The sequence below is a fragment of the Aeromonas sp. S9(2024) genome (genome assembly GCF_041403185.1).
Lineage (GTDB): Bacteria > Pseudomonadota > Gammaproteobacteria > Enterobacterales > Aeromonadaceae > Aeromonas > Aeromonas enteropelogenes.
The window spans coordinates 115,344-172,092 of the sequence record NZ_JBGLRE010000001.1 but is presented as its reverse complement, the minus strand read 5'-3'; the positions used below and the strand labels follow the sequence as shown (position 1 = coordinate 172,092).

The following is a 56,749-nucleotide window of genomic DNA, read 5'->3' as shown; positions in this document are numbered from 1 at the left end:
CCTTCCCCCGCACGCCGTTTCTCTCCCTGATCGATGCCGATCTCGACAACAGCAATTTCATCGGTGTGGCGCAGGCCCCCATCACTTACGAATCCCTCACTCGCCATCTGCATTTCTGTCAGGCGTTTGTCTCCCTGCATCCTCGCCAGCAGACCCACGACAAGGGTCAGGCTCTGCTGCGCCTGCTGGTGGGCAAGGGCAAGGGGATCCAGGAGGTGCGCCGCCTCATCGGTCAGGTGGCCGAGACCGATGCCAACGTGCTGATCCTGGGGGAATCCGGGACCGGTAAAGAGGTGGTGGCGAGGGCCATCCACGAACTATCAACCCGCAGTGCCGGTCCCTTCGTGCCCATCAACTGTGGCGCCATTCCCGCCGAACTGCTTGAAAGTGAGCTGTTTGGCCACGAGAAAGGGGCCTTCACCGGTGCCATCGCCGCTCGCCGTGGTCGCTTCGAGCTGGCTCAGGGGGGCACCCTGTTTCTTGACGAGATCGGCGACATGCCGATGCCGATGCAGGTCAAGCTGCTGCGAGTATTGCAGGAGCGGATGTTCGACAGGGTCGGCGGCGGCAAGCCCATCCAGGCCGATGTGCGTGTCATCGCCGCGACTCACCGGGATCTGGAGGCGATGATCCGCACCCAGGATTTTCGCGAGGATCTCTATTACCGCCTCAACGTCTTCCCCATCGAGACGCCGCCGCTGCGGGATCGCTGTGATGACATTCCCCTGCTGTTGCAGGAGCTGCTCAACCGCCATGCGGAGCAACACCAGGGCTTCATTCGCCTGACCCAGCGCGCCATGGAGTCCCTGATGCAGTACCCCTGGCCCGGCAATGTGCGCGAGCTCTCCAACCTGCTGGAGCGGCTGCTCATCCTCTATCCGCACCAGATCGTCGATGTGGCGGATTTGCCGAGCCGTTACCGCCTGCTGCCCTGCGAGCCACGGGACGAGCGGCTGACCGAGATGGACGAGCGCGATGCGCTGGCCGCCGTATTCCAGGATCCGCCGGAGCTGGATCACGCCTTCAGCTCGGCCCGCTCCATGCAATTGCCGGAGGAGGGAGTCAATCTCAAGGAGATGCTGGCCGACCTCGAGGTGGAGCTGATCCGCCAGGCCCTGGAGTCCCAGGAGGGGGTGGTGGCTCGCGCCGCCGACCTGCTCGGCATGCGTCGTACTACCCTAGTTGAGAAGATGAAAAAGTACGGGATGAGCAAGGAGGGCTAAGGGTCAATGCCTTGACGCCTGTCTTTAATTCTTTGTTTTAATTGATTTAATTTTGTGGCATGAAAATTGAATGAACTGACCAAATTGCCAGTTTGAGGTCAGCTTTATGACAATCTTGCAGCAGGACATGCCACTCCAGTCCCACGAAGTGAGCCAGCTCTACGCCATCTTCACGGCACTCCCCACCGGGGTGTTGCTGCTCGATGGCGCCGGGGTGATCACCCGGGCCAATCCGGCCGCGCTCTCCCTGCTGGGGGAGCCACTGGAAGGGGAACTCTGGCGTCAGGTCATCGCTCGCTGCTTCGAGCCCCGGGAAGATGACGGCCACGAGATCTCCCTGCGTGATGGTCGCCGGGTCCAGCTCTCGACCCAGCCCCTGCCGGATCAACCCGGCCAGCTGGTGTTCATCAACGATCTCACCGAGACCCGCAAGCTGCAGGATCGCGTCAACCACATGAAGCGGTTGTCGGCCCTTGGCAACATGGCAGCCTCACTGGCCCACCAGATCCGCACGCCACTCTCTGCCGCCATGCTCTATGGCGCCAACCTGGCCAACCGTACCCTCAAGCCCGAATCCCGCAGCCAGTTTCAGCAAAAGCTGATGGACAGGCTCAAGGATCTGGAAAAGCAGATCAACGACATCCTGCTGTTTGCCCGCAACGGCGACAATCAGGTGGTCACCCCCATCTCGGTGCAGGGGTTGATGGCCGAGGTGCAGGCGGGGGCCGAGGCCTTCTGCCTGCAGCAAGGATGCGAGCTGCACATACAGGCGCCGGAGCCCGATCTCTGCCTGCTGGCCAACAGTAACGCGCTGTCGGGAGCCATCAACAACCTGATCGCCAACGCCCAGCAGGCGGGGGCCGATTCGCTCCTGGTGAGTGCGGTGCGCAGCGGCACCCGGGTGGAGATGCGCGTCATCGACAATGGCAAGGGGATCCCGAGCCATCAGCTCGGCCAGGTGTTCGAACCTTTCTTTACCACCCGCTCCCAGGGCACAGGCCTTGGGCTGGCGGTGGTGCAATCCGTCGTACGTGCCCACCAGGGGGAGGTCAGCGTGGCCTCCGTGCCTGGTGAAGGCACCTGTTTTACTCTGTCGTTCCCCCTGCATCAGCAGTCGGTGCAGCTTGGAGGTGTAGCATGACACAGGCCAGGATCCTGGTAGTTGAAGATGACAATGGCCTGCGCGAGGCGCTGGTGGATACCCTGCTGCTCGGCGGCTACGAGTGCCGTGAGGTGGACAGCGGCGAGCGGGCCCTGCTTGCCCTCTCGCGCCAGAACTTTGACATGGTGATCTCCGATATCCAGATGGGGGGCATGGATGGCCTGACCCTGCTGGCCACCATTCGCCAGCAATATCCGCAGTTGCCGGTGCTCCTGATGACCGCCTACGCCAACATCGACGGCGCGGTGCGCGCCATGCGCGAGGGGGCCATCGACTACCTGGCCAAGCCCTTTTCGCCCGAGGTGCTGCTCAATCAGGTCAGCCGTTACGTGCCGGCCCAGAAGGTGGAAAAACGCGCCGTGGTGTACGGGGATCCCAAGACCGCCGAGCTGTTCCAGCTGGCGACCCGAGTGGCCAGAAGCGAGGCGACCGTGATGGTGACCGGTCCGAGCGGCACCGGCAAGGAGGTGCTGGCCCGCTACATTCACGACAACTCCAGCCGCGCTGAGCAACCCTTCATCGCCATCAACTGTGCCGCCATTCCGGAAAACATGCTGGAGGCGACCCTGTTCGGTTACGAGAAGGGGGCCTTCACCGGCGCGGTGCAGGGGTGCCCGGGCAAGTTCGAGCAGGCTCAGGGAGGCACTTTGCTCCTTGACGAGATCACCGAGATGGATCTTGGGCTGCAGGCCAAGCTGCTGCGGGTACTGCAGGAGAAAGAGGTGGAGCGGCTCGGCAGTCGCAAGATGATCCCCCTCGATGTGCGGGTCATCGCCACCAGCAACCGGGATCTGAAAAAAGCGGTGCAGGACGGCCTGTTCCGTGAAGACCTTTACTACCGCCTCAACGTCTTCCCGCTGCGCTGGTTGTCCCTGTGCGAGCGCCCCGGCGACATACTACCGCTGGCGGAACACCTGCTGGCCTTGCATGCCAGCCAGCAGGGCTTGCCAACGCCACAGCTGGAGGCCGACGCACGCGAGTGTCTGTTGGCCCACCCCTGGCCCGGCAATGTGCGCGAGCTCGACAACGTGGTGCAGCGTGCCCTCATCCTGAGCCCGGACGGCGTCATCGGTGAAGCGCATCTCATCCTGGAAGAGGTGGACGAGCAGGAGATGGGCGCCATGCCCGATCGCAGTTATGGTGGGGATCGCCTCGGCAGCGAGCTCAAACAGCAGGAGCACCAGATCATTCTCGACACTCTGCAGGACTGCAACGGCAGTCGCAAGGAGGTGGCCGACCGGCTCGGCATTAGCCCGCGTACCCTGCGCTACAAGCTGGCGCAGATGCGGGAGGCGGGGATCGACCTGCCTGCCTGAATGTAAGGGCTGTCATGGTCTTGCCGGCCCAGCTCGATTATCATGGGGCCCTTGGCGCTTTGAGCCTGGGCCCTGTTTTTATTGGTAAAACAGGGGCTCGAGCCTTAATAAGGGACCCTTATGATCTCTCATCGAAAACTCGAAACCGTACTCAATCATCTGCTCGAACCGCACGCCATCAAGGATTACTGTCCCAATGGCCTGCAGGTGGAGGGGCGTGAGCGCATTCGCAAGGTGGTAACCGGCGTCACCGCCAGCCAGGCCTTGATCGATGCGGCGGTGGCCGCCAACGCCGATGCCATCCTAGTCCATCACGGCTACTTCTGGAGCGGCGAGCCGGCCCAGATCACCGGCATGAAGCAGCGCCGCATCAAGACCCTGTTGACCCACAACATCAATTTGTTTGCCTACCATCTGCCGCTGGACGTGCATCCCGAGGTGGGCAACAACGCCCAGTTGGCCCAGTTGCTGGGCATCAAGGTGCGCCGAGGGCTGGAGCCCTGGAACAGCAAGAGCGTCGCCATGGTGGGCAAGCTGGAAGAGCCCATGAGCGGAGCCGATTTTGCCAGGCTCATCGCCGAGCGCCTTGGCCGGGAGCCACTCCATTGCGGTGACAGCGGCCCCGAGCTTATTCGCTCCGTGGCCTGGTGCACCGGCGGTGGCCAGAGCTACATCAATCTGGCGGCGGAGCAGGACATTGATGCCTTCATCTCCGGCGAGGCGTCCGAGCAGACCATCCATACCGCCCGCGAGATGGGGATGCACTTCTACGCCGCCGGTCATCACGCCACCGAGCGTTACGGCATCAAGGCGCTGGGGGAGTGGCTGGCGACGGTGCACGGGCTGGATGTCACTTTTATCGATATCGACAATCCGGTGTAGGTTCGATTAGCCGCGTCGCGGCGTAATCGGACCTGACAGCAGCAATTGTGGTAGTCGATAGAAATGACAAGGGAGGCCAAAGCCTCCCTTGTTGCGTTTTACTGCTGCAGTTAGCGGTTACTCGCAGGCATGTCCCGCCGGGCCGAGCCGTGTGCCATCCAGGAAGGCGGCGCCCTCCTGCATCCGCAACCTGCCTTGACAGAACCACTGTACCACCAGCGGGTAGATGCTGTGCTCCTGGGCCTGTACCCTTGCTGCCACTTCATCAGCCTCATCCCCCTCAAAAATGGGGACGCGGGCCTGCAGGATCACCGGGCCGCCGTCGAGTTCTTCGGTGACGAAGTGGACGCTGGCGCCGTGCTCGTCGTCACCGGCGTCGATGGCGCGCTGGTGGGTATGCAGCCCCTGGTACTTGGGCAGCAGGGAGGGGTGGATGTTGACCATCCGCCCGGCAAAGTGGCGCACCAGGTCGGCACTCAGGATCCGCATAAACCCGGCCAGCACCACCAGATCGGGCTGATAGTCCGCCATCAGTGCCAGCAGGGCGGCGTCATACTCCGCCCGGTCGGCAAACTGTTGCTGGGCGAGGATGCTGGTGACCACACCAGCTTCCCTGGCGCGCACCAGGCCATAGGCATCGGCCTTGTTGCTGATGACGCCGACCACTTCCCCGGCAATCTTGCCAGCGGCGCAACTGTCGAGAATCGCCTGCAGGTTGCTGCCGCTGCCGGAGATAAGGACCAGGATCCGCATCATTGGATGATGACCTGCTCCTCGCCATCGGCCGCCTTGGCGATATGGCCGATGTGCCAGGCGTTCTCGCCTTCGGCCTTGAGCAGGGTCAGCGCTTTTTCAAGCTGATCTGCCGGCAGGGCGATGATCATGCCGACGCCGCAGTTGAAGGTGCGATACATCTCGTGACGGGTAACGTTGCCGGCCTCTTGCAGCCAGCTGAACACCGCCGGCCACTGCCAGCTCTGCTCGTCGATCACCGCCTTGGTGCTGGCCGGCAGGACGCGCGGGATGTTTTCCCAGAAGCCGCCACCGGTGATATGGGACAGGGCGTGGATCTCGCACTCCTTGATGAGCTTGAGCACCGGTTTCACGTAGATACGGGTCGGCTCCAGCAGGGCATTGGCCAGGGTGGTGTCACCCAGCGGCTGATGCACGTCGGCCTGGGAGACTTCCAGGATCTTGCGAATGAGGGAGAAGCCGTTGGAGTGGGGGCCGCTGGCGGCCAGGGCGATCAGGGCATCCCCTTCGCCGACCTTGCTGCCGTCGATGATTTCACTCTTCTCGACCACGCCGACGCAGAAACCGGCGATGTCATAGTCATCCCCCTCATACATGCCCGGCATCTCGGCAGTTTCGCCGCCCACCAGGGCGCAGCCGGACTGCTCGCAACCTTCACCGATGCCGGTGACCACGGCGGCGGCGGTGTCCACATCCAGCTTGCCGGTGGCATAGTAGTCGAGGAAGAAGAGGGGCTCGGCACCCTGCACGATGAGATCGTTGACGCACATGGCCACCAGATCGATGCCCACGGTGTCGTGTTTTTTCAGATCGATGGCCAGGCGCAGCTTGGTGCCCACCCCATCAGTGCCGGAGACCAGCACCGGCTCCTTGTAGCCCGCAGGGATTTGACACAAGGCCCCAAAGCCGCCAAGACCACCAAGGACTTCAGGACGACGAGTGCGTTTGGACACGCCCTTGATACGTTCAACCAGTGCATTGCCGGCATCGATATCCACGCCAGCATCCTTGTAGCTCAGTGAGGTTTTGTCTGTCACGAGTATTCCCCGTCATGTGAAGAAGTGGAGGGTAAAATTCGGGGCGTATTCTAGCAGTGCGGGGGAAAAACCAGAAAGGAAATCGTTTGCGCATTTTTGCGCGGAAAAACTCTACAAGCGGCGGCTTTTGTTGTATGATTCCGCGATTTTTTTGCGGCAGTTAGAGGAGATAATAATGAAAGTCGTTGAAGTCAAACATCCCCTGGTCAAACACAAGATCGGTCTGATGCGTGAAGGCGATATCAGCACCAAGCGTTTCCGTGAACTGGCCAAAGAAGTGGGCAGTTTGCTGACCTACGAAGCGACCTCTGACTTCGAAACGGAGAAGGTTACCATCGATGGCTGGAATGGGCCAGTAGAAGTTGACCAGATCAAGGGCAAGAAGGTCACAGTCGTGCCCATCCTGCGTGCCGGTCTTGGCATGATGGACGGAGTGCTGGAGCACATGCCGAGCGCTCGCGTCAGCGTGGTCGGCATCTATCGCGATGAAGAGACCCTGCAGCCGGTTCCCTACTTCGAGAAGATCGTCAGCAACATCGACGAGCGTCTGGCCCTGGTTATCGACCCCATGCTGGCCACCGGCGGCTCCATGATTGCCACCATCGACCTGCTGAAAAAGAAAGGCTGCCACTCCATCAAGGTGCTGGTGCTGGTTGCCGCCCCGGAAGGGATCAAGGCGCTGGAAGCCGCTCACCCGGACGTGGAGCTGTTCTGTGCCTCCATCGACAAGGGGCTGAACGAGAAGGGCTATATCGTCCCGGGTTTGGGCGATGCCGGTGACAAGATCTTCGGCACCAAGTAAGCCGATGCAATCAGCCGCCCCTGTTCGGGTGAGCGGCATTCCGAGCCGGCGTTCTGCCGGCTCTGTTGTTTCTGGCAGCCTTGCTGCATGGCGCGCCTTGCCGCTACCATAGCCACAGGCTCCCAGTTCGAGATGATATTCATGTTCAAACGCGCAATCACCGCTCTTTGTTGCGGTCTCTCCTTCATGGCCTCTGCCGCCCAGGTGACCGATCTCTATCAGGGCAAGGCGCCCACCAGCGGCGATATGACGGCGGCCCAGTCCCAGGCGTTGGGAGAAGTTCTGGTCAAGGTGACCGGCAAGCGGGACATCCTCAGCCAGCCTGCGGTAGCCAAGGCGTTGGCGGCTCCCGGCGACTATGTAAAAAGCTACGGCTATCAGGATCTGGATTCGGTCAAGTATCTGAAGGCCGAATTCAAGAGTGACAAGGTCAACCGACTGGTGGCCGACAGCCAGTATGCCCTGCTGGGCCCGGTTCGCCCTCAGGTGGCGATCTGGCTGGTAGTGGATCAGGGGGAGCGCCGCCTGCTTGCGGATCAATCCGCCGATGGCTGGGCCAAGGCCCTGCGTGAACAGGCCCAGACACTGGGGCTGCCAGTCAGTATTCCGCTGATGGATCTGGACGACAACATGGCGGTCAGTGCGACCGATGTGTGGGGACGCTTTGCCGATCCCATCCTCAAGGCGAGTCAGCGCTATGGCGCCGAGATGGTGGTGCTGGGCAAGCTGACGCCGGAAGGGGAGAAGTGGAACATCGACTGGGGTCTCTACGGACCCAAGGCCGGTGGTGAGGTGGCCGAGCTGACCCGGGGCAATGGTGCTGGCTCCCAGGCCGAGGTGGCACAGGGCTTTGCCGACACCCTGGCCGGCTGGTTGGTGAAAAACTATGGTGCCCGCGTCTCGGGGCCGGCCTCCAGCCAGAGTCTGGTGGTGAGCGGGCTCTCCGATGTGGACAGCATGATCGCCGTGCAGAAGATGCTGCAGGGGATGGCCAACGTGAGCAAGGTGGAGATTGGCAAACTGGAAGGGGACCAGGTCACCTTCAATTTCACCCTGCAGGGTGATCAGGCCGAGCTGGCCCGCATGCTTCAGCTCGAGAGCCGCCTGCATCGGGTTGACGATAATGGCAGCGCATTGCGTTACCAATGGTCGCAGCCCTGATTTTATAAGGCTTTTGTATACCGCCCGGCTTGTCCGGGCGGTTCTCTATCCGGCCCGGCGATGATACACTTGGTAGCAAATGTCACAGTCAAAGCCTAACGAGTGAAGCAACCGGCCCAACTGTCTTTAGCCGTACAACTACCGGACGATGAAACCTTCGTCAGTTTTTATCCCGGTAACAATGCTCATCTGATCACCGCCCTCAAAAATGCGGCCATTGGTCAGGGGGCACCTTTCCTCTATTTCTGGGGAGCCAAGGGGTCGGGGCGTTCCCACCTGCTCCATGCGACCTGTGCCGAGGTCAACGCCCGCGACGCAGCCGCTGCTTATCTCTCCCTCGATCAGTTCGAACAGCTGGATCCCAGCATGCTGGATGCTCTCGAGAGCCTGCCGCTGGTCTGTCTCGACAGCCTGGAAGCCATCGCCGGCAATGCCCTGTGGGAGCGCGCCCTGTTCGATTTTTACAATCGTTGGAAGGAGAAGGGTGAGGGGACCCTCATCGTGACCGGCTGCAGTGCGCCGCGCAAACTGGGGCTGCAACTGCCGGATCTCGCCTCCCGCCTCGACTGGGGGGTGAGTTTCCATCTCGATGAGCTGGATGACGAAGGCAAGCTCAGTGCCCTGCAGTTGCGTGCCGAGCTGCGGGGCTTCAAACTGCCCATCGACGTGGGCCGCTTCCTGCTAAACCGCCTCTCCCGCGACATGCGCACCCTGCTCACCACCCTCAATCAGCTCGACAACGCCTCTTTTCGCGCCAAGCGCAAGCTGACTATCCCCTTCGTCAAAGAGATCCTCGAGCTCTGATCCCCCTGTCACATCTGGCGACTCTCTTTGGTGTGCGCCTGTCAGCGGACAAAAAGAAACCCCGGCATCAGGCCGGGGTTTTTGATTGCTGCCGTCAGATGATCAGTGGAACTGGTCTTCTTCGGTGGAACCCGTTAAAGCGGTCACCGAGGATTGGCCACCCTGGATGACGGTGGTCACCTTGTCAAAGTAACCGGTACCCACTTCCTGCTGGTGCGCTACGAAGGTGTAGCCACGCTCGGCGGCGGCAAACTCGGGCTGCTGCACCATCTCGACATAGTGCTTCATCCCTTCGCCACGGGCGTACTGGTAGGCCAGCTCGTACATGTGGAACCACATGTTGTGGATCCCTGCCAGGGTGATGAACTGGTACTTGTAACCCATGTCGGAGAGCTCCTGCTGGAAGCGGGCGATGGTGGCATCGTCCAGGTTCTTCTTCCAGTTGAAGCTCGGTGAGCAGTTGTAGGCCAGGATGCGATCCGGGAACTGGGCCTTTATCGCTTCGGCAAACTTGCGCGCCTCGTCCAGATCAGGCTTGGCGGTTTCGCACCACACCATGTCGGCGTAGGGGGCGTAGGCCAGACCGCGGGCAATCGCCTGATCGATGCCGGCACGCACTTTGTAGAAGCCTTCGGCGGTACGCTCACCGGTCAGGAAGTCGGCATCGTAAGGATCTGCATCTGTGGTCAGCAGGTCGGCCGCGTTGGCGTCGGTACGAGCGATCACCAGGGTGGTGGTGCCGCAGACGTCGGCTGCCAAACGGGCTGCCACCAGTTTCTGCACTGCTTCCTGGGTCGGGACCAGCACCTTGCCGCCCATGTGGCCGCATTTTTTCACGGAAGCCAGCTGATCTTCGAAGTGGACGCCGGCGGCGCCAGCCTCGATCATTCCCTTCATCAGTTCGAAGGCATTCAGCACGCCACCAAAACCGGCTTCGGCATCTGCCACTATGGGCAGGAAGTAGTCGATAAAGCCCTCATCCTGCGGCCCTACCTTGTTGGCCCACTGGATCTGGTCGGCACGGGCGAAGGAGTTGTTGATGCGCTCCACCACCGACGGCACCGAGTTGGCCGGATAGAGGGACTGATCCGGATACATGGTGGAGGAGAGGTTGTTGTCCGCTGCGACCTGCCAGCCGGAGAGGTAGATAGCCTCGATGCCGGCTTTGGCCTGCTGCACCGCCTGGCCGCCGGTCAGGGCGCCGAGGCAGTTCACGTAACCTTTTTTGGCCTCGCCGTGGATCAGTTCCCACAGTTTGTCGGCGCCGCGTTGGGCCAGGGTGTGCTGCGGCTGCAAGCTGCCGCGCAGGTTCACCACGTCCTCGGCGCTGTAGCCGCGCTTGATCCCTTTCCAGCGGGGGTTTTGGGCCCAGTCTTTCTCGATAGCCTGGATCTGTTGCTCACGGGTCAGTGCCATATCAGTTCCCTCTTTCATTGATTTCACGTTTCCATTGACTTGTTATTGGCGAGCCCCTCCGGGGCCCGTGATTCAGAGCCGCTCGTAACCGGGCAGCGTCAGAAAATCGATCAGGGTATCAGCGCAGGTGATCTGCTCCATCAGCTCGCTCGCCTCGGCAAAGCGACCAGCCTGCCAGCGGGCCTCACCCACTTCGCGTTTGATCACCTCCTGCTCTTCGGCCAGCATCTGGCGGAACAGATCCTTGGTCACCACCTGGCCGTTGGAGAGGTTCTTGCCGTGGCGGATCCATTGCCAGATGGAGGTACGGGAGATCTCGGCGGTGGCGGCATCTTCCATCAAGCCGTAGATGGGCACGCAGCCGTTACCGTTGATCCAGGCCTCCAGATACTGCAGGGCAACCCGGATGTTGGTGCGCATGCCTGCCTCGGTACGCTCGCCCTCGCAGGGGGCCAGCAGGTCGGCGGCAGTAATGGGGGCATCCTCTTCACGCAGCACGCCGATCTGGTTCTGTGCACCGGCCGGAATGGCGGTGTTGAACACCTCCATGGCGGTGTCGGCCAGGCCCGGGTGGGCCACCCAGGTACCGTCGTGACCGTTGTCGGCTTCACGCTGTTTGTCGGCATGTACCTTGGCGAAGACCTGCTCGTTGACGGCGGCATCCTTGGCCGGAATGAAGGCGGCCATGCCCCCCATCGCCAGCGCGCCGCGCTTGTGACAGGTCTTGATCAGCAGACGCGAGTAGGCGGAGAGGAACGGTTTGTCCATGGTCACCACCTGGCGGTCCGGCAGGACGCGATCAGGGTGGTTCTTCAGGGTCTTGATATAGCTGAAGATGTAGTCCCAGCGGCCGCAGTTGAGGGCCACGATGTGATCCTTCATCTGATAGAGCAGCTCGTCCATCTCGAACACCGCCGGCAGGGTTTCGATCAGCACGGTGGCCTTGATGGTGCCGCGGGGCAGGCCGAACTTGTCTTCGGTCCAGGCGAACACCTCGCTCCACCAGCGCCCTTCCAGGTGGCTCTGCAACTTGGGCACGTAGAAGTAGGGACCGGACCCTTTAGCCAGCAGCGCCTGATAGTTGTGCAGGAAATAGAGGGCGAAGTCGAACAGGCCACCAGGGATGGGAGCTCCATCGAAGGTGACATGTTTTTCCGGCAGGTGCAGACCGCGCACCCGGCAGATGAGCACGGCCGGATCGGCATTGAGGGTATAGGCCTTGCCCTCGGGGCTGGTATAGGCAATGGTGCCGTTCACCGCATCGCGCAGGTTGATTTGACCCTCGATCACCTTGTTCCAGGCCGGCGCCAGGGAGTCTTCGAAGTCAGCCATGAAGACCTTGACGTTGGCGTTGAGGGCGTTGATCACCATCTTGCGCTCGACCGGGCCGGTGATCTCCACGCGGCGATCCTGCAGGTCGGCAGGGATACCACGAATGGTCCAGTTACCCTCGCGGATGTGGGCAGTCTCCGGCAGGAAGTCCGGCAGCTCACCGCCATCGATGCGAGCCTGACGGGCCACACGTTGTTTCAGCAATTCGTCCCGCTGGGGGGCAAAACGTTCCACCAGTTCGGATACCAGGGCCACTGCGTCCGGCGTCAGGATTTGCGCGTAATCGGGAAGCATGGCGCCCTGGATGCGAAGGCGTGCGCTGCAGTGGGTCTGGGCTGGTGCCGACATAAGATTCACTCCTTTGAGAATTACATTTTGAACTTATTAACTACGACTAAAGTCGATCCCTGTTCCTGTAATCTTCCCGTAACAACGGGATAACACGTTTCATACGGTGCGAAATATTGCCGATTTCGTCAACAACTTTTTTTAAACACTCGTTTTTGGGTGGTGTTTAACTTTATGTTTTTTAATGATTTATGTGGTTGGTATAAAAGCTCTACGCAGATGGTTATGCTTCTGCTTTTCATCGCAGGGTGATGGGTAATTCGGTCTGGTGAAAACAGGTATCTCATGTAATTTATTACGTAATAAAATTACAAATGCAAAAACAAATCCCGACCTTACTCCAAGCTTTTGAAAAACAGTTGTATTAATTTAGTTTGAAAGCCTCTATGCAGCCTCAGGCCTTTCTGGCTATTGCTAATGAACGTCTGTTTTAAACTAAATGACCATTAATGGGTATGAATGGCGCAGGTTGCCATCCTGGTGAAAAGTGAAGGGCAATAACGTAGGTTTGTATCAGGTGATGAGAAAAATGTCAGGAGAGCAGGGGGGCGACATATTGGTGGATAATCCTGCGATTGTCTACCGATGCAGTGATTTGTCGTTTTTTGTGTGCACGCTCTCAAATCGGGGAAAAAAAGGCCATAAAGGCCTGTCGTGAAGTGCATGGCGATGTCCCCGGAAGGGATTAGTACTCCTCTTCCGGCTCTGCCAGATCGATCACATCCAGTTGAATGACCTGCACATCTTCATGTGCAGTGGGGCAGGTGGTGTCTTGGGGGACGGTAAAAAGCGCGATGGTGGGGCTGGTCTCTGTGGTCTGTTTCATGCTTGGTCCTTGGTTGAACGCAAGCCGGTGTGTGATCCCTTCACCGATTTTCCACCTCCTTGTCTCGCTACCGGCGGAAAGTCGCGCATATTAATGAGTTCACATGAAAGATTCAAGCGGTTCTGTATGTTTTTTGTTCCTGCGAAGTGGGGATGGCTGGCGATAGAAAATGCGGGCAAAAAAATAGCCCAGTCGTTTGACTGGGCTATTTCGGGGAATGATGGTCGGCGTGAGAGGATTTGAACCTCCGACCCCTGACACCCCATGACAGTGCGCTACCTGGCTGCGCTACACGCCGACAAGGTCAGTCTGAGCTGACGGGGAGGAAGTCTAATGTTCTGGCGCTATGGGTGCAACTCCTTTTTTATCATAGAGATGCCGACTGCTTCTTTCTTGTGCAACCAAGATGCAACTTGGGCCTTGTGGCCGGATTTGGCATAATCGCCGCCCCGTCATGGCCGTCTACTGTGAAAGGTATCGCGAGCCGGGGCAGAGATATAGCTATCAATCAAGAGAGGCATGGGTGGAATCATCAGCAATCGCCGCAGTGCAAACACAGGCAGAGCTGGCACAGGCAGAGCAGGACGAACACTGGATGCGTCATGCCATGGCATTGGCGGCCAGAGCCGAAGGGATCGGCGAGATCCCGGTCGGGGCCGTGCTGGTGCTGGGTAATGAGGTGGTCGGGGAGGGCTGGAACCGCTCCATCAGCGAACACGATGCCTGCGCTCATGCCGAAGTGATGGCCATCCGCGCCGCCGGACAGCGCCTTGAGAACTACCGCCTGCTGGATACCACCCTCTATGTGACCCTGGAGCCTTGCTGCATGTGCGCCGGCGCCCTCATTCATAGCCGGGTCAAGCGGGTGGTGTACGGAGCGCGGGATCTGAAGACGGGAGCGGCTGGCTCTGTGTTCGAGATCCTGCAGGACCCGCGTCATAACCACAGGGTGGAATTGACAGGGGAGGTGCTGGCAGAGGCCTGCTCGGCTCAGTTGTCGGCCTTTTTCAAGCGCCGCCGCGCCGAGAAGAAAGCCGCCAAGCAGGCATTGCAACAATCCATCGGCTCATCCAGCTGACCCGCAGGGGGAGGTTGCCTCCAGCCTCCCACGCGACGCTTGTCAATTATGCCTTTTCAAACAGCCTGTTAGCCTTGCCAACGTGGGCAAAATCTTACCCATCTTCGATGCTGTAAAATCCCTTCATACTGCCGCTGTAAAAGCGGTTTCCATGTAACAAAACTGTCATGCAACCGCCATATAATGCCGCCAAGCCTAGCTCACATTGAGGTCTTGCATGTCATCGGAATCGATAAACTTAGGTATGGCGGGCAGCAGAAAGCGCCGTATCAAGGATAAGTTGGCCAAATACGGGGTCACCACGGGGGGAGCCTTGGTACTGGTGGCCCTGCTGCTTATTTTCTTCTATCTGCTCTACGTGGTGAAGCCCATCTTCAATGGCGCTTCCATGGAGCAGACCGCCTCATTTTCGCTGCCCGTAGAGGGCAAGACCGCCTGGCTTGGCGTCGAAGAGCAGAACGAGATAGGTTACCGCTTCAGCGACAAGGGGCAGGTCGACTTCTTCGCCCTCCAGGCTGAGGGAGAGGTCAAGGTTGGCCAGATACTGGGCCAGGATCGGGTCTCTGGAGAGGTCACGACCGTGGCCGCCCCGGCGCCGGGCCAGAAGTTCATTGCCTATGGCTTTGCCGATGGTAAGGCCCAGGTGGTGCAGCCCTACTTCAAGGTCTCCTATCCCAAGGACGTGCGCGTCATCGAGCCCAGCCTGCAATATCCGTTTGGCAAGGAACCCATGGTGATCGATCCCGAGGGCAAGGCGCTCTCGCGCATGGTGTTCGAGGCCACCAAGGACAAGATGGCTGCTGCTGCCGTGACCGAAGATGGCCGCGGCGTGCTGATGGTGATGAGCGGGGAGGAGAACTTCCTCTCCGGCGAGGTGGAGTGGACCACCCAGAACTACAGCATTCCGTCCCTGCCGCGCCATGTGGATCAGATGTTGCTGACTCCCAACCTGCGCATTCTGTTCGTGCGCGAGGGCAACCGTCTCTCCGTCTATGACATCCACCACCTGAGCGAGATCTCCCTGCGCGATGTCATGGAGGTCAATGCCCCCAATGCCAACGTGACCCGAATTGATCTGCTCTCCGGCGCATCTTCCCTGCTGGTGGGCAACGACAACGGCGTCATCTCCCAATGGTTTGAAGTGGCCAAAGATGGCAAACGTGAATTCACCCAGATCCGTGATTTCAAGAGTGACGGCGCCGTCGACCTGCTGACGCCGGAACATTTTCGCAAGGGCTTCATCAGTGCCGACAAGAAAGGCGACATCAACTTCTTCCACGCTACCGGCGAGAGCAAGCTGCTGAGCGAAAAGGTGGAAGGGGGCGAGCTCTCTGCCCTGGCCATTTCGCCGCGTCACAATCTGTTGCTGATGCAGCAGGGCGAGACTCTCAAGCTGTTTGCCGTCGAGAACGATCACCCCGAGGTAACCTGGTCCGCCCTGTGGCAACAGGTGTGGTATGAAGGCTACCCCGAGCCCCAGTATGTGTGGCAGTCCACCTCCGCCAGCAACGACTTCGAAGCCAAGCTGAGCCTGGTGCCGCTGGTGTTCGGTACCCTCAAGGCCTCCTTCTATGCCATGGTGTTTGCGGTGCCGCTCGGCGTCGCCGGCGCCATCTACACCGCCTACTTCATGTCGGCGGGGCTGCGCAAATACGTCAAGCCGACGGTCGAGATCATGGCGGCCCTGCCGACCGTTATCCTGGGCTTTCTGGCGGGTCTCTGGCTCGCGCCCATCATAGAAGGGGCCCTGCCCGGCGTGGTGCTGCTGCTGATCCTGCTGCCGATGGGGATGCTGCTGACCGCCTTGATCTGGAATTACCTGCCGGAGCGCGGCAAGGCCTGGTTGCCGGAGGGGTGGCACGCCATCCTGCTGATCCCTGTGCTGCTTGTCATCGGCTGGGGGGCCTTCGCGGTGAGCCCGCTCATCGAGAACGCCTTCATGCACGGCGATTCCCGGATCTGGCTGACCCATGACATGGGTATCAAGTTTGACCAGCGCAACTCCCTGGTGGTCGGTATCGCCATGGGCTTTGCGGTCATCCCCACCATCTTCTCCATCGCCGAAGACGCCGTCTTCTCGGTGCCCAAGCACCTGACCCAGGGCTCACTGGCCCTCGGTGCCACGCCGTGGCAGACCCTGAGCCGGGTGGTGATCCTGACCGCGAGCCCGGGCATCTTCTCGGCGGTGATGATGGGCCTTGGACGCGCCGTGGGCGAGACCATGATAGTGCTGATGGCCACCGGCAATACTCCCATCATGGACTTCTCCATGTTCCAGGGGCTGCGCACCCTGGCCGCCAACATCGCGGTGGAGATGCCGGAGTCGGAAGTGGGCAGCTCCCACTATCGGGTGCTGTTCCTCGCGGCCTTCGTCCTGTTCGTGTTCACCTTCTTGTTCAACACCCTGGCCGAGTTCATCCGTCAGCGGTTGCGTGAAAAATACAGCTCTCTGTAAGGACCAAGGAATGACAATGGGTAAGTGGTTTAAATCAGGGGCCCCCTGGATCTGGATGACCGGCGGCGCCGTCAGCCTGAGTCTGGTCGCGGTACTGGGTCTGTTGCTGCTCATCGGCTGGCGCGGTCTGGTCTACTTCTGGCCTCACCCCATCTATGAGTGGCAGTTGGAAGACGCCAATGGCAACAAGAGCGTGCTGATCGGCGAGATCAACGATCGCGAGCTGGTGCCGGTGGAGCGGCTGCGGGCCGCCGGCCTGCCGCTGGAAGGAGAAGAGCGCGAGCTGCTGACCCGCTATCTGGTCAAGACCGGCAACCGCGAGTTCGTCGACCTCGATTTTCGCTGGGTGCTGGAGACCGACATCAAGTCCCAGACCCAACCTGCCGAACTCGCCATGGTGGAGCGCGCCACCAACGGCAACTTCTACGGCTACATCGTCGGGGTGAAGGAGGATGGCCGCGAGCTGACTGCGGATCTGCACCCGGCCCTGCAGCGTGTGCTGGCCCGTGCCAACGGGCTTTCTGAACAGGCCAATGACCTGCAAAAAGGGGACATCGGCAGCATCAACTATCAGCTGGAGCGGCTGCGCCTCAAAGAGCGCAAGGCCGAGCTGGACGACAAGCTGACCGATCAGCTTAAAGCCCAGCTGGCGAGTGAGCGCCAGGCCCTGAACGATCGCTATCAGGTGCTGGAGAAGGAGCTCTTCTCCCTGCGTGCCCAGGCGGACAGAGACAGCATCACGGTCAAGGACATGCGTGGCGAGCTGGTGACCATGCCCATGTCCAAGGTGCTGGACGTGGTGTGGCCCAACGACATGAGTCTGCTCGCCAAGACCGGTTACTGGTTCCATCAAATCGGCAAGTTCATCTCCGACGATCCCCGTGAGGCGAACACCGAGGGCGGCGTCTTCCCGGCCATCTTCGGCACCGTCTTCATGGTGTTCCTGATGGCGATCATCGTGACTCCGCTCGGCGTGGTGGCGGCGGTCTACCTGCACGAGTATGCGGGCAAGAACAGCCTGACCAAGATCATCCGCATCGCGGTGATCAACCTGGCGGGCGTGCCCTCCATCGTTTACGGCGTGTTTGGTTTGGGCTTCTTCGTCTATACCCTGGGCGGCTCCATCGATGCGCTCTTCTATCCGGAAGCGCTGCCGAGCCCGACCTTCGGCTCTCCCGGCGTCATCTGGTCGGCACTGACCCTGGCCATCCTGACCCTGCCGGTGGTGATCGTCTCCACTGAAGAGGGGCTGGCCCGGATCCCCAGCACCATTCGCCAAGGCTCTCTGGCGCTGGGGGCCACCCAGGCCGAGACTCTGTGGCGCATCGTGCTGCCGATGGCAAGTCCGGCCATCATGACCGGTCTCATCCTGGCGATTGCCCGTGCAGCCGGTGAAGTGGCCCCCCTGATGCTGGTGGGGGTGGTGAAACTGGCGCCGACCCTGCCGATGGATGGCAACTTCCCGTACCTGCATGTGGAGCGCAAGTTCATGCACCTGGGCTTCCACATCTACGACGTCGGCTTCCAGAGTCCCAACGTCGAGGCGGCGCGACCGCTGGTGTATGCCACCTCGTTCCTGCTGGTGACGGTGATCGTCGGCCTCAACCTGACGGCCATCGGTATTCGCAACCACTTGCGGGAGAAGTTCCGTTCTTTGGAGCATTGATGATGAACCTGACGGACATCACAGGCATTCGCAACCACCTGCATGAGAAATTCCGGTCGCTGGAACATTAATCCGGCCACCCAGAACAGACCTGGCGGTCGATGGCACTCTGACAAAAGAGGCCGTGGTCGCCACCCGAGGATCCCGGTCGCTGGCACAACGGATGCCAGCCACCCCAGAGCGTTTTTGAGGTAACAGATGATCAACGTAACGACACCGTCGAGCCAGCACACCACGCTGGATCTGCTCAACCTGAGTCCGGCCCAGACAGCGCTGGAAGTGAAGGATCTCAACCTGTACTACGGCAGCAAGCAGGCGCTGTTCAACGTCAACATGAAGATACCGAAAGGGCAGGTGACCGCCTTCATCGGCCCGTCCGGCTGCGGCAAGTCTACCCTGCTGCGCTGCATCAACCGGATGAACGATCTGGTCGAAAGCTGCCGCATTGATGGCGAGATCCAGCTGCACGGTCACAACATCTACGACAAGAACGTCGATGTCTCCGCCCTGCGCCGTCAGGTAGGCATGGTGTTCCAGCGTCCGAACCCCTTCCCCAAGTCCATCTACGAGAACGTGGTCTACGGCCTGCGCCTGCAGGGCATCAACGATCGCCGTACCCTGGATGACGCGGCCGAGCGTTCCCTGCGCGGCGCGGCCCTGTGGGAGGAGGTGAAGGATCGTCTGCATGACAACGCGTTCGGCCTCTCCGGTGGTCAGCAGCAGCGTCTGGTGATTGCCCGGGCCATCGCGATTGAGCCGGAAGTACTGCTGCTCGATGAACCCACCTCGGCACTCGACCCCATATCCACCCTCACCATCGAGGAGCTGATCAACGAGCTCAAGAGCCAGTTCACCGTGGTGATCGTCACCCACAACATGCAGCAGGCGGCGCGGGTGTCGGATCAGACCGCCTTTATGTACATGGGCGAGCTCATCGAGTACTCGGACACCAACACCATCTTCACCACCCCGGCCAAGAAGAAGACCGAAGACTACATCACCGGCCGTTACGGCTAAGGCCTGACCGGAGCCATGAGGATGAGCAAGATGAGCATCAACAAACAGATTACCGGTCAGTGCAACGGCTAGGGCATAATCGGATCAACAAGGATTATTTGTATGGACAATATGAACCTCAACAAACATATCTCCGGTCAGTTCAATGCCGAGCTGGAGGGAGTGCGCAACCAGGTGCTGGTGATGGGCGGCATGGTGGAGCAGCAGCTCACCGACGCCATCGCCGCCATCCACGATCAGGATCTGGAAGCGGCCCGCAAGATCGTCGCCAACGACCACAAGGTGAACGCGATGGAAGTGGCCATCGACGAGGAGTGCACCCGCATCATCGCCAAGCGTCAGCCCACCGCCTCCGACTTGCGGTTGGTGATGGCCATCATCAAGACCATCACGGATCTGGAGCGTATTGGCGATGTGGCGGACAAGATCGCCCGCATGCTGACCGACAACGCCAACAAGCCCCAGCCGCCGCTGGTGTCGCTCGAAAATATGGGTCGTCGTACCATCAAGATGCTGCACGATGTGCTCGACGCCTTCGCCCGCATGGATCTGGATGCGGCGCTGGCGGTTTACAAGGAAGACGACAAGGTGGATCGGGAGTACGAGTCCATCATTCGTGAACTGATGACCTACATGATGGAAGATCCCCGCACCATTCCCCAGGTGCTGAACGTGCTGTGGGCGGCGCGGGCTATCGAGCGGGTCGGCGATCGCTGCCAGCACATCTGCGAATACATCGTCTATTACGTCAAGGGCAAGGACGTGCGTCACACCAAGACGGACGATCTGGGCACTCTTTTGGGGAAAAGCTGACCCGATATGAATAAAAAGGCGCGAAAGCGCCTTTTTTTATTGCATCGAAGGACAGAGTAAGATAAAGCGCATCGCTGGTCGTTTTCTGATAGAATAGCCCCCTTGTGAGTCCCGGATGGACTCACGGTCCGGTCTCCCGGGCCCAGTTTGCCGTCTTGTGCTAAGGCGGCTGTTGCAATAGGTTAATCATGAGTTTTGCCGATAGTTTGTTCTTTCTGATGCTGCTGGTCGCCGGCAGCGTGTTCTTCTCCCTTTCCGAGATCTCTCTCGCCGCGTCCCGCAAGATCAAGTTGCAGGTGATGGCGGACGAAGGCAATCGCCAGGCCGAAAAGGTGCTGGCACTGCAGGCCCAGCCGGGCAACTTTTTCACCGTGGTGCAGATTGGTCTCAATACCGTCGCCATTCTGGGCGGTATTTTGGGGGAATCCTCACTCAACCCCGCCATCAAGGAGATCGTCTCCGGCTTCTATCAGGGCCCCTGGCTTGGCGAGATTAGCTCGGGCATCTCCTTCGTGTTTGTCACCGGCATGTTCATCCTGCTGGCTGACCTGATGCCCAAGCGTTTGGCCATGACCATGCCCGAGCGGATCGCCGTGGTGGTGGTGCGCCCCATGATGTTCTTCGTCGCCGTGCTGTTGCCACTGGTGTGGGTGTTCAACGGGCTGGCCAATACCCTGTTCCGCATGCTGCGCATCTCGACGGTGCGCCGTGACGAGATCACCTCTGACGACATCTATGCGGTGATGGATGCGGGCGCCGAGGCCGGCGTCATCCAGCGCGAGGAGCATCAGCTCATCGAGAACGTGTTCGAGCTGCAATCCCTGTGCGTGACCTCTGCCATGACCGCGCGAGAGAGCCTTATCTACTTCACCCTGCAAGAGGGGGAGGAGAGCATCAAGGCCAAGATCGCCGAGCATCCCCACAACAAGTTCCTGGTGTGTGACCACAACCTCGACAGCGTCAAGGGCTTCGTCGATTCCAAGGAGCTGCTGATCCGCGTCATCGGTGGCCAGAACATCGATCTCAACAGCGGCTCCCTGGTGCAGAGTGTCATCATTCTGCCCGACACCCTGAACCTCTACGAGGCGATGGAGTACTTCAAGAACCATCGTGGCGACTTCGCCGTAGTGATGAACGAGTATGCCCTGGTGGTGGGGATCGTCACCATGAACGATCTGATGAGCACCGTCATGGGTGAGTGGGCGACCCATGTGGTGGAGGAGCAGATTGTCCAGCGTGACGAGAAGTCCTGGCTGGTGGACGGGGTGACCCCCATCTCCGACGTGATGCGCGCTTTCGATATCGAAGAGTTTCCGGAAAACCAGAACTACGAGACCATCGCCGGTTTCATCATGTACATGCTGCGCAAGATCCCCAAGCGGACCGACTCGGTCAAATATGCCGGTTACAAGTTCGAGGTGGTGGACATCGACAGCTACAAGATTGACCAGCTGCTGGTCACTCGGCTGGATCCAGTGGCGGCAGCCGAGAAGCCCGCACAGGAATCGTAAAAGGATCGACACAAGGAGTCATGAAGATGCAGTCTCATTCCCGTGCGCTGGCCTGTGTGGCGCTCGCCCTGACACTGGGTGCCTGTAGCCAGAGCGCGCCGCAAAAGGCAGCTGTGGCCACCAGGCCCGCCGCCTCCAAGGCTGCCGTGGTGGTGCCACAGCGGGATCCCGATGCCGTGGTGCAAAGCGCCATGGCCGAGCCGAGCCCCATCTTTGATGAGGAGTATCACGGCCCGGATCAGGGCTCTCTGGAGTCGGTGACCGCCCTGTTTGCCCGCGGCTATATCGAGTCGGCCATGCGCGAGACCATGCTGGCGGCGGTGCACAACGACTATCCGCTGCTCGGCATGCGGGATGTGCGTCTGACCGATCCGGTCGCCAAGTTCCTCACCTCGGCCCAGGCCCGCACCACGGCCCACGACTACCTCTACGCCGGGGTGCAGCGTCGCCTGGGTCGCCCTCTCAGTCCTGCCCAGTGGGAGCAGATCTGGCAAGGGTTGCCCCAGCAGGGGCGGGTCTCCGACTGGGTCAAGCAGACCAAGCGGATACTGGCAGGGCGTTGAGCAGTCCGAACGTCATGTTGCAACAAGGCCACCTTAGGGTGGCCTTGTTTTTTGTCGTCAACGGTCGGAAGAGGCCGGCCCCGCCGGCTTGCCAAACAACACCTTGAGCCTGGCACGCCAGGGCAGGCCACGGGCGTCCCGCAGCATGTCGCGCCACTCGTGAAAGGTGAGAGTGAGCGGGTTGAAACTATGGATGGGCTTGGTGATACCAAAGCGGCACGGCTCGGCGGGGTCTTCCTCCACGAAGGTACCAAACAGCCTGTCCCAGATGATGAGCACACCGGCGAAGTTGCGGTCTATGTATTTGGCGTTGCTGGCATGGTGCACCCTGTGGTGGGAGGGCGTATTGAAGACCCACTCAAGGCGGCCAAGCTTGCCCACCACCTGGGTGTGGACGAAGAACTGAAAACCCAGGCTCAAGAGTACGGTGGCGACCACGGCCTCGGGCGGAAAGCCGATGAGGATCATGGGGATCCAGAACAGCCACATGCCGGAGACCGGATACATCAGGCTCTGGCGAAAGGCGGTGGAGAGGTTAAGCCGCTCCGAGCTGTGGTGCACCACGTGGGAAGCCCACAGCCAGCGCACATGGTGGCTGGCGAAGTGGAACAGCCAATAGCAGAAATCCTGCAGCAAAAACAGCAGCAAGAGGCTCCAGGCGTTGAGCTCGATGTCCAGCAGTCGCCAGCCCCACAGGGCGTCATACAGGTAGGCGATGGCGATGGCCGCCAGCGCATCGCCCCCCTGGTGCATCAGCGCCAGGGTGGCGTTGGCGAGGAGATCCCGCCACTGGTAGGTCGCGGTGGGAAATGCGGCGCCATGGCGTCGCAGATAGAGCATCTCCCAGCCGATAAAGGCCACAAAGACAGGGGAGAAGTAGAGCAAGAGCAGTTGCACATCCATGTCGGGCACCCATCCAGAGCAATTGCTCTCCAGCATAAAGGATGGATGTCATCTTTCATTAACAATTTGTCCCGTTATCCGCACGGCCAGATCGGCAAGCGGCGCCAACTCGCCAGCAATGAGGGATGGCGTCCCTGACGGTCCGGCGCAGTGACTATGCTTGGTGGAGCTTTCTACCTCTGGAGTAGCAGACGATGCGGCTGTGGTGCTGTTTGTTGATGGGGGTCTGCCTGTTGGCGCAGGCCAAGACCCGGGTCGAGATCCTGGCCGATGCCAGTTATCCGCCCTACTCCTGGCAGGAGGGAGAGGAAGTCAGGGGCATCTATGCCGACATAGTGCGCCAGGTTACCGCTTCCATGGAGGAGTACGAGGTGGTGATCAAGCCAGTCCCCTGGCGACGGGGTCTCAGCATGATAGAGCAGGGGGCGGCCTTCGCCATTTTCCCGCCCTACTACATGCCGGACAGCCGGCCCTGGATCTGGCCCTATTCGCAACCCATGCTCGATGAGGAACTGGTGGTGATGTGTGGCGAGGGCGTGGCGGTCAATACCCCGCAGGCCCGTTTTCCCGGGGATTACCAGGGCCTTCGTTTTGGCATCAACGCAGGGTTTGCCATCGGTAGCCCCCCCTTCTGGCAATTGGTGAAAGAGCGCAAGATAGAGGTGGAAGAGGTGAAGGGTAATCGGGAAAACCTGCTCAAGATAGTCCGGGGGCGGGTGGATTGTACTGTCAATGATCGCCTCTCTTTGCTCTTTGAGCTGCTCGACATGATCCAGAACAACCAGCTGGCGGTGGCCGATATGTCGCGGCTCAAGCAGGGGCCCGTGATCAGTCGGGAGCAGGGGTTTCTCGGCTACAGTCGCAAGGGGGCGTTTCCCTTCAGGGAGGATTTTGCCGGGCAATTTGACAAGGGGCTCTACCAGTTGAAGAAACAGGACGGGATCAGGGCCATCGTCGAGAAATATCTGGGAAAGTCTCCACGCTGAACTGGTAACCGGCGCAAATAGGTTCAGCGGGAAAATGGCCAGGTTCCGGACGGCAAAGAGGGGCAGCCTGGCCCCTCTTTCTGTTTTTTCTTCTCCGGTTGTCCGGTTTGTTAGAGCACCTGGCTCAGGAACTGGCGCAGCCGCGGAGAGGAAGGGTTGTCGAAGAAATCCCCCGGTTTTTCGTCCACCAGCAGTTCGCCGCTCTCCATGAAGAGCACACGGTCGGCCACCTCGCGGGCAAAACCCATCTCGTGGGTCACCACCACCATGGTCATCCCTTCCCGGGCCAGCCCCTTCATCACGTCCAGCACCTCGCCGACCATTTCGGGGTCCAGCGCACTGGTGGGCTCGTCAAACAGCATGATGCGCGGCTGCATGGCGAGCGCCCGGGCGATGGCCACCCGCTGCTGCTGGCCGCCCGAGAGCTGGGAGGGGTAACTCCGGGCCTTGTTCGAGAGCCCTACTTTCAGCAGCAGGTTTTTGGCTCTGTCCTCGGCATCCTTGCGGGACAGCCCGCGTACCTTTTGCGGCGCGAGGCAGATGTTGTCCAGCACGCTCAGATGGGGAAAGAGGTTGAAGGACTGAAACACCATGCCCACCTCTTCCCGCAGCTTGTTGACGTCGCCAGGCTCGGTCAGGCTGATTCCGTCGACCACGATCTGGCCATCGTTGATGGTCTCCAGCTGGTTGAGGGTGCGCAGGAAGGTGGATTTGCCAGAGCCGCTGGGGCCCACGATCACCACCACTTCCCCTTCGGCCACCTGGGTGCTGACGTTCTTCAGAGCATGCACCTCGCTGCCATAGAATTTCTCCACGCCGCTCGCCTGGATGATGGGATCAGTTGCTGCGCACATGTTGTACCTCCAGACGACACACTGTGAAGGGGGTGCCAGTGACGGCAGAACTTCTCGACACCGGTTGCGCCTGGATAATGGGATCAGTTGCTGCGCGCATATTTCACCTCCAGACGACGCACCAGGAAAGAGAGGGTGCCGGTGAGCACCAGATAGAGCAGGGCCACGGTGAACCACACCTCGAACGGGCTGAAGGTGGAACTCACCACCTCGCGCCCCGCCTTGGTGAGATCCGTGATGGAGATGACCGAGACCAGCGACGAATCCTTGATGAGGTTGATGAACTGGCCGGCCAGGGGTGGCAGTACACGCTTGAAAGCCTGGGGCAGGATCACGTAACGCATGGTCTGGGCCGAAGTCATCCCGAGGCTGCGGCCAGCCTCCATCTGCCCTTTATGGATCGAGCTGATGCCGGCGCGCACGATTTCCGCCACATAGGCACCGGTAAAGACGGCAAGGGCTGCCACCCCGGCAGTGAAGCGATCGAGGTTCAGCACTGTGCCGATGAAAAAATAGACGATGAAGATCTGCACCAGCAGCGGGGTGCCGCGGATAAGTTCCACATAGGTAACCGCCAGGTTGCGCAGGGCCGGATTGGGAGAGAGCCGCGCCAAGCCGGCCAGGGTGCCGAGCAGGATGGCGAACACCCCGGCCACCAGGGAGAGCTTGACCGTGACCCAGACGCCCCAGGCGATGGGGCCGGCGGTCCAGCTCAGTTGAATGTCGAGGGCGTCGCCGCGAAAGACGGTATCCCCTTCGGCGACCTGGGCGCCACGGGTGGCGATGGGTTGGCGCTGGTTGGGGTCGAGATCATCTTGCAGGAACAGTTTGCCCTTGTCGGCCTCGGTGGTACCGGCAATCACGGTGCCGTCGAACTCGGCATAGTTTTTCTGCTCCGCCTGATAGGCGATGTATTGGGGAATACGCTCCCAGCGCCAGGTGTAGTCAATGGACTGGACCGCTTTATAGATGCCGAATATGGCTGCCAGCACGATCAGCAGAAACACGCCGTGCCAGAGCAGCTGGTTGGGCTGCTTTTCCATCTGTCTTGTCGGTTTGGGGATGTGCACAGTCACAACCTCTTCTCGTTATTGTTGGGGGAGGAGCGGGGTGCGGGGGCGGCATGCCGCCCCCCGGGAGGTTATTTCAGCTGGTTCAGCCAGGTAGTGGATTCGAACCACTTCTTGTAGAGGCGGTCGTAGCTGCCGTCGCCCTTGATCTGGCGCAGGTAGTTGTTGAACCAGTTGAGGGTGTCCTGATCCCCCTTGCGGATGGCCCAGGCCAGCGGTTCGAAGGTGAACGGCTTGTCCAGGTGCACCACGGCTCCCTGATTCTGGGAGGCGAAGATGGCGTTGTAGGGCAGGTCGTAGACAAACGCGTCGACCTTGCCGTTGATCACTTCCAGCTTGGCGTCATCCTGGGTTTCAAACTGCAGCAGGGTGGCTTTGGGGATCAGGCGCTTGACCGCCTGCTCGCCAGTGGTGCCCAGCTTGACCGCGATCTTGTACTTGGGATCGTTCAGATCCTGGAACGACTTGATCTCGCCCGCTTTATCCTTGCGCAGGACGATGGTCTGGCCAACGACTATGTAGGGATCGGCGAAGTTGACGCGCAGGTTGCGCTGGGGGGTGACGGTCATGCCGCCCATGATGACGTCGAACTTGTTGGTCAGCAGTGCCGGGATGATGCCATCCCAGGCGGTGTTGACGAACTCGACCTTGACGCCCATCTCCTTGGCAACCATCTTGGCCAGATCCACGTCAAAGCCGATGTACTGGCCCTGCTTGTTGGTCATCTCGAACGGCTGATAGCCGGCGTCGAAGCCGACTCGCAGCACACCGCGCTCCAGCACGGCATCCAGGGCAGAAGTGGGGGCTGGGGTCGGGGCCGCACTGGCCAGCCCGCAAAACAGCAGGGTAGAAAGAAGCAGTTTTTTGATCATAGTGACGTCTCTGTCGATGTTGTGTTCGGCCTTGAACCTGATCCCGTGCGACTCCGTGGCACAAGAGACTGCTGCATCCGGCAACAGGCAAGACAGGATGAATGTCTTGAGCGGAGCAAAAGCCCCATATGAGATGCTATGAATAACGAAGTGAGTGAAAAATGTACCAAAACCGAATTGTGTCAGAAGACTCAAGAGGTTAGAGGCATTTTTTGCTCATGGCTTCACTCATAAAATCACACGAAAACAACATATCTATCTAAGAGAGTGGGTTCAAGCGCAAAATGTGTTCGAGGGCCATTGAGGCCAAAAGAGGAGACAATTGAACCGCCCCGCCATCATGAAGAGCCTCAATTGAATTCATGTATGGGAGGGCGGGCACGGTGTGAGGTTCAGGGGAGGTCGACTTGCGCCACTCTGGGGGCCTGGGCCTTGAGGAAGGGAAGGAGCAGCAAGGCCGAGACCCCGGCGGCCACCGAGATCACCACGAAGAAGCCGTTCCAGTGCCAGATCTCCATCACCTTGGCCAAGGGATAGCCGGAGAGCGCCGCCCCCATGTAGGCGAACAGGCCGACGAAACCGGTGGCCGCTCCCGCCGAATTCTTGTGGGAACACTCCGCCGCCGCCATGCCGATCAGCATCTGGGGGCCGAACACGAAAAAGCCGATGGTGAAGAAGCAGGCCGCCTGCATCACATAGCTGAAGAAGGGCATCAGCCACAGCGCCCCCACCGAGAGCAGTATCCCCACCGCGAAGATGAGGTTCATAGGGCCGCGATTGCCGTTGAACAGCTTGTCCGAGCCCCAACCCGCCACCAGGGCGCCGATAAAGCCCCCCACCTCGAACATGGAGATGGCCGAGTTGGCGCTCATCAGATCGAAGCCGCGCTGCTCAGTCATATAGAGGTTGCCCCAGTCATTGATGGCGGTGCGCACCACATAAACCAGCACGTAGCAGCAGGCGAGCAGCCAGATGTAAGGGTTGCCCAGCACATACTTGCGCAGGATCTGGCGATGGGAGAGACCCGCATCCTGGGTCTGCTGGGCCAGCTCCATGGCATCGCTGCGCCACACGCCCACCGTGGGCAGCCCCATGGCGCTCGGGGTATCCCGCAGCCGCCAGCAGAGGAACAGCCCCGCGACGATGGCGATGAGGCCGGGCACTATCATGCCGTAGCGCCAGCCATGCTGCAGGGCCAGGGTGCTGACGATGAGCGGGATCAGGGCCCCGCCCACGTTGTGGGCCGTGTTCCAGGCAGACCACCAGACCCCGCGTTCGCTGCGCGAATACCAGCTGGTGAGCAGCTTGGAGCAGGGGGGCCAGCCCCAGCCCTGGAAGAAGGCGTTGGCGACCCAGAGGGCGGCGAACAACAAGAGGGACGACGAGAGGCCGAACAGGATATTGATGACCCCGGTCGCCATCAGCCCCAGTCCCATGAAGTAGCGCGGGTTGGCCCGGTCGCTGATGATGCCCGAGAAGAACTTGGAGCAGCCGTAGGTGATGTAGAACAGGGTCCACATCATGCCGATGTCGGCCTTGTCCAGCATGCCGCTGGCCAGCATGTCCGGCATGGCGAAGTTGAAGCTCTTGCGGGTGAAGTAGAAGACCGCATAGCCCAGATACATGGTCAGCAGCAGGTGCAGCCGCCAGTGGCGATAGGTGGCGTCAATCTCGGCCTGATCGCGCAGAGGGGGCCGGGGCGGCGCGCTTCTCATAAAGCTAAGCATGGGGCGGCGCTCCGGTGACGGCGGGGGTTAATCATGGGCCTCCTCCCGCCTGCGGCTGGGCAGATTGACGGTGAGCTGGGTGCCATGGGTGCAGGAGAGTTGCAGGCTGCCCCCCAGCGCCTGCACCCGCTCGCGAATGCCGAGCAGGCCGTAACCCTGCGCGGGGCTAGGCTGGGGCAGGCCGCGGCCGTCGTCCTCCAGCACCAGTTTCAGCTGCTCGCCGCCTTGGCTGGCGCGAATGGTGACCGAGTGGGCGTTGGCGTGTTTCACCACGTTGTTGAGCCCCTCCTGACAGACCCGAAACAGGGTGACCCGCTGGGCGTCGGAGAGATCTGCGTCGGGCAGCTGCCACTCCAGCCGGGTGACGATGCCGTGGCGATCCAGCTCCAGTTCTCTCAGCAGGGCACGCACCGCCTGCTCCAGACTCATGTCGTCGAGCTGGCGAGGGCGCAGCCGGCCGAGCAGGGCGCGTACCGCATCATAGATGCCGAGGGACAAGGTCTCGATGAGGGCGCTGCTCTGGCCCACGCCGGCGTTGTCCGGTGCCAGCCGGCGCACTATGCCCGCCTGGGTGCGGATGGCGGTGATGGTCTGGCCGATGTCGTCGTGCAGTTCGCGGGCCACCTCTTTGCGGATGCTCTCCTCGGTCTCCAGCAGCCGCTCGGTGAGCTGGCGGTTGTGGGCAAGCTGGCGGGTCAGCGCCTGGTTGAGCTCCCGCTGGCGCTGGATGCCTGCGCCGAGCAGCAGGCCGGTAAGGCTCTGGGCCAGCAGGGAGAGCAGCAAGTCCAGCGGATGATCATGCCAGGCCTGGCTCGCCAGCAGGGCGATGGTGTTCATCAGGGTGGCGAGCAGAGCCCCCTGCCAGCCGTAGCGCCAGGCCATGGCGATGATGGGAATGGCCAGACAAAACGGGGTGAAGCGCACCAGAGAGTTGGGTAGCCCCAGCTGCAACCAGAGGCTCAGCACGAACAGCAGCAGATACCAGATCAGATGGCGAAAACGCCAGTCCACCGGCTGATCCACCAGGGCAGGGCCCAGCGGCACCCAGGTGGCACGGGTCAGGTAGTGCCAGATCAGCATGCAGGTGGAGGTGAGGGTCAGGCCGCCAGTCAGGGTGAGCAGCAGGGCGGAGAGGCCATCCTCCCCGGCCAGATGCCAGAGCAGGGATTGCAGCAGGGCCGCGGCGGTGACCGTCGCCAGCAGTAGTAGCAGTTGCTGCCAGTCGTTGCGCACCTGCTGACGGCGGGCGATGAACAGCGGCAGCAAGGTGAGCAGGCTGCCCGCCACCAGCCAGGGCCAGTGGGGCAGCCCCACCTCGAGGTTGAGCCAGTAGAGCAGCCCCCCTTCGCACAGCAGGATCGGCGGCCAGTAGGCAGTGGGGCTTTGCAGCAACAAACCGAGGCGCAGACCAAAGGGGAACAGCAGTACCGCCAGGGCCGGGCCACCCGCCAGATGCAGGCTGATGCTCCACAGGCAAAACCAGCCGGCGGCAAAGATGAAGCAGGCCGCCAGGGTGATGGCGACGTAGCTGGCCAGCCGCGGGATCACCAGCTGTCCAGCATGCGGTGGGCCAGCTCCACGTTATTGCTGACCTTGAGTTTGTCCATCAGGTTGGCGCGATGCACGTGCACCGTCTTGGGGGAGAGGCCGAGGCGCTCGGCGATGCTCTTCACCTCCAGCCCCTGGGCCAGCAGCTGGGCTATCTCCCGCTCCCGGTTGGTGAGAGGATCCCGGCTGCTGCTGGCGAGCTTCTGGGCGATGTCCGGGGTGAGGTAGCAGCCACCCAGGGCGGCGGTGCGCACCGCGGCGATCAGCTCGTCCGGGCTGCAGCGTTTGGAGAGAAACCCCTTGGCCCCGCTCTGCAGCGCCTGCTCGATGAGGGCCGGACTGTCGTGTACCGACAGCATCACCACGGCGAGGCCGGAGGGCAGTTGCTTGAGCAGCTCCAGCCCGGATTGATCCGGCATGGAGATGTCGCAGACGCAGACCCGGGCGCCGCTGCCGGGCAGACCGGCCAGAGCGTCGCTGGCGGAGCCGAATTCGGCGACCACCTGCAGATCGGGCTCCAGATTGAGCAGTTGGGCAAAACCGGATCGGACGATCTGATGATCGTCGATGAGGGCAATCTTAATCATGATGTCAGCCTGAAATTCGGGGCGTCATGACCATGACGCGGCCAACAAGATACCTGCCCGGCGGGTCAGGCTCAAGCCGCAGTGGGAGTGAAAGGAGGAAAGCGCCTCTCTGTCGGCGCAAAGCTTGATCGGGATCAGTTGGTGCGGGTGGGTCGCGTTGCCCGAACCCGCACCCGGGGATCAGCGGTGCAGCTCGCCTGCGCGCTCCGGTTGATAGACCACTTCGAGGATCTCCACCTGAATGGTGCGACCGGCAGGGCCGGGCCAGGCGATGCTGTCACCGACTTTCAGCCCCAGCAGGGCGCTGCCGACCGGCGCCAGCACGGAGATGTTGCTCTCGTCCCCTTTGGCATCGCGGGGATAGACCAGATTGAGGCAAAACTCGTTGCCGCTGCTCTGCATCTTGAAGCGCACCGTGCTGTTCATGGTGACCACGTCCGGCGGCATGTCGGCCGGCTCGCGGATCTCGGCGCGATCCAGCTCCTCTTGCAGGGCCAGGTGCTGGGGGTGGTTGCCGAGCAGCTGTTCGATACGATCCAGATCCAGGCTGGAGATGACGAGATGAGGTTGTTTCATAGGATATTCCTTATCAATGGGTTAAATGACCAGGATGGCAGGCAAGCTGGTCGAAATTCGGATGTCAGTGCTGAAAAAAACAGACGGGAAACACCATGCCCCCTGGCGACTCGCGGCCGAAGGAGCGAGGCGGGGGCTTAACAGGGTGTGAGCAAACAGGGAGAAATAACGAATATTTTCATGTGGATACCATAACCATTCTGATCACCCTTGGCAACCGGATTGGATTACCTGACGGGGGCCTGATAGTGGTACTGCTTGATGATCCGCGCCAGGCTGCCGTCTGCGCGCATCCGGGCCAGGGTAGCCTGCCAGCGCCGCTTCTGTTCGGCAGGAAACGCCTTGTTGGCGGCGACGAACAGGGAAGTGCTCATCAGGGTCTCCCCTCGTACCAGCCGGGCCTCGTCATATCCGCCAAGCTGCTGATTGTAGAGGATGGTGTTCCAGGCAGCGACCCAGGCATCGATGCGGCCACGATGGAGCTTGTGGGCGTTGAGCACCTCGGTGGCGACCGTCTGGCTCGCGAGATTGAGTCGCTGCCTGAGCAGCGTATCGCCAAAGGAGTAGCGCAGGGTGCCCACCCGAAGGGCCGGCAGTTCCCGAACCTTGAGGGGGACGGGGTGATGACGGCGATCCGTAACGATGACGAAATCTTCCTCCAGCAGGGGGGCTATCCAGTCATAAAGGTGTTCGCGCCGGGCGCTGCGCACCGGGGGCACGAACAAGACATCCTGACGATGATTGGTCTCGGTGAGGGCGCGGGCCAGTGGCATCAGCTCCACGGTAAGCGGCTCCCCCAGGCGACGGGCCGCCTCTTCCATGATTTCGATGACCATGCCGCTGGGGTTGCCCTGCTTGGCACGGATCACATAAGGAGGAAGTTCTGCCGCCACCAGCACGATGGCCTGGGCAGCTGACGGGATCAGCATCAGCAGCAGGGCGGTAAAGAACAGGCAGGATGTACGCATTCATCGAGTGAACCAGGGGGGAATTAATCGAGTGTAACACTCCTGCCTTTGAAAACGTTCCCTCGGCAAGGAGGGATGGGATCTCAGTCGAAGAAATCCCGTAGATCGCGCACCTCGTGGTCCGCCAGTTGCCGCCAGGGATACTGGCTCGGCAGTTTGCGCAGGGTCACCTCCATCCGGTAGCTGCGGTAGCCATCGAGACTGGCGGACTCCACCACCAGGGGGATCTGCCACTGACTCGACCAGAGGATGCGGGTGCGCTGTTTGCCCTCGCGCTTTTCATACCAGCGCGCCTGCCCGGGGGCTGCATCCTCCAGCGGGGTCATGGTCTGCAGCAGGGCCGGATCCACCAGATGGCGAATGCGCGCCCAGTCGGGCTTGAAGGCCACCTGGCCATACTCCTCCTCCGGTACCTCCACCAGCTGGTTGTGCCAGTTGTCGGCGTAGCGCAGTTGCAGCTCATCCTGCTGGTTGCGGGTCACCCAGCGCGCTGCCATCTGGTGGGTAAAGTGCTTGTGGCCCGGGGTGGCATCGTGGGCGGCGTGGTAGGCACGGGCCAGGGGGAGGGGAATGAGCCGCTGGCTCCACACCTGGTCGCCGACCCGCAACCACTTCTCCTGCCACTGGCTCTCCTTGCTGATGCCGTCGCTGCTGGTCACTCTGTCCTGATAGCGGATGCGGGCGGCCAGATCGGGGACTTCATCGGCAAGGAGGGAAAAAGAGAGGCTGCTGGTGAGCAGCCACAAGGGTAATAAATATCGCATCATGCCGTCTCGCTCGAGCGAGCAGGGCTCGGCACTTGGCCGGGCCCTGCTGTTTACAGACCGAGCGCCTCCTTGAGCTTGCCGAACACCTTGGTGTTGTCGAGGGTGCCCTTGAAGCGGCTGCTGCCGGCGCCGTCGGCAAACAGCATCACATCGCCGCCGCCGTGGGTTTCGGAGCCGAGCTTGACCCCGGTCTCTTGCAGGTAGTCGTCCGCCATCACCTGATCGCTGGTGAGGGTGGGGCGCACGTCGGCGCGGTTGGGGCCGTTGCCGAACACCAGGGTGGTGAACGGCTTGCCATCCACGTCGTTCTGGGTCGAGCCGTCGCCATTTTTCACCAGATCCAGCACCTTGTTGCCCTTGGCGGAGTAGCCGTTGATGGTCATGGTGTGGTCATGGTCGGCGGTGACCACGATCAGGGTATCTTTCAGATCCACCTTGCCGAGCGCCGTCTTGACCGCCTCGTCGAGCGCCACCGCGTCGGTGAGCGAGCGCTTGGCATTGGTGCCATGCAGGGCGTGATCGATGCGACCCCCTTCCACCATCAGGAAGTAACCCTGACTGTTCTGGCTGAGCAGATTGATCGCCTTGGCGGTCATCTCCGAGAGGGAGGGCTGGGTGCTTGCCGCCCCCTTGGCGACCCGGTCCAGCTCGTAGTCGAGGTGGGACTTGGCGCTGAACAGCCCAAGCACCTTGCCCGAGTTGACGCCAGAGAGCTCATCTTTGGTGGTGACGTAGTGGTAGCCCTGGGCAGTCAGTTCGGCGGTGAGATCCCGTCCGTCGGCGCGACCGCCCTTGTTGCTGGTGCTGTTGTAGGGCGTCCAGTGGTTGGCGCCGCCCCCCATCAGCACGTCGACCCCATCCCCCAGCGCGGTGTTGAAGCCGGCTCCGCCCGGTACCGCCTGCTCGGCGATGGCGTAGGCGGCATCCCGATGGCAGATGTGGGAGTAGGTGGCGGCCGGGGTGGCATGGGTCAGCTCGGTGGTGGTGACGGCCCCCACAGATTTACCGGCCGCCTTGGCCAGTTCGAGAATGGTGGGCACCGGCTTGCCGTTGTCGCTGGTGCAGTTGTTGATGCCCTTGTTGCCGTTGACATCCTTGCCGGGCGCGACGGCCTTGGTGTCGCTGCTCATGGCGATCACCTCGTTGTTCATCTTGACCCCGGTGGTGTAGGCCGCCATGGAGGGGGCCGAGTCGGTGGTCTGGGCATCGTTGGAGAAGGTCTTGATACGGGCGCTGCGGGCCAGCTTCATCATCTCCAGATTGCCCTCTTCCCCCACCTTGTAGAGGCGGGTGGCGGTGAGCACGGTGGGGCCCATGCCGTCGCCGATAAACAGGATGACGTTCTTGGCGTCGCTGGCCTGTGCCTGGGCCGCGCCGCCGAGGGCGGCCAGCAGGGCCGTGCTGACGAGGGTTTTATGCAGTTTTTGTTTCATGGCGCTTTTCATGGGAATGCTCCTTACAGCCCGGCCGCAGCCTTGACCTTGCCGAACACGGCGGTGTTGTCGAGTGAGCCGTGGAAGCTCTCTGCTCCCTGGCCGATGGCGCCGAGGAAGACGTCGGTGCCGCCGTGGGTCTCGTTGCCGATTTCACCCACCTTGACCACCACCTCCTGGTGATAGTCGTTGGCGGAGACGGTGGCGTCGTCCAGCGGTGCCACGCTGCTGCGCGGACCATCCACCCGGTTGTAGCCGTTGCCAAAGCCGATGATGGTGTAGGGCATGCCATCGGCATCCTTGCTCGGCTCGCCGGTCTCGTAGTTCTTCACCAGCCCGAGTACGCCTGGGTTGTCGACGGTGGTCTTGCCGGTCCGCTTGGCGTAGCCGTTCAGCACCAAGGTGTGGTCATGGTCGGCGGTGACCACGATCAGGGTGTTTTGCAGCTCGGGATCGGTTTTCTTCACCTCGTCGATGGTCGCCTTGATGGCGTTGTCGAAGGCGAGGGTGTCCTGCAGGGCACGCTTGGCGTTGGTGTCGTGCAGGGCATGGTCGATGCGCCCCCCTTCCACCATCAGGAAGTAGCCCTGTTTCTTGTCCTTGAGCTGCTTGATGGCCGCCAGGGTCATCTGGGTCAGGGAGGGCTCGCTGGCGGGTCGGTCCAGGTCATATTTCATGTGGCTTGAGCCAAACAGCCCCAGCAGCGGCTTGCTCACATCGACCTGGTTCAGTTCGTCCAGGGTTGCGGCAAACTGATAGCCCTTGGCCTTCATCTCATCGATGAGGTTGCGGCCATCCTCGCGCTTGCCCTTGTCGGCCTTGGGCAAGAAGAAGCTGCTGCCGCCGCCGAGTACCACGTCCACTCCCTCTTTGAGGGCGCTGTTGTAACCGGCGCCGCCGGGTACCAGCTGGGCGGCGATGTCCGCCTCCAGATCCCGGTTGCAGAGGTGGGCATAGGTGGCGGCCGGGGTGGCGTGGGTCACCCGGGTGGTGGTGACCACGCCGGTGCCGCGACCGGCGGCCTTGGCCAGCTCCAGCAAGGTGGTGACCGGCTTGCCGGCGCTCTTGCTGCAGTCGTTCTCCTGGGTGGCATCGCCGTCCATGCTGATGACACCGTTGTTGCTCTTGACCCCGGTCATGTAGGCGGACATGGAGGGGGCCGAGTCGGTCACCTGGGCGTCGTGGGAGAAGGTCTTGATGAAGGCCGTCTCCGGCAGGGTATCGATGGTGAGGCTGCCCTCTTCACCGACGCCGTAGATGCGGGCGGCGGTCAGGGTGTTGAGACCCATGCCGTCGCCGAGGAAGAAGATCACGTTCTTGGCACCGGGCTCGGGCGCACCGCTGTCGTTGTTGGAATTGCAGCCGGCGGCCAGGGCGGCGCCGATCATCAATGCAAGTCCTGCCATCTTTCTCATTGGGGTTCGCTCCTTGTAAAACCTGAGCGCAGCCTAGAGGTCGCAGATGACACTTTTAATGAAACTGGATGACAATCCGGTGAAGGTGTTGGGTGAATGTTATGTTGTATCAATCACTTATCTGTCAATAACGGGGGGCTGCAACACAGGCTGACGAGGTGAGCGGGAGGGCGAAAATCTGGCTGGTTTGCGGCCTGCGGACTAGAATGGCCTGTCAAATCTGAATATCAGCAGGTAAAATGCGCCCCCTTGCGACGCCCTGCGTCCGCCACCGCTCGCCGCTCGCGTCACCGCAAGCCAGCGCCCGCAGTCCCTAGATGAGAGTAACGGATATGTCCATCAACTGGTTCCCCGGCCACATGCACAAGGCCCGCAAAGAGATTGCCGAGGTCATGCCCCAGGTCGATGTCATCATAGAGATGCTCGACGCCCGCATCCCCTTCTCCAGCGAAAACCCGCTGGTGCCCGAGCTGCGCGGCGATACACCGGTGATCAAGGTGCTCAACAAGGCGGATCTCGCCGACCCTGAGATCACCGCGCTGTGGGTGGCCCACATGGAACAGGAGAAGGGGATAAAGGCATTGCCCCTGACCCAGCAGGAGCCGGAGAAGATCAAGCAGTTGCTGACCCTCTGCCACGAGATGCTGCCGGAGCGCAATCTGGAGCTGCGCGGGGTGCGCGCCATGATCATGGGCATTCCCAACGTGGGCAAATCCACCCTGATCAACACCCTGGCGGGGCGCATCATCGCCCGCACCGGCAACGAGGCGGGGGTGACCAAGTCCCAGCAGCGGATCAAGCTCGACAACAACGTCATCCTGACCGACACCCCGGGCTTCTTGTGGCCCAAACTCAACCCGCCCTCCTGCGGTTATCGGCTGGCCATCACGGCCGCCATCAAGGATACCGTCTATGACTACGCGGACATCGCCATGTTCGCCGCGGACTACTTCCTCAAGGCCTATCCGGAGCGGATCCAGGCGCGCTATCAGATTGACGCGCTGCCCGAGACCGAGATCGAACTGCTGGATCTCATTGCCCGTCAGCGCGGCTTCATGCGCAAGGGGGGGCTGTCGGATCTGCACAAGGCGTCCGAGATCCTGGTCAACGAGTTCCGCTCAGGCCTGCTGGGCCGCATCTCCCTGGAGACTCCGCAGATGGTGAGCAGCGAGATCGTGGAGGCCGATGCCGAGGCCGAACAGAAGGCCAAGGAGAAGGCGGAGCGGGAAGAGGAGCGTCAGGCGCGGGCCCGCCGCAAGTACGCCAAAAAGCGTCAGCGCTGACCGGCCTTGTGCCAGGTATAAAGAAGAGGCGACCCGGGGTCGCCTCTTCTCGTTATGGCGTCCTGGATTGAGGGGGAGGCCAAGAGGCCGACAGGCAACCGGCATCTGCCCGTCATCATGGCCAAAGAGTCCGTGAATCAAGGGGATAAGCTAGGCGCCGAACTGTGCCGTGCTGCACCGCACCAGCAGAATTCGATAAAACCTTGCGATCCTGCTTTCAGCGCCGATTGACAATGGCATTGGCAGTGGCATGATGCGCTCGCATTTTGACTCTCCTCACGGTTTTTCCCATGAATACATACTCCCGGCCAGTGCTGTTGTTGCTCTGTGGCTTACTGCTGCTGACCCTCTCCATCGCGGTGTTGAACACCCTGGTACCACTCTGGCTCGCCCATGAGCAGCTGCCGACCTGGCAGGTGGGCATGGTCGGTTCCTCCTATTTCAGCGGCAACCTGCTGGGGACCTTGCTGGCGGGCACCTTGATCAGGCGCTTCGGCTTCAACCGCAGCTACTACCTGGCCTCCGCCCTCTTTGCTGCCGGCTGTGTCGGGCTCGGCATTACCCTTGGTTTCTGGAGCTGGCTCACCTGGCGATTTATCGCCGGCATCGGCTGCGCCATGATCTGGGTGGTGGTGGAGAGCGCATTGATGTGCAGTGGCAATGCGCACAATCGGGGACGCCTGCTGGCTGCCTACATGATGATCTATTACCTGGGAACCGTGCTCGGGCAGCTGCTGGTCAGCAAGCTGTCGACTGGCCTGATGGATGTGCTGCCCTGGGCGACCGGGCTGGTATTGGCGGCTATCCTGCCGCTGTTGTTCACCCGCATTGTCAATGACGGCAACGACGCGCAGGAAACAACCCGGGTCTGGCCCATGTTGCGGCTGCGTCAGGCACGGCTCGGGGTCGATGGCTGCATCATCTCCGGCATCGTGCTGGGGTCGCTCTACGGCCTGATGCCGCTCTACCTGAACCATCAGGGGGTGAGCGATGCCGGTATTGGTTACTGGATGGCGGTGATGGTGAGTGCCGGCATCCTTGGGCAGTGGCCGGTGGGCCGGCTGGCGGACAGGTTCGGACGCCTGCCGGTGCTGCGGGTGCAGGTGCTGGTGGTGATCCTGGGGTGCGGGGCCATGCTAGGCGGCGTGGCGATGGGGCCGGCGCTGTTCATCCTGGGCGCCGCCGGTTTCACCCTCTATCCGGTGGCCATGGCGTGGGCCTGCGAGAAGGTCGAGCACCATCAGCTGGTGGCCATGAACCAGGCGCTGCTGCTGAGCTACACCATCGGCAGTCTGCTCGGTCCGGCCTATACCGCGCTCCTGATGCAGCACCTTTCGGACAACCTGCTGTTTATCATGATCGCCGGCGTGGCCTTGCTCTATCTGCTGATGTTGCTGCGCCCCATGGGGAAACACTCGACACCGGTGGCCCACGCCTGAACTGTGGTCGGCAGCAGGGCAGACACAATCCTGTCTGCCAGGTGACGGGTTCAATGCGGTTGCCATGCAGCCCAATACAAAAGGCAGCCCGAGGCCGCCTCTTGTATTGGAAACTGTGGTTACCAGCAACGGGCAAGTGCAAAGGAACGCTAGCCGTAGCGCTTTTTCGCCTCTTCGAACAAGGACATATGCAGCGGGATCAGCTGTTGCCAGTCACGCCGGTAGCCGCCACCGGGAACGGCGGCAATGGGTAGACCATGTTGCCGGGCGCAGTCGAATACCATGGCATCGCGCTGGCGTCCCCCCTCATCGCTTAACGCGAGATAGCCGAGCTCATCTGCGTGATGCACATCCACCCCGGCCTGATAGAGGATGAGATCCGGTGCGTAGAGACGAAGCGCCAGGTCGAGAGCCTGGGCCAGGGTGGTGAGGTAGGCGTCGTCCGTCATGCCGCTTGGCAGGGCAAAGTCCATGTGGGAGGCGGGCTTGTGGCGGGGAAAGTTGTGCTCCCCGTGCAGGGAGAGGGTGATGATGTCGCGCCGCCCCGTACAGAGTGCCGCACTGCCATCCCCCTGATGCACATCGAGATCGACGATCAGCACCTGTTCGCAGCGTCCCTCGTCCAGGCAGGATTGCGCGGCGATCACCAGATCGTTGAACAGGCAAAAGCCGCTGCCGTGGTCATGGTGGGCGTGATGATAGCCACCGGAGATCTGCAGCCCGCAGCCCTGTGCCAGCGCATGATGACTGGCGGCTATGGTAGCACCGACCGAATGCCGGGTGCGTTCAATCAGCATGGGTGACCAGGGAAAACCGAGCTGGCGGATGGCGCGATCATCCAGTTGTCCGGCCAGGGCGGCCGCCACATAATTCTTGTCATGGATGCGGCAGATCTGCGCGGTGCTTGCCGCAGGTGCCCGGACAAGAGGATAACCCTCCGAGGTGAGTCGCTCGAACAGACCCTGGTATTTGGCCAGGGGGAAGCGGTGTCGCTCGGGCAGCGTCAGGGCGGAATAGAAAGGGTGGTAGAAGATCTGCAGTGACATAAGGTCGATGGGGTGGATGCAGTTATCTGAAATTGTGTCATGAAAAAGGGGAGCCAGGCTCCCCTTGTCGCTGCTCCATCATAGAGATGGACAGATTGATTATTGCTGCTGGATAACCCAGATCTGGAAGGCTTTGCGGGTCTCTGCATCGGCCTTGTTGTACCAGTTTTGCAGCTGGGTCAGGGCTTCCGGGTTGCTCATGGCCTTGCTCGGTGCCACCTGTAGAGGTGCGCTGTTGGCGGCCATCACGGCGGCAGTGGAGACAGCTACCGTTTTGGGCTGGTTGAATGCCTTGCCCATGTTGATCAGCTCTTGCTGATAGTCGCGGGTCAGCTGGAAGCCTTCCACTTTCGGCATCACAAACTGCTCGCTGGCAACGACTTGACCACTGGCCTTGTCTTTCAGCACCACCTTCTGATCCTTGGTGAACTGCTTGGCTTCGGTTTCGTTGCGGGGCTTCTTGTAATCCAGCACCAGCTGCTGGTTGTCGGCGGCGGTAAAGTTGATCACCAGCGGCTCGGCGGTGACCAGCTTGATATCACTACGGCTGGAGTAGTTGCCTTCAAAGGCGATCACCAGTTGGTGCTTGCCAGCAGAGAGCGGGAAGCTGTTGGTCTTGTCGAGCAGCTTGGGATTGATGGACTGGCCATCGATCAGTTGAACCACGTAGGGGTTGGTGACTTCCAATTGGGCATCGGCCAGGGCACTACCTGCCCATAACAGACCAGTCAGCGCTGGCACCAGAACAGTCAGTTTCATCTCATCTCCTTGAACAGTCAGGCGTTTGCCCACTGAAAACAGGGGCTCATTCTTGCAGGTTTGACCCATGGCGGCAATTGCTCTTTCAACTGCACGTTATAGTGAGGGGCATTCGTCCCGTTACCCGCTTTTTTGTCAACAATCGAGGCTTGGTCTACTCGATGCGTCGCTTGAACGGAGGGAGGGCATCCAGCAGCCCCTTGCCATAACGCTTGGTCAGCAGGCGACGATCAAGGATGGTGACCCGCCCCCGATCCGCCTCCTTGCGGATCAGACGACCACAGGCCTGGATCAGTTTGCGAGAGGCTTCAGGCACCGTCAGCTGCAGGAAGGGGTTGCCCCCCCGCTGTTCGACCCATTCGGCCGTGGCCTCTTCCACAGGTGAATTTGGGACTGCGAAGGGGAGCTTGGTGATCACCAGGTTGGTGAGGTAGTGGCCCGGCAGATCCAGCCCTTCCGAGAAGCTGCCGGTGCCAAACAGTATGCTGGCCTGTCCCCCGTCGCACTTCTGCCTGTGCAGGGTGAGCAGGGCGTGGCGGGAGGCTTCCCCCTGCACCAGCAGCGACAGCCCCTTGGCCCGCAGACCCTGTGCCACCTCGTTCATCTGCCGGTAAGAAGAGAAGAGCACCAGACTTGCCTCCTTGCCTGCCAGCAAGCGTGGCAAGGTATCGATCAACTCCTGAGTAAAGGCCGGGGAGTTGGGCTCGTGGGCCATCTTTGGCAAATAGAGCTCGGCTTTCTGGTAATCAAAGGGGGATCGCAGCCGCAGATAGCGGGTACCGTCATGCTCCTTCAGCCCCACCTGATGGCGAAAATAGCTGAAGGAGGAGAGGGCAGTGAGGGTAGCAGAGACCAGCACGGCTCCCAGGCATTTGGACCAGAGCCACTCCTCCAGCAGGTAGCCCACCTCGATGGGGGAGGCATGCAGCCAGATATCGCCATCCTCGCTCCTGGCCATCCAGCGGGCGAGGGGGGTCTTGCCTGTTGGCGTATGGCGGCTAAGCATCTCCCACAGGGCACAAAAGTTTTCCAGCCGCTGCAGGTGAAAACCACTCTCGGCCAACAGAGGTTCGGCCTCCTTGCGGCGGATCTCGCCATCCTTCAGAGCCTCGCCAATGGCGCCCTGCAGCCGATCCAGTGCCCGCAGCGCCTTCTTGCTCGACTCCTTCAGATTCTCCGCCAGCATGGGCAGAGGATCCGGCAAGATGCCGTCACTGAAGCGGTAATGGGGCTCGCTGCCAAATAACCGATCGTTGGCAGCCAGCCACTGCTCGACGGCTTTCAAGTCGGGCTGGATGGAGGCGAGGGCATCCTGCAACTTCAGTTGCGGGTCGAGCAGGCTCTCCTTGTTCAGGGTTCGCCCCAGCTTGCCGGCGCTTTGCACCAGTTTTTCCAGCCAGCGGCGTGAACCTTTCACGCTGGCACTGGCGGCGCCGTGATCCCGGGCTATGGTGGGCAAATGATGGGCCTCATCCAGCACATAGATACACTCGTCTGGGGGCGGCAATATGATGCCGCCCCCCATGGTGAGGTCGGAAAGCAGCAAGGCGTGGTTGACCACCAGCACGTCAGCCGCATCCATGTCATTGCGGGCACGATGAAAGGGACAGTGTTGATGGTGACTGAGCGCCTTGTTGCAGGTATGGCGGTCGGCGGCAATGCGATCCCAGCATGAGTCCGGGATAGGATCGGGCCAGTTGTCCCTGTCTCCGTCCCATTTGCCATGGGTATATGCCTGCCACAGGGCCTGGTAGCGATCCTTGTCTGCATCCGACGGTTTGTGCTTGCTGAGCGCGGTGAAGTCGAATTCGAAGTTGGCCATCTCGCTGCCACTCGCCGCCTGCTCCAGCAGATGTTCGCAGCAGTAGCGCTGGCGTCCCTTGACCAACATGAAACGAAACGGCAGTTCGCTATGCCGATGGTAAAAAGGGAGGTCCTTGTGGATCAACTGTTCCTGCAAGGCCACGGTGGCGGTAGAGATCACCAGTTTTTTCTGGGTAAGACGGGCCACCGGGATAGCACCCTGGGCATAGGAAAGAGATTTGCCGATACCGGTACCCGCCTCGGCCACCAGAATACGGCGCTGCTTGTCATACTCTCCGGTCAGGGTCTTGGCGATTTCCGCCACCAGGAAATTCTGCTCCTTGCGGGGCATGAAACCGGGTAATCCATCGGCAATCTGGCGATAGGTATGGCGAATGGTCGCTTTGAGGCGAGTTGACAACATAAGGAAGAGGCCAGTCAGGAAATCAATCGAAGAGGTAGGATACCTGTAACGCACTGTCGGGGTCGAGATGGAGGCCATGATCACGGCTTTTTCGTGCAGATCAGACCACTTTGGTGGTTTATCAGGCAGTTAAACGACATAGCCTGTGAAACAAGCTATTCGAGGCCAAAAATACAGCAAAATGGGTTGTAAACGTTTTCTTTTCGTAGGCGGGCAATATGGGACTTGGCTCACATTTTTCCCTCGGTGACCATGATTTCCATAAAAAGTTCCAAGTTTTTTCATTGCGGTTCAGAAATCTGGGTGCTAGTCTCGGCGCCATAGTGATGCAAAGTACATCGCTAACACAGGGAATAACAACGACTTAGTGTTTAATTACAGTAGGCATTGGAAACTATGAAAAAGACAATTCTGGCTATTGCCATTCCGGCTCTGTTTGCGTCTGCAGCTAACGCTGCCGTTGTGTATGACAAAGATGGCGTAACTTTTGATGTGTATGGTCGTGTTCAGGCCAACTACTACGGCGATCATAACAAGTCTGTAGCTGCAACTGACGGCTCCTGGGGTTTCAACAAGGACACTGGTGCTGCTGAGTATACCCCTGGTGCTGATGCTCATTATGCAGATGTAGATGGTGAGCTGGTTGGTTCTTCCCGTCTGGGTTGGTCCGGTAAGATTGCTCTGAACGACACCTGGTCTGGTATTGCCAAGACCGAGTGGCAAGTCTCTGCTGAAAACTCTGACAACAAGTTCAACTCCCGCCACATTTATGTCGGCTTCGACGGTACCCAGTACGGTAAGATCATCTTCGGTCAGACCGATACCGCGTTCTACGATGTACTGGAACCGACCGATATCTTCAACGAGTGGGGCGATGCCGGTAACTTCTATGACGGTCGTCAAGAAGGCCAGATCATCTACTCCAACAGCTTCGGTGGCTTCAAAGGCAAGCTGTCTTATCAGACCAACGATGATAAAGCTGTTCAGGTTACCGACGTAGGTCAAGGTATCAAAGAGAAAGCCGTATACGGTGACAACGTTAAGCGTAACTATGGTTATGCTGCTGCTGCCAGCTACGACTTCGACTTCGGCCTGGGCTTCAACGCCGGTTATGCCTACTCCGATCTGGAAAACTCCGTGACCAGCACCACTGGTGACAAGAAAGAGTGGGCTCTGGGTGCACACTACGCCATCAATGGCTTCTACTTCGCTGGTGTTTATACCCAAGGCGACCTGAGCTATGACACCACCACCGGTGGTGACAAAGACAAGGGCCGTGGCTACGAGCTGGCTGCTTCTTACAACGTAGATGCCTGGACCTTCCTGGCTGGTTACAACTTCAAAGAAGGCAAAGCTAACTCCGGCGCTGCTGACTCTCGCTACGAGGATATGGTTGACGAAACCCTGCTGGGTGTTCAGTACGCCTTCACTCCGAAGCTGAAAGCTTACACCGAGTACAAGATCCAGGGTATCAACGACCTGGACGACGAGTGGACTGTTGCTCTGCAGTACAACTTCTAAGTTGTGTTTGCATGAAGTCCTAGCTTGAGTCTTTGACTCGACGCTTAAATGGCCAGACTGTTCAGTCTGGCCATTTTCATTTCTACTACCCCGATATGGTCCAGAGCCCTTCTGATTCCTATTCCTGATTACCTCACCATTTATTCCGATATGCCCCTGGACGTTTTCTAAGGTGGCTTCCGTTGTTTCCTTATGCTGTTCCATCACGCGAAAGAGGCCTTCAGCATGTCAGGATTTAGTTGACCACTACAGAGTCTCGTTATCGGCTGTGAGAGTTACCCATGCTGGTGTAAACAGAAGCTGTAGCTGACAGAGTGAGGGGCTAGGTTACAGATATTGGGGTCAGGCAGCAGGAGGAGAAGCCTGGTAAACAGGATTGGGAATACTGACAAGTTCTTGTCAGGAAGAGGGCCTGCTGGGATTACTGGGCGGGAGCAATAAAAGAGGGAAGGCTCTGCCTTCCCTCTTTTATGTATGCAAGATGACAAACCGGGCTTAGCCGTGGTGACGACGGTCGTTGGCCTGGGCCAGCAGGGTGCGGCTTTCCCTCAGGAACTGCTGCGCATGTTCGCCGAAGAAGTCGGATACCTGGCTGAAGGCGTCGATAAAGCCGGCCCTGTCCCCTTGCTCCAGCAACCCCAGCACCTCACCGAAGTTTTGGTAGTAGCGGCGGATCATCGCCAAGTTCTGCGGTGACGACAAAATGATGTCGGCATAGAGATGCGGATCCTGGGCAAACAGCCGCCCCACCATGGCCAGTTCCAGCCGGTAGATAGGGGAGCTTAAATTCAGCAAACGGTCGATGTTGGCCTGCTCGCGGGAGAGATGCCAGCCATAGGCGAAGGTGGCAAAGTGGCGCAGCGCCTGGATGAGGGTCATGGCCTCGTCGTGGGCTTTGGCCTCTACCTGCTGCAACCGTGCTCCCCAGATGGTCATCTGATCCAGCAGCCACTGGCTGGCGGCACCGTCGCGCCCCTGACAGCAGACGATCACCTGCTTGGCAAGGCTCGCCACATCCGGCCCGAACATGGGGTGCAGTCCCAGCACAGGGCCCTTGTGCACCGCCAGCATGTGTTCAAGCGGCGCTTCCTTCACGCTGGTGACATCCACCAGCAGACAGCGGGCGGGCAGGTTGCCGAGTCGGTCGATGATCTGGCAGGTGATGTCGATGGGCACCGCCACCATCACCAGTCCCGCATCGGCGAGGATTTCGTCAGCCCGTGGCCAGTCTTCCTGCTCGATGGTCTCGACCCGATAGCTAGAGAGGCTGAACAGATTGCCAAACAGACGGCCAAGCTGGCCTTGACCGCCGATGATGACCACCTTGCCAAGGTCCGGCTTCATGCATTTGAAGTGGTGCTCCTTGTCGCTGGCGGATTCCAGAATATAGGATTCGCGCATCACCCGGCGCAGCACGTCTTCGATGAGATCGCCGGGCACCCCCAGTGTCTCGGCCTCGGCTCGGCGGCGAGCCAGCATGCTCGCCTCCCGATCCGGGGCATAGATGGGCAGGCCGTGGCGGCTCTTCACTTCCCCCACTTCTCCCACCAGGGCGAGACGTTCAGCCAGCAGATCGATCAGCTGTTTGTCTACCGCATCTATCTTGTCCCTGAGGGCATTCAACTCTTCAGCCATATCCGGTCCCTGTCGGCGCCGCTGGCTGCGACGCTCTGTGATTCAAGAGGTTACAACAAGATACCACGACTCAAGAGGCTGTTCTGCTTTTGAGTGGCGCCGCCAGCTGGCTGTGGCAACGGGCCAGCAGCGCGTCCGTGGTCTCCCAGTCGATGCAGGCATCGGTGATGGAGACGCCGTAGCGCATCTCGCACTTGGGTTGCTCGCTCGACTGGTTGCCCTCGAACAGGTTGGATTCGAGCATGATGCCGATGATGGAGCGGTTGCCCTCCTGGATCTGGTGAATGACGTTGTCGGCCACCTTGGGTTGCAGACGATGATCCTTGCTGGAGTTGCCGTGGCTGCAATCCACCACCAGGCCGGGCAGCAGGCCCGCTTTTTCCAGAGCCTCTTCCGCCAGCGACACATTGACCGAATCGTAGTTGGGGTGCTTGCCGCCTCGCAGGATCACGTGACCATCCGGGTTGCCCTGGGTCTGCAGCAGCGCGACCTGGCCCTGCTGATTGATCCCCATGAAGGCGTGGGGGCTGGAGGCCGCCTGCAGGGCATTGATGGCGGTGCCCAGGTTGCCGTCGGTGCCGTTCTTGAAGCCGACCGGCATGGAGAGGCCGGACGCCATCTCCCTGTGGGTCTGGGATTCTGTTGTGCGGGCACCGATAGCCGACCAGGAGAAGAGTTCCGCCAGGTATTGCGGGCTGATGGGGTCGAGGGCCTCGGTGGCCAGCGGCAGCTCCAGCTCGGCGAGCCAGCAGAGCAGCTCGCGGGCGCGGTGCAGCCCCAGCTCCACGTCGAAGGTGCCGTCCAGGTTCGGGTCGTTGATAAAGCCCTTCCAGCCCACCGTAGTGCGCGGCTTCTCAAAGTAGACCCGCATGACAATGTAGAGAGAATCCTGGTAGGCATCATGGAGCGCCTTGAGCCGGGTGGCGTACTCCTTGGCGGCGTCCATGTCGTGGATGGAGCAGGGGCCGCAGATCACCAGCAGACGGTGATCGCGACGGTGGATGATGTCGGCGATGGTGTTGCGGGCACCTTGCACGAATGCCAGCGCACGCTCGGAGATGGGCAGTTTCTCCTTGAGCTGGGCCGGGGTGATCATCACTTGCTCGGACTGGATATGGATGTTGTTCAGGGGATCTCGGTGCATGGCGGCTTCTCTCTACTGGGTGTCGCATATTGATTCTGGATCCGGGTTGCCACTGGGTGATGCATCATCGCATCGTCAGCAAACCAAGAGAGAGGTGTGAATATTTAATTACACTGTCCACTTCTTGTTACGGATTGCTGCCCACCATAGCAAGGAATGGCAAACAAGCAAGTGAAAAGCGCGCTTTTACGCTACAAAAGTATCTAAGTAAAAATCAGATAGCGTTAAATGGAATGAAAAAGAGAGATTAAAGGTAGGTGGAATATGATTTTGTAAACTTATAATTACAATTGGTGCTCCGACCTGATTGTCAGGCAGAGAAACGGGGGGCGAAGGCCCCCCGTCACAAACCAGATCTGTTAAGCCCTGCTTATACCGTCACGGTCACCTTGGCGGCGCCAGCGACCCGCTGGCTGCGCGCCAGCGCGTCCAGCATCTCCTTGGTCACCAGCACAATCCCTTGCGGCGAGCGATAGAAGCGGCGGGCATCTTCATCGGCATTCTCACCGATCACCATGCCTTGCGGCAGCTTGCACCCCTTGTCGACTACCACCCGGCGCAGACGGCAACCCGAGCCAATCTCGACACCCGGGAAGATCACCGCCTGATCCAGGGTGCAGAAGGAGTCGACCCGCACATTGGTGAACAGCACCGAACTCACGATAAAGGAGCCGCTGACGATGGTGCCGCCGGCAAACATGGAGTTGATGGCCATGCCGTGCTGGCCGTTTCTGTCCTGCACGAACTTGGCGGGGGGCGTCATGTTCTGGCTGGTCCAGATGGGCCACTCCTGATCGTAGATATCCAGCTCGGGAGTGACGGAGGCGAGATCCATGTTGGCTTCCCAGAAGGAATCCAGGGTGCCCACGTCGCGCCAGTAGGGGCGCTTTTGCGAGCAGCAGCCGACGCAGGACATGCCAAACGGGTGGGCATAGGCGGTGCCCTCCTCAACGACCCGCGGGATCACGTCCATGCCGAAGTCGTGGTGGGAGTGTTCGTTGGCGATGTCCTCTTCCAGCAGCTGGTAGAGATAGTCGGCGTCGAAGATATAGATCCCCATGGACGCCAGCGCCGTGTCGGGCTTGCCCGGCATGGCTGGCGGGTTGAGGGTTTTTTCCACGAAGGCGTTGATCTTGCGATCCTCATCGATGGCCATCACCCCGAAGGCGCTGGCTTCGCTGCGAGGCACCTCTATGCAGGCCACCGTGACCTTGGCGCCCTGATTGACGTGATCGAGCAGCATGGCGGCGTAATCCATCTTGTAGATGTGATCCCCGGCCAGCACCACCACATATTTGGGGGCGTGATCACGGATGATGTCCAGATTCTGGTAGACCGCATCCGCGGTGCCGCGATACCAGTGCACCTCGTCCACCCGTTGCTGGGCGGGCAGCAGATCGATGAATTCATTCATCTGGTAGCGTAAAAAGGACCAGCCGGATTGCAGGTGGCGCAACAGGCTGTGGGACTTGTACTGGGTCACCACGCCAACCCGACGAATGCCGGAGTTGATGCAGTTGGACAACACGAAATCGATGATGCGGAATTTGCCGCCAAAATGGACTGCCGGTTTTGCCCGGTTATCGGTCAACTGCTTGAGGCGACTGCCCCGCCCTCCTGCGAGCACCAACGCCATGGTCTCGTTCAGCAACTGTCTGGATCTTGCAGTATTGGCAGGTTGTAACAACATCTTCTATCCCTTTGTGGCTAACTTATCCTGATAATGCCTCTTTTGAGGCCCAATGAAAGTGCTTTCAATCACAGAACATTCGTCGTGACGATTATTAAGTGACTTTGTTGTCAGTAATGTGATGTACCGAGGGGGAAATCAGACTTTCGAGAGTCAGACGGAATGGCAAAGGGAAGGGGGAAAGAAGGATGGCCCCTGCCAGCGGTGGCAGGGGCGCCAGGGTTATGCCTCCTGAGGCAGAGGCTCCGCCTGTTTCTGATACGCCTGGGGTGTCAGTCCCAGCAGCTCCTGCACCGTCGATGCGACTGTGATGGAGGAGATGGTTCCCACCAGGATGCCGACAAACAGGATGAAGGAGAAGCCGTAGAGGGCATCCCCCCCGAACAGCAGCAGGGCGCCCACGGTGAAGAGGGTGGTGCCCGAGGTGATCATGGTGCGGCTGAAGGTGGCCTTGATGGCGACATCGGAACACTCATGAATGTTCATCCTGGTGCGGGAGCTCAGCAGATCCCGCAGCCGATCCGAGATGACGATGCTGTCGTTCAGCGAATAACCGATCACCGCCATCAAGCCCGCGATCACATTGAGATCAAACTCGATGTTGCATAGCGCCAGCAGCCCAAGCGCGACGATGGCATCGTGCACCACCGAGAGCAGGATGCCGATGGCTTGACGCCACTCGAAGCGAAACGCCAGATAGGCCGACATGGCCACCGAGGCTACCAGCACCGCCAGCATCCCTTGCTGGAATAGCTCGGCCCCCACCTGCGGGCCAACGATGGTGGTGCGCAAGAGCTCGACCGGCATGCCGAGTTGTTCCCCCAGCAGGGCGGCGAGCTCGGGGGCGGCCCAGGGCAGCTCGTGGGGCGGCAGCTTGATGAGCCACTCTCCCGGCACGCCCGCTGAGCTCAGCTCCAGCGCGCCGGCCAGCGGGGAGGTCAGCATGGCGTTGAGCTCATGGGCCTCTTTCAGGGTCTGGATGTGAAACTCCAGCAGGATCCCGCCGGTAAAATCGAGCCCAAGGGTGAGGCCGTTCATCAGCAGGATGGCGATGCTGGCCAGGGTCAGCAGGATGGAGGCCCACAGACCGATGTAGCGCCAACGGGTCAGGCCCATGGCAACAATCATTCTCAACATGTTGTTTCTCCTGGCCACCGAAGTGGCCTTGCTCGCGCAGGCGGACCTGCGCGAGATAAAAAGGGTGGCCGGCCTTGGTGCCGGCTGGTTGCGAAGCTACCTGAGAGGGCGCTGGCCCATCAGACCCTGAGGGTGCGCTCGCGGCTGCGTCCCCACAGGGGATTGATGATGGCGCGGGTGCCCCAGATCCCGGTGATCATGCTGGAGACGAGCCCCAGGATGAGGGTGATGGAGAAGCCCTGCAGCGGTCCGGAGCCGATGGAGTAGAGCACCACGGCGCAGATCAGGGTGGTGATGTTGGCATCGAAGATGGTGCGAAATGCCGAGCGATAGCCGAAATCGATGGCATTGGCGAGGCTGCCACCTTCACGCAGCCTATCCCTGATCCGCTCGAAGATGAGCACATGGGTATCCACCGCCATGCCCACGGTCAGCACCAGGCCGGCGATCCCCGGCAACGTCAGTACGGCGCCCGGCAGTACCGCCAGCATGCCGACCTGCATCAACAGGTTGCCAATGAGCGCCGTGATGGCCACCCAGCCGAACTTGCGATACCAGGCCATCATGAACAGCATCATGCCCGCCATGCCAAAAGCCAGGGCGGTGAAGCCCGCCTCGATGTTCTGCATGCCGAGGGTCGGCCCTATGCTGCGCTCTTCCAGGATCTTCAGCGGCGCGGTGAGGGCGCCGGCCCGCAGCAGCATGGCCAGCTCTTGTGCCTCGGGCATGCTGGCAAGGCCTGTGATGCGGAACTGGTTGCCAAGGGCCGTCTGGATGGTGGCGACGTTGATCACCTCGCTGTGGGCTCTCAGGTGCCCCTGGGCATTGGTCTTGTACTCGGTGAAGACGGTGGCCATCGCCTTGCCCACGTGCTGGCGGCTGAACTGGTTCATCTTGCTGCCCCCCAGGGTGTCGAGCACGATATTGACCTGGGGTTGACCCATCTCCCCCATGCTGGCGCGGGCGTCGACGATATGCTCGCCTGTCAGCACCGGCTTGCGTGCCATGGGGATGGCCTGCCCGTGGCGATCGGACATATAGACGTGGCTGTCAACCTTGGTCTCGTAGAAAGCCAGGGAGGCGGTGGCCCCGATCACCTCTTTGGCCTGCTTGGGATTGTGCACCCCGGGCAGCTCGATGCGGATGCCCTCCTGCCCCTGGCGCTGGACCGAGGCCTCGACGATGCCGAGCTCGTTGATCCGTTTTTTCAGGATCGACAGGTTCTGGGTCACGGCGTTGTTGACCAGCAGGGTGCGCTCGGCCTCGCTCAACACCAAGCGCAGCTCGTTGCCGCTGCGGGTGAGTTGCCACTGTCCTTGCAGGGTACCGGCACTCTCTTTGATGATGGTGAGCCAGGGGGCCTGCTCGGCCGTCTCCGGCAGGGTCACGATCACGGCGCCCTGCTCGCTTCGCATCACGTTGGCACCGCGCAGATGAGCATCACGAAAGCGGCTGCGCAGGGAGTCCACCAGATTGTTGGTCTGGGCGTCGATGACGAAATTGACGTCGACCCCGATTAGCAGCTGGGAGCCACCGCGCAAGTCCAGCCCGAGCTTGATGGGGGTGGCGCCGAGCCGGCTGATCCAGTCGGGGGCGTTGGAGTGAAACTCCAGGGTCAGGGCGGCGCTGTCGACCCCCTGTTGCTCCAGCAACTGCTTGGCTCTTTGCTGTTCGTGCTGGGTGGCAAACACCAGCTCGACCTTGTCTTGCTGCTGCACTGTCTTGACCGGCGAGTTCCGGTTTTCAACCAGCAGCTGATGTTGACTGACGGTCAAGGCCGCTTGTCCGTGCAGGCCGAGGGAGGGTTGCTCACCGAAGAAGGTGGGCAGGGAGTAAAAGGTAAAGGTGAACAGCATCAGCAGCAGCAGTGCGTACTGCCACCTGCTCATGCGGTTGAGAATGGCGCTGTGATGTTTTCTCATGGCAAATCGCCTCTGTCAGGAGAAGGCGCGCGGGCCGGCCCTTGGGGCAGGCAAGGCGCTAAAAAATAGAGATGCGAACAGGGCGGGATGGCACCTGGGTGCAACCCGTCAAGGGGGAGGAGAAGCGCGAAAAAGAGATGTGCCAACCCCTCGGGGTCAGGCGGTCAGATAGCTCTGGCTGAAGCGATATTGCAGGTGCTGACGCTGCAGGCGGTGCCGGTGAATGGCACCGAAAAAGTCCCGAAAACTCTGTCTGTGATAGAGCAGGATGACAGGCGTCAGCCAGCCGAGCAGCAACAGCAGGATAGCCTCGGCAGACCAGCTGTGCACCAGTTCATAGACAAGGGTTCTGGGTTGAGTGTCATTGCGCTGGGATTGCTCGAGGCGCAGCAGATGATTCTGATGGGACGCGACAAACTTGATGATGCCGTCGTCGCTGTCGCTTGCCTGGGAGAGGGTATGGGTTTGCGTCGCCGCGGGCAGCCGTGGCCCTTCCACCTGGACGATGGAACAAAGCAGGGTGAAGGAGATGACCAGGGTCATCAGCACCAGTGTGACTTTGTCGATGGGACGCAAACGATCAATTCCAGAGAAACGAGAGGGGCAAGCTATCACAGGAGGCGGGATCGGACAAGCCGGCACAGACCTGCCGTGCCGGCTTGGAAGTGAGTCAACTGCCGGTCATCTGCGAAAAATCGCGGGCATACCCCTTGAGCAGGCTGTAGAGGTGGGCCCGTTGCGAGATGTCCAGCGACTGGCTCATGGCGCTTAGCCACTTGATGGTACGTTGGCGCGACTGCTCGGTGTAGCCGGTAAATCGGCCATCCATCAGGCCATCACCCTGGGCCAGCAGATCGGTCAGCTCCCGGGTAAAATCCGGGCTCTGGCGCTGCTTCATCAACCGATCCAGCTCCAGGGTCCAGGAGGTCTGAAACTCGATCCAGGGGGGCATCAGCTCGTACTGCCACTCGGCCCACTGGGCCACCAGTGGTGCCTGGGCCGGTTTTACCTCGCCAAGCCAGAACGCGAGCCGCTTGTTCATCTTGTCGCGAAACTCCGCCAGCATCTTTTCCTTCGGCTGATCGGCAAATTCCTGTTGCCGCTCCTGCTGGCGCTTGACCCTGTCCTGCATGAAGCGGGTCACCTGCTCGTCGGTCAGGGTGCGCGCAAGCCGCACCGCCCGGGGGATGGTGTTCTCCAGGGTGCGGGTCAGGCTCCCCTGCACCGCATCGAGATTGGTCTCGATTTGTGCCGGGGTCATGGGGCTGGCCACCGCTTTTGCCAGCACATCGAGATCCCGGGCATAGCGGGGCAGTTCGTGTTGCCGGTGCCAGGCCATCAACCCCTTCACCTCGCGGCTGAGCAGGCTCTTTTGCGAGGAGGAGAGGGCGAAATAGTCATCCAGCTGCCAGATGATGGCGGTGTCGAGCCAGTAGTAGATGATCCGGGTGGAGCAGCCCACCAGCATCAGCGTCAGCAGCAACAGCCCCCAGGTTTTCGGTTGGTACCAGCGCACCTTGTTTGTCATCGGTTACTCCAGTCGTTGCCGATTGAGATCAATCAGCCCGTGATAATCGGGATGGTCTTGCTGTTCGGCCATCAGCAGAGCCCACAGGAGGGCGATGTAATCGACCCAGGGCAGGAACGCCTCGCCGTGAAAGGAAAACCGCTGCTCCCGGGGCAGGGCGCGCAGGTAGTGCTCCTCCAGCGCCTCCCGCTCCTGTGGCTGCCAGCCATGGGTGCGCTGGATGCTGGCGACCTCGAAGCCCGGATGGCCCGCCGCCCCATACTCCCAGTCGATGACCCAGGGCCTTGCTCCCAACAAGTTAGCCGGATTGAGATCATGGTGGCAAGGGAGCCAGCAATCGTCCGGCTCCCGGCTCGCGAGCAGCCCCCGCTCCAGCGCCGGCAGCCAGGACGGGATCCGCGCCAGTCTGGCGCGATAGCCGGCCGCATGGGCCCGTACCGCCATCACCACGGAGGGCAGGGGAAGGCGGTGCAGGGTGCGCAGGGTATCGGCCAGGCGCCTCGGCTGCTCGGCCCGCGGCGGCGGGGCGTCGGCCCAGTTCGGCTCGTCACACCAGTCGAGCAGCATCAGGCCGGTGGCGGGATCGCTGTGATGGCAGGGCAGGGCGATCCCCTCGGCCATGGCCCCCCGATAGAGCTGCCACTCGGTGGCCCGGTCGATGCCAAGACGCACCGGGTCCGGGTGCCCCTGGCGCAGAAAGTAACTGCGCCCCGAGGGGAGGCGCAGTCGGTAGTTGCAGTTGGTCAGGCCCGCCCCGAGCGGCGTCAGCTCTGCCTCGGCCCAGGGGGCGGGCAGGCGGCGCCGCAGGGCTGCCAGGTGCGGATCACCAGCCAAAGGTGGACTTCTTCGCCTGTTTGCGGATCTCCTTCTGATCGGCCCACAGCAGCTCGCCGCTTTGCAGATCCAGCAGGTTCATGGTCATCTGGTAGTAGACGTCCTTCACCTTGCCGTTGTCCTTGACGATGCTGGCGAGGTTGCCATAGACCATGTAGCGGGCACCGGTCTGCTGGCCGATACGCACCATGGTGGCGGGATCCACCATGCCGCTACTCTGCTGATATTCGAGCTGCTGCTTGATGGCGGCCACCTTGCTCATGTCGACGAAGCGGAACTTTCCGGCACGCAGCAGCTTGGTGCGGATGGTGTCGGTGATGGCCTCGGTATCGATATGCTCGGAGGTCTTGTTGCGGATGGAATCCATGTACATCACCGGGCGTCCCCCTGCGGTGATCTCGCTGGTGGCGGGCGAGGCCAGCAGGGAATCCGCCATCTTGTCGGCGATGGCCTGCAGATCGGTGGAGCCGTAATCGACGGTGACCGTCTCGGTTTCGGTCGGATCGCCATAGCTGACGGTGGTGCTGGAGCAGCCGCCCAGGAGCAGGGCGCCGGTCAATATCAGCAGGGCATGATTCATTTTCATCAGTAGGATTCCTCAATCACTTCGCGTACATAGAGTCGGTAGCCACGGGCGGCCGGACTCGGCGCCAGGGCGGACAGGGTGCGGCTCTGATAGCCGTGTAGCTTGAGCGGGGTCCAGCCGCGGCCATCGCTGGCCACCTCCTGACCCGCCTCGTCATACCAATAGAAGAGGTATTGCAGACGGTTGTCGCTGCGCTGGGTGCTGGTGACCGCCACGTTGACCTGCAGCAGGCCGTTTTGCTCGCGCCGGCTCAGCTCGGTCAGGGTGACGTTGACGTTTTGATGTTGCTCCGCCACCGCTGCGGCGCCCGCCGCACCATAGAGCGCAATGCCGGAGGTATTGGTGGCACAGCCTGCCAGCAGCAGCGCGAGCCCCAGGGCCAGTGTGCATCTTTTCATCTTGCTCTCCTTGCCGGCAGGCCGGGGGCCGCGCCGGTGGTTGTTCATGATTTGTCGGCCAAACCTGCTCACAGGGGCATCACCCGGGTAGTCAGTCCCGCACCGAGGCGCTGCACCCATACCAGGGTGGTGCGTCCGCCGTGAATGGTGAGGGGCAGCTGGCGCGTGGCGCTGCCGGCCCCCAGGACAAGCTGTACCTCACCGGCGGGCAACATGCCCTGCCAGCTGGAGGCTTGGGCGGGCAGAGTGAGCCAGCTGCGGGTATCGGCCCGCTCCGAGAGGGTGTTGAAGATCCCCACCAGCAGGTTGCCCACATCGCCCCCCTCCTTGGCGGCGGTGTGCCGCAGCTGCTCCTTGGTTACCAGACGCAGGGCCTGGCGGGTCAGCATGCCAGGCAATCGCTCCTGTAGATCCTTGGCCGCCAGCGCTTCGAGCCGCACCAGCTCGCTGGTCTGCTCGACCCGCTTGCCGAGGGTGACGGTCAGCGGCCCGGTGTCGCTCGTCCGGTTGTCGTAATAGGGTACCGCCACGGTGAAGGTGCGAAAATCACCGCCGGAAGTGGAGATGGGCAGCGGCAGGAACAGCTCGCGCCGCGCCGGGATCAGCCCATCTTCAAACAGTACCACCAGCTGGCCCTGTTTTTTGGCAATGGAGGGGGTTAACGGCGGGGCCTTGCGACCGATCCTCTTCTCGGTCTCGCGGATCTCGTCCGCGGCCCCCCGCAGGCGGGCGAGGCGCAGCAGGGCATCCTGCAGGCTGCGGTTGTCAGGCGCTATCTGGTAACCGCGCTGATAGTCGACCCAGGCGTCGTTGAGATCCCCGGCCGCCTCGTAGAGCACCCCGGAGAAATAGAAGGTGTAGGCGTTCTGAAAGCCGTTTTTCACCCGGCCGATGAGGCGGTCGAGATCCGGTGCCCGCGATACCAGCTGGCGCATCTCCCCTTCAGTTGCGGTATCAGCCTCGGCCTCTTCGCTCTTTTGCTTTGCCTTGCGAACTTCGTCAGCCCGGCGTTTGAGGGCCTGTTCCTGTACCTGATTGGCGCGGCGCACCTCCACCAGAGCCCCCTCGGCATTCCCCCGTTGCAGGTAACCGAGCGCCAGATAGTGATGCAGCATGGTGCGCTCGTAATCGGGGGCGCGATAGGCCATCGACTGATCATTGGTGAGCAGGCTGCCCACCTGAGCCAGACCGTGGCTCAGCCGGTACTCGGCCTGGTTGTCTTCCCAGACGAGCTGGCTGTCGGCGGCGGCAAAGGCCTGCTTGCTGCCGGCATCCTGGCCGGCCAGCCAGGCGATGCGCCCCTGCTCGAGCCTGTCCAGCACATAGGTGTCGTCTCCCACCGTGGAATCGCGCACCTCGGGCAGGGCCTCGGCGGCGTGCCCCAGCAGCAGCTGGTTGCGCAGCGGTACCATCTGATCGGAGTAGGAGACGAACATGTCCTGCCAGTGGGAGGCACAGCCTCCCAGCAGGGAGCTGGCCAGCAACAGGCCAGCCAGTTGAAGGCGAGGCATCACAGGCTGAGCAGGGGTCCCAGCGGCTGGCCACCGACCAGGTGCATGTGGATGTGATAGACCTCCTGCCCGCCGTGGCGGTTGCAGTTCATGATGAGGCGGTAGCCATCCTCGGCGATCCCGGCCTCGCTGGCCAGCTTGCGGGCCACGGTGAACATCCGGCCCAGCGCCAGCTCGTGCTCGGCTTCCACATCGTTGACGGTGGGGATCAGCACGTT

General features: G+C 60.9%; 51 protein-coding genes and 1 tRNA gene (2 of these 52 only partly in view). 19 read left to right on the top strand and 33 right to left on the bottom strand.

Going from position 1 to position 56,749, the window contains the following annotated elements; all coding sequences use genetic code 11:
* The 4 genes from ACB028_RS00730 to ACB028_RS00715 form a co-directional block, all read left to right on the top strand.
* Positions 1 to 1,223, top strand: the 3' portion of a protein-coding gene (locus tag ACB028_RS00730; RefSeq protein WP_061475492.1) for a sigma-54 dependent transcriptional regulator. The gene continues 199 nt to the left of window position 1, outside the view; the window shows 1,223 of its 1,422 coding nt (coding positions 200–1,422); its start codon lies off the left edge, out of view; its stop codon occupies positions 1,221 to 1,223.
* 106 nt (positions 1,224 to 1,329) lie between these two features.
* Positions 1,330 to 2,364 carry a PAS domain-containing sensor histidine kinase gene (locus tag ACB028_RS00725; RefSeq protein ID WP_124239155.1) on the top strand — a complete coding sequence of 345 codons (1,035 nt, stop codon included), beginning with the start codon at positions 1,330 to 1,332 and terminating at the stop codon, positions 2,362 to 2,364.
* Positions 2,361 to 3,701, top strand: a complete 1,341-nt coding sequence (locus tag ACB028_RS00720) for a sigma-54 dependent transcriptional regulator (RefSeq protein WP_124239154.1) — start codon at positions 2,361 to 2,363, stop codon at positions 3,699 to 3,701. The genes ACB028_RS00725 and ACB028_RS00720 overlap by 4 nt, the downstream gene beginning before the upstream one ends.
* Before the next feature lie 120 nt (positions 3,702 to 3,821).
* On the top strand, positions 3,822 to 4,583 hold the full coding sequence (locus tag ACB028_RS00715) for a Nif3-like dinuclear metal center hexameric protein (protein ID WP_371143240.1): 762 nt from the start codon (positions 3,822 to 3,824) through the stop codon (positions 4,581 to 4,583).
* Between the two features lie 117 nt (positions 4,584 to 4,700).
* Here ACB028_RS00715 and purN read toward each other — a convergent pair whose 3' ends face one another.
* Positions 4,701 to 5,339 (bottom strand): phosphoribosylglycinamide formyltransferase, encoded by a 639-nt coding sequence (purN, locus tag ACB028_RS00710; protein ID WP_371143239.1) that lies wholly within the window; start codon positions 5,337 to 5,339, stop codon positions 4,701 to 4,703.
* Positions 5,336 to 6,373: a phosphoribosylformylglycinamidine cyclo-ligase gene (gene purM / locus ACB028_RS00705; protein WP_371143238.1), complete on the bottom strand. Its 1,038-nt coding sequence runs from the start codon at positions 6,371 to 6,373 to the stop codon at positions 5,336 to 5,338. Before purM ends, purN begins: the two co-directional genes overlap by 4 nt.
* Before the next feature lie 175 nt (positions 6,374 to 6,548).
* Between purM and upp the strand changes: the two genes are divergently transcribed.
* From upp to hda, 3 genes are all read left to right on the top strand, one after another.
* Positions 6,549 to 7,175, top strand: a complete 627-nt coding sequence (gene upp / locus ACB028_RS00700; RefSeq protein ID WP_026456137.1) for a uracil phosphoribosyltransferase — start codon at positions 6,549 to 6,551, stop codon at positions 7,173 to 7,175.
* A gap of 141 nt (positions 7,176 to 7,316) precedes the next feature.
* Positions 7,317 to 8,336, top strand: coding sequence for a DUF2066 domain-containing protein (locus ACB028_RS00695; RefSeq protein ID WP_371143237.1), 1,020 nt, complete (start codon positions 7,317 to 7,319; stop codon positions 8,334 to 8,336).
* A 102-nt stretch (positions 8,337 to 8,438) separates the two neighbouring features.
* On the top strand, positions 8,439 to 9,140 hold the full coding sequence (hda, locus tag ACB028_RS00690; RefSeq protein WP_026456135.1) for a DnaA inactivator Hda: 702 nt from the start codon (positions 8,439 to 8,441) through the stop codon (positions 9,138 to 9,140).
* Positions 9,141 to 9,242: 102 nt separating this feature from the next.
* Here the strand turns inward: hda and aceA are convergent, their stop codons facing one another.
* From aceA to ACB028_RS00670, 4 genes are all read right to left on the bottom strand, one after another.
* A complete protein-coding gene (gene aceA, locus ACB028_RS00685) occupies positions 9,243 to 10,556 on the bottom strand; it encodes an isocitrate lyase (RefSeq protein WP_371143236.1) in 1,314 nt (437 codons plus the stop codon).
* Positions 10,557 to 10,628: 72 nt separating this feature from the next.
* A complete protein-coding gene (aceB, locus tag ACB028_RS00680) occupies positions 10,629 to 12,236 on the bottom strand; it encodes a malate synthase A (protein ID WP_371143235.1) in 1,608 nt (535 codons plus the stop codon).
* A 685-nt stretch (positions 12,237 to 12,921) separates the two neighbouring features.
* Positions 12,922 to 13,062: a hypothetical protein gene (locus ACB028_RS00675; protein ID WP_371143234.1), complete on the bottom strand. Its 141-nt coding sequence runs from the start codon at positions 13,060 to 13,062 to the stop codon at positions 12,922 to 12,924.
* A gap of 221 nt (positions 13,063 to 13,283) precedes the next feature.
* Positions 13,284 to 13,360, bottom strand: a tRNA-Pro gene (locus ACB028_RS00670).
* 225 nt (positions 13,361 to 13,585) lie between these two features.
* On the opposite strand from ACB028_RS00670, the gene tadA reads away from it, so the two are divergent.
* The 7 genes from tadA to ACB028_RS00635 all read left to right on the top strand — a co-directional run bounded on the left by tadA (position 13,586) and on the right by ACB028_RS00635 (position 22,165).
* Complete coding sequence (gene tadA, locus ACB028_RS00665) at positions 13,586 to 14,140, top strand: tRNA adenosine(34) deaminase TadA (RefSeq protein WP_371143233.1); 555 nt, start codon at positions 13,586 to 13,588, stop codon at positions 14,138 to 14,140.
* Between the two features lie 217 nt (positions 14,141 to 14,357).
* Positions 14,358 to 16,595, top strand: coding sequence for an ABC transporter permease subunit (locus ACB028_RS00660; protein ID WP_371143232.1), 2,238 nt, complete (start codon positions 14,358 to 14,360; stop codon positions 16,593 to 16,595).
* 16 nt (positions 16,596 to 16,611) lie between these two features.
* Positions 16,612 to 18,261 (top strand): phosphate ABC transporter permease PstA, encoded by a 1,650-nt coding sequence (gene pstA, locus ACB028_RS00655; protein ID WP_371143231.1) that lies wholly within the window; start codon positions 16,612 to 16,614, stop codon positions 18,259 to 18,261.
* A 198-nt stretch (positions 18,262 to 18,459) separates the two neighbouring features.
* A complete protein-coding gene (gene pstB, locus ACB028_RS00650; RefSeq protein WP_042071957.1) occupies positions 18,460 to 19,278 on the top strand; it encodes a phosphate ABC transporter ATP-binding protein PstB in 819 nt (272 codons plus the stop codon).
* Positions 19,279 to 19,380: 102 nt separating this feature from the next.
* Positions 19,381 to 20,091 (top strand): phosphate signaling complex protein PhoU, encoded by a 711-nt coding sequence (phoU, locus tag ACB028_RS00645; RefSeq protein WP_042025462.1) that lies wholly within the window; start codon positions 19,381 to 19,383, stop codon positions 20,089 to 20,091.
* Positions 20,092 to 20,279: 188 nt separating this feature from the next.
* A complete protein-coding gene (locus ACB028_RS00640; protein WP_371143230.1) occupies positions 20,280 to 21,602 on the top strand; it encodes a hemolysin family protein in 1,323 nt (440 codons plus the stop codon).
* A gap of 20 nt (positions 21,603 to 21,622) precedes the next feature.
* Positions 21,623 to 22,165 (top strand): hypothetical protein, encoded by a 543-nt coding sequence (locus ACB028_RS00635; protein ID WP_371143229.1) that lies wholly within the window; start codon positions 21,623 to 21,625, stop codon positions 22,163 to 22,165.
* Between the two features lie 57 nt (positions 22,166 to 22,222).
* Here the strand turns inward: ACB028_RS00635 and ACB028_RS00630 are convergent, their stop codons facing one another.
* Positions 22,223 to 23,068: a sterol desaturase family protein gene (locus ACB028_RS00630; protein WP_371143228.1), complete on the bottom strand. Its 846-nt coding sequence runs from the start codon at positions 23,066 to 23,068 to the stop codon at positions 22,223 to 22,225.
* A 194-nt stretch (positions 23,069 to 23,262) separates the two neighbouring features.
* Here ACB028_RS00630 and ACB028_RS00625 point away from each other — a divergent pair, with 194 nt between their 5' ends.
* Positions 23,263 to 24,054 (top strand): ABC transporter substrate-binding protein, encoded by a 792-nt coding sequence (locus ACB028_RS00625; protein ID WP_042025467.1) that lies wholly within the window; start codon positions 23,263 to 23,265, stop codon positions 24,052 to 24,054.
* A 110-nt stretch (positions 24,055 to 24,164) separates the two neighbouring features.
* Here ACB028_RS00625 and ACB028_RS00620 read toward each other — a convergent pair whose 3' ends face one another.
* The 11 genes from ACB028_RS00620 to ACB028_RS00570 all read right to left on the bottom strand — a co-directional run bounded on the left by ACB028_RS00620 (position 24,165) and on the right by ACB028_RS00570 (position 35,871).
* Entirely contained in the window at positions 24,165 to 24,908 is a 744-nt protein-coding gene (locus tag ACB028_RS00620) for an amino acid ABC transporter ATP-binding protein (protein WP_371143227.1), read from the bottom strand.
* 83 nt (positions 24,909 to 24,991) lie between these two features.
* On the bottom strand, positions 24,992 to 25,951 hold the full coding sequence (locus ACB028_RS00615) for an amino acid ABC transporter permease (protein ID WP_026457278.1): 960 nt from the start codon (positions 25,949 to 25,951) through the stop codon (positions 24,992 to 24,994).
* Between the two features lie 98 nt (positions 25,952 to 26,049).
* Complete coding sequence (locus ACB028_RS00610) at positions 26,050 to 26,850, bottom strand: transporter substrate-binding domain-containing protein (protein WP_371143226.1); 801 nt, start codon at positions 26,848 to 26,850, stop codon at positions 26,050 to 26,052.
* Positions 26,851 to 27,242: 392 nt separating this feature from the next.
* Positions 27,243 to 28,577: an MFS transporter gene (locus tag ACB028_RS00605; RefSeq protein WP_371143225.1), complete on the bottom strand. Its 1,335-nt coding sequence runs from the start codon at positions 28,575 to 28,577 to the stop codon at positions 27,243 to 27,245.
* 27 nt (positions 28,578 to 28,604) lie between these two features.
* Positions 28,605 to 30,125 carry a signal transduction histidine-protein kinase/phosphatase UhpB gene (gene uhpB / locus ACB028_RS00600; protein WP_371143224.1) on the bottom strand — a complete coding sequence of 507 codons (1,521 nt, stop codon included), beginning with the start codon at positions 30,123 to 30,125 and terminating at the stop codon, positions 28,605 to 28,607.
* Positions 30,122 to 30,712 carry a transcriptional regulator UhpA gene (uhpA, locus tag ACB028_RS00595; protein ID WP_042025474.1) on the bottom strand — a complete coding sequence of 197 codons (591 nt, stop codon included), beginning with the start codon at positions 30,710 to 30,712 and terminating at the stop codon, positions 30,122 to 30,124. Before uhpA ends, uhpB begins: the two co-directional genes overlap by 4 nt.
* Before the next feature lie 180 nt (positions 30,713 to 30,892).
* Positions 30,893 to 31,288 (bottom strand): nucleoside diphosphate kinase regulator, encoded by a 396-nt coding sequence (gene rnk / locus ACB028_RS00590; RefSeq protein ID WP_026456481.1) that lies wholly within the window; start codon positions 31,286 to 31,288, stop codon positions 30,893 to 30,895.
* A gap of 227 nt (positions 31,289 to 31,515) precedes the next feature.
* Positions 31,516 to 32,256, bottom strand: coding sequence for a substrate-binding periplasmic protein (locus tag ACB028_RS00585; RefSeq protein WP_371143223.1), 741 nt, complete (start codon positions 32,254 to 32,256; stop codon positions 31,516 to 31,518).
* An 83-nt stretch (positions 32,257 to 32,339) separates the two neighbouring features.
* Positions 32,340 to 33,023: a hypothetical protein gene (locus ACB028_RS00580; protein WP_371143222.1), complete on the bottom strand. Its 684-nt coding sequence runs from the start codon at positions 33,021 to 33,023 to the stop codon at positions 32,340 to 32,342.
* Between the two features lie 50 nt (positions 33,024 to 33,073).
* Positions 33,074 to 34,468, bottom strand: a complete 1,395-nt coding sequence (locus ACB028_RS00575; protein WP_371143221.1) for an alkaline phosphatase — start codon at positions 34,466 to 34,468, stop codon at positions 33,074 to 33,076.
* Positions 34,469 to 34,479: 11 nt separating this feature from the next.
* Entirely contained in the window at positions 34,480 to 35,871 is a 1,392-nt protein-coding gene (locus ACB028_RS00570) for an alkaline phosphatase (RefSeq protein WP_371143220.1), read from the bottom strand.
* Between the two features lie 332 nt (positions 35,872 to 36,203).
* Between ACB028_RS00570 and ylqF the strand changes: the two genes are divergently transcribed.
* Positions 36,204 to 37,154 carry a ribosome biogenesis GTPase YlqF gene (gene ylqF, locus ACB028_RS00565; protein ID WP_010633500.1) on the top strand — a complete coding sequence of 317 codons (951 nt, stop codon included), beginning with the start codon at positions 36,204 to 36,206 and terminating at the stop codon, positions 37,152 to 37,154.
* 290 nt (positions 37,155 to 37,444) lie between these two features.
* Entirely contained in the window at positions 37,445 to 38,593 is a 1,149-nt protein-coding gene (locus tag ACB028_RS00560; protein WP_371143219.1) for an MFS transporter, read from the top strand.
* A gap of 149 nt (positions 38,594 to 38,742) precedes the next feature.
* Here the strand turns inward: ACB028_RS00560 and ACB028_RS00555 are convergent, their stop codons facing one another.
* The 3 genes from ACB028_RS00555 to dinG form a co-directional block, all read right to left on the bottom strand.
* Positions 38,743 to 39,639 carry a histone deacetylase gene (locus ACB028_RS00555; protein ID WP_371143218.1) on the bottom strand — a complete coding sequence of 299 codons (897 nt, stop codon included), beginning with the start codon at positions 39,637 to 39,639 and terminating at the stop codon, positions 38,743 to 38,745.
* Positions 39,640 to 39,738: 99 nt separating this feature from the next.
* Positions 39,739 to 40,398, bottom strand: a complete 660-nt coding sequence (locus ACB028_RS00550; protein WP_371143217.1) for a DUF2057 family protein — start codon at positions 40,396 to 40,398, stop codon at positions 39,739 to 39,741.
* Between the two features lie 154 nt (positions 40,399 to 40,552).
* The gene (gene dinG, locus ACB028_RS00545) at positions 40,553 to 42,625 is read right to left on the bottom strand and encodes an ATP-dependent DNA helicase DinG (protein ID WP_371143216.1); all 2,073 of its coding nucleotides are present in this window, start codon (positions 42,623 to 42,625) and stop codon (positions 40,553 to 40,555) included.
* A 396-nt stretch (positions 42,626 to 43,021) separates the two neighbouring features.
* Between dinG and ACB028_RS00540 the strand changes: the two genes are divergently transcribed.
* Complete coding sequence (locus tag ACB028_RS00540; protein ID WP_042025483.1) at positions 43,022 to 44,146, top strand: porin; 1,125 nt, start codon at positions 43,022 to 43,024, stop codon at positions 44,144 to 44,146.
* A 495-nt stretch (positions 44,147 to 44,641) separates the two neighbouring features.
* Here the strand turns inward: ACB028_RS00540 and tyrA are convergent, their stop codons facing one another.
* The 4 genes from tyrA to secF all read right to left on the bottom strand — a co-directional run bounded on the left by tyrA (position 44,642) and on the right by secF (position 49,752).
* Positions 44,642 to 45,781, bottom strand: coding sequence for a bifunctional chorismate mutase/prephenate dehydrogenase (gene tyrA, locus ACB028_RS00535; RefSeq protein ID WP_371143215.1), 1,140 nt, complete (start codon positions 45,779 to 45,781; stop codon positions 44,642 to 44,644).
* Between the two features lie 70 nt (positions 45,782 to 45,851).
* On the bottom strand, positions 45,852 to 46,925 hold the full coding sequence (locus ACB028_RS00530) for a 3-deoxy-7-phosphoheptulonate synthase (protein WP_371143214.1): 1,074 nt from the start codon (positions 46,923 to 46,925) through the stop codon (positions 45,852 to 45,854).
* A 370-nt stretch (positions 46,926 to 47,295) separates the two neighbouring features.
* Positions 47,296 to 48,615: a glucose-1-phosphate adenylyltransferase gene (gene glgC, locus ACB028_RS00525; RefSeq protein ID WP_371143213.1), complete on the bottom strand. Its 1,320-nt coding sequence runs from the start codon at positions 48,613 to 48,615 to the stop codon at positions 47,296 to 47,298.
* 222 nt (positions 48,616 to 48,837) lie between these two features.
* Positions 48,838 to 49,752: a protein translocase subunit SecF gene (secF, locus tag ACB028_RS00520; protein ID WP_197460113.1), complete on the bottom strand. Its 915-nt coding sequence runs from the start codon at positions 49,750 to 49,752 to the stop codon at positions 48,838 to 48,840.
* On the opposite strand from secF, the gene ACB028_RS00515 reads away from it, so the two are divergent.
* Positions 49,730 to 49,882, top strand: a complete 153-nt coding sequence (locus ACB028_RS00515; protein ID WP_156476414.1) for a hypothetical protein — start codon at positions 49,730 to 49,732, stop codon at positions 49,880 to 49,882. The two genes, secF and ACB028_RS00515, sit on opposite strands and share 23 nt — an antisense overlap.
* Here the strand turns inward: ACB028_RS00515 and secD are convergent.
* The 8 genes from secD to hinT all read right to left on the bottom strand — a co-directional run.
* Positions 49,872 to 51,641 carry a protein translocase subunit SecD gene (secD, locus tag ACB028_RS00510; protein WP_371143488.1) on the bottom strand — a complete coding sequence of 590 codons (1,770 nt, stop codon included), beginning with the start codon at positions 51,639 to 51,641 and terminating at the stop codon, positions 49,872 to 49,874. The genes ACB028_RS00515 and secD overlap by 11 nt on opposite strands.
* A gap of 189 nt (positions 51,642 to 51,830) precedes the next feature.
* Entirely contained in the window at positions 51,831 to 52,250 is a 420-nt protein-coding gene (locus ACB028_RS00505) for a hypothetical protein (RefSeq protein ID WP_371143212.1), read from the bottom strand.
* A gap of 94 nt (positions 52,251 to 52,344) precedes the next feature.
* Entirely contained in the window at positions 52,345 to 53,202 is an 858-nt protein-coding gene (locus ACB028_RS00500; RefSeq protein WP_371143211.1) for a DUF6279 family lipoprotein, read from the bottom strand.
* Between the two features lie 3 nt (positions 53,203 to 53,205).
* On the bottom strand, positions 53,206 to 54,036 hold the full coding sequence (locus ACB028_RS00495; protein ID WP_371143210.1) for a phosphotransferase: 831 nt from the start codon (positions 54,034 to 54,036) through the stop codon (positions 53,206 to 53,208).
* Entirely contained in the window at positions 54,026 to 54,622 is a 597-nt protein-coding gene (lpoB, locus tag ACB028_RS00490; protein WP_026456430.1) for a penicillin-binding protein activator LpoB, read from the bottom strand. Before lpoB ends, ACB028_RS00495 begins: the two co-directional genes overlap by 11 nt.
* A complete protein-coding gene (locus ACB028_RS00485; RefSeq protein ID WP_371143209.1) occupies positions 54,622 to 55,020 on the bottom strand; it encodes a YcfL family protein in 399 nt (132 codons plus the stop codon). Before ACB028_RS00485 ends, lpoB begins: the two co-directional genes overlap by 1 nt.
* Before the next feature lie 68 nt (positions 55,021 to 55,088).
* The gene (locus ACB028_RS00480) at positions 55,089 to 56,531 is read right to left on the bottom strand and encodes a COG3014 family protein (RefSeq protein ID WP_371143208.1); all 1,443 of its coding nucleotides are present in this window, start codon (positions 56,529 to 56,531) and stop codon (positions 55,089 to 55,091) included.
* Positions 56,531 to 56,749, bottom strand: the 3' portion of a protein-coding gene (gene hinT, locus ACB028_RS00475; RefSeq protein WP_026456433.1) for a purine nucleoside phosphoramidase. 132 nt of this gene lie beyond the right edge of the window; only the last 219 of its 351 coding nucleotides appear in the window; its start codon lies beyond the right edge, outside the window; it ends in the stop codon at positions 56,531 to 56,533. The genes ACB028_RS00480 and hinT overlap by 1 nt, the downstream gene beginning before the upstream one ends.

Bases quoted from the DNA above. Each gene is read 5' to 3' on its own strand.
- ACB028_RS00640 (WP_371143230.1), top strand. From the start codon at position 20,280: ATGAGTTTTGCCGATAGTTTGTTCTTTCTGATGCTGCTGGTCGCCGGC.
- ACB028_RS00660 (WP_371143232.1), top strand. From the start codon at position 14,358: ATGTCATCGGAATCGATAAACTTAGGTATGGCGGGCAGCAGAAAGCGC.
- secF (WP_197460113.1), bottom strand. From the start codon at position 49,752: ATGTTGAGAATGATTGTTGCCATGGGCCTGACCCGTTGGCGCTACATC.
- ACB028_RS00540 (WP_042025483.1), top strand. From the start codon at position 43,022: ATGAAAAAGACAATTCTGGCTATTGCCATTCCGGCTCTGTTTGCGTCT.
- pstA (WP_371143231.1), top strand. From the start codon at position 16,612: ATGGGTAAGTGGTTTAAATCAGGGGCCCCCTGGATCTGGATGACCGGC.
- dinG (WP_371143216.1), bottom strand. From the start codon at position 42,625: ATGTTGTCAACTCGCCTCAAAGCGACCATTCGCCATACCTATCGCCAG.
- ACB028_RS00585 (WP_371143223.1), bottom strand. From the start codon at position 32,256: ATGCGTACATCCTGCCTGTTCTTTACCGCCCTGCTGCTGATGCTGATC.
- ACB028_RS00575 (WP_371143221.1), bottom strand. From the start codon at position 34,468: ATGAAAAGCGCCATGAAACAAAAACTGCATAAAACCCTCGTCAGCACG.
- uhpA (WP_042025474.1), bottom strand. From the start codon at position 30,712: ATGATTAAGATTGCCCTCATCGACGATCATCAGATCGTCCGATCCGGT.
- ACB028_RS00515 (WP_156476414.1), top strand. From the start codon at position 49,730: ATGGCAACAATCATTCTCAACATGTTGTTTCTCCTGGCCACCGAAGTG.
- ACB028_RS00620 (WP_371143227.1), bottom strand. From the start codon at position 24,908: ATGTGCGCAGCAACTGATCCCATCATCCAGGCGAGCGGCGTGGAGAAA.
- ACB028_RS00485 (WP_371143209.1), bottom strand. From the start codon at position 55,020: ATGAAAAGATGCACACTGGCCCTGGGGCTCGCGCTGCTGCTGGCAGGC.
- ACB028_RS00635 (WP_371143229.1), top strand. From the start codon at position 21,623: ATGAAGATGCAGTCTCATTCCCGTGCGCTGGCCTGTGTGGCGCTCGCC.
- rnk (WP_026456481.1), bottom strand. From the start codon at position 31,288: ATGAAACAACCTCATCTCGTCATCTCCAGCCTGGATCTGGATCGTATC.
- ACB028_RS00550 (WP_371143217.1), bottom strand. From the start codon at position 40,398: ATGAAACTGACTGTTCTGGTGCCAGCGCTGACTGGTCTGTTATGGGCA.
- lpoB (WP_026456430.1), bottom strand. From the start codon at position 54,622: ATGAAAATGAATCATGCCCTGCTGATATTGACCGGCGCCCTGCTCCTG.
- aceB (WP_371143235.1), bottom strand. From the start codon at position 12,236: ATGTCGGCACCAGCCCAGACCCACTGCAGCGCACGCCTTCGCATCCAG.
- purN (WP_371143239.1), bottom strand. From the start codon at position 5,339: ATGATGCGGATCCTGGTCCTTATCTCCGGCAGCGGCAGCAACCTGCAG.
- ACB028_RS00580 (WP_371143222.1), bottom strand. From the start codon at position 33,023: ATGATGCGATATTTATTACCCTTGTGGCTGCTCACCAGCAGCCTCTCT.
- ACB028_RS00555 (WP_371143218.1), bottom strand. From the start codon at position 39,639: ATGTCACTGCAGATCTTCTACCACCCTTTCTATTCCGCCCTGACGCTG.
- ACB028_RS00610 (WP_371143226.1), bottom strand. From the start codon at position 26,850: ATGATCAAAAAACTGCTTCTTTCTACCCTGCTGTTTTGCGGGCTGGCC.
- glgC (WP_371143213.1), bottom strand. From the start codon at position 48,615: ATGTTGTTACAACCTGCCAATACTGCAAGATCCAGACAGTTGCTGAAC.
- ACB028_RS00500 (WP_371143211.1), bottom strand. From the start codon at position 53,202: ATGACAAACAAGGTGCGCTGGTACCAACCGAAAACCTGGGGGCTGTTG.
- ACB028_RS00715 (WP_371143240.1), top strand. From the start codon at position 3,822: ATGATCTCTCATCGAAAACTCGAAACCGTACTCAATCATCTGCTCGAA.
- aceA (WP_371143236.1), bottom strand. From the start codon at position 10,556: ATGGCACTGACCCGTGAGCAACAGATCCAGGCTATCGAGAAAGACTGG.
- ACB028_RS00725 (WP_124239155.1), top strand. From the start codon at position 1,330: ATGACAATCTTGCAGCAGGACATGCCACTCCAGTCCCACGAAGTGAGC.
- ACB028_RS00560 (WP_371143219.1), top strand. From the start codon at position 37,445: ATGAATACATACTCCCGGCCAGTGCTGTTGTTGCTCTGTGGCTTACTG.
- phoU (WP_042025462.1), top strand. From the start codon at position 19,381: ATGGACAATATGAACCTCAACAAACATATCTCCGGTCAGTTCAATGCC.
- ACB028_RS00630 (WP_371143228.1), bottom strand. From the start codon at position 23,068: ATGGATGTGCAACTGCTCTTGCTCTACTTCTCCCCTGTCTTTGTGGCC.
- ACB028_RS00480 (WP_371143208.1), bottom strand. From the start codon at position 56,531: ATGCCTCGCCTTCAACTGGCTGGCCTGTTGCTGGCCAGCTCCCTGCTG.
- ACB028_RS00605 (WP_371143225.1), bottom strand. From the start codon at position 28,577: ATGCTTAGCTTTATGAGAAGCGCGCCGCCCCGGCCCCCTCTGCGCGAT.
- ACB028_RS00720 (WP_124239154.1), top strand. From the start codon at position 2,361: ATGACACAGGCCAGGATCCTGGTAGTTGAAGATGACAATGGCCTGCGC.
- pstB (WP_042071957.1), top strand. From the start codon at position 18,460: ATGATCAACGTAACGACACCGTCGAGCCAGCACACCACGCTGGATCTG.
- ACB028_RS00615 (WP_026457278.1), bottom strand. From the start codon at position 25,951: ATGGAAAAGCAGCCCAACCAGCTGCTCTGGCACGGCGTGTTTCTGCTG.
- upp (WP_026456137.1), top strand. From the start codon at position 6,549: ATGAAAGTCGTTGAAGTCAAACATCCCCTGGTCAAACACAAGATCGGT.
- ACB028_RS00675 (WP_371143234.1), bottom strand. From the start codon at position 13,062: ATGAAACAGACCACAGAGACCAGCCCCACCATCGCGCTTTTTACCGTC.
- ylqF (WP_010633500.1), top strand. From the start codon at position 36,204: ATGTCCATCAACTGGTTCCCCGGCCACATGCACAAGGCCCGCAAAGAG.
- ACB028_RS00530 (WP_371143214.1), bottom strand. From the start codon at position 46,925: ATGCACCGAGATCCCCTGAACAACATCCATATCCAGTCCGAGCAAGTG.
- ACB028_RS00625 (WP_042025467.1), top strand. From the start codon at position 23,263: ATGCGGCTGTGGTGCTGTTTGTTGATGGGGGTCTGCCTGTTGGCGCAG.
- secD (WP_371143488.1), bottom strand. From the start codon at position 51,641: ATGAGCAGGTGGCAGTACGCACTGCTGCTGCTGATGCTGTTCACCTTT.
- ACB028_RS00570 (WP_371143220.1), bottom strand. From the start codon at position 35,871: ATGAGAAAGATGGCAGGACTTGCATTGATGATCGGCGCCGCCCTGGCC.
- tyrA (WP_371143215.1), bottom strand. From the start codon at position 45,781: ATGGCTGAAGAGTTGAATGCCCTCAGGGACAAGATAGATGCGGTAGAC.
- ACB028_RS00695 (WP_371143237.1), top strand. From the start codon at position 7,317: ATGTTCAAACGCGCAATCACCGCTCTTTGTTGCGGTCTCTCCTTCATG.